Source organism: Acinetobacter sp. YH12255 (assembly GCF_013417355.1).
In the GTDB taxonomy this organism is placed as follows: Bacteria; Pseudomonadota; Gammaproteobacteria; order Pseudomonadales; family Moraxellaceae; genus Acinetobacter; species Acinetobacter pseudolwoffii.
Window position 1 is genome coordinate 1 of record NZ_VPEC01000025.1, and the last position, 42,685, is coordinate 42,685.

At 36.7% G+C, this 42,685-nt stretch carries 43 protein-coding genes and 2 pseudogenes; 21 read left to right on the top strand and 24 right to left on the bottom strand.

Annotation, left to right across the window (positions count from 1 at the left end; all coding sequences use genetic code 11):
• Window positions 1–319: 319 nt before the first annotated feature.
• The gene (locus FTV30_RS11020; protein WP_004907341.1) at window positions 320–1,438 is read right to left on the bottom strand and encodes an IS1182 family transposase; all 1,119 of its coding nucleotides are present in this window, start codon (window positions 1,436–1,438) and stop codon (window positions 320–322) included.
• Between the two features lie 463 nt (window positions 1,439–1,901).
• On the opposite strand from FTV30_RS11020, the gene FTV30_RS11025 reads away from it, so the two are divergent.
• The 9 genes from FTV30_RS11025 (at window position 1,902) to FTV30_RS11065 (ending at window position 7,396) form a co-directional block, all read left to right on the top strand.
• Window positions 1,902–2,297: a hypothetical protein gene (locus FTV30_RS11025; protein WP_005000189.1), complete on the top strand. Its 396-nt coding sequence runs from the start codon at window positions 1,902–1,904 to the stop codon at window positions 2,295–2,297.
• Between the two features lie 311 nt (window positions 2,298–2,608).
• Window positions 2,609–3,196, top strand: a complete 588-nt coding sequence (locus FTV30_RS11030) for a hypothetical protein (protein WP_180001593.1) — start codon at window positions 2,609–2,611, stop codon at window positions 3,194–3,196.
• A gap of 229 nt (window positions 3,197–3,425) precedes the next feature.
• Window positions 3,426–4,019, top strand: a complete 594-nt coding sequence (locus tag FTV30_RS11035) for a hypothetical protein (protein WP_180001594.1) — start codon at window positions 3,426–3,428, stop codon at window positions 4,017–4,019.
• A gap of 230 nt (window positions 4,020–4,249) precedes the next feature.
• Complete coding sequence (locus tag FTV30_RS11040; RefSeq protein ID WP_180001595.1) at window positions 4,250–4,723, top strand: hypothetical protein; 474 nt, start codon at window positions 4,250–4,252, stop codon at window positions 4,721–4,723.
• Between the two features lie 232 nt (window positions 4,724–4,955).
• Window positions 4,956–5,243: a hypothetical protein gene (locus tag FTV30_RS11045; protein WP_180001596.1), complete on the top strand. Its 288-nt coding sequence runs from the start codon at window positions 4,956–4,958 to the stop codon at window positions 5,241–5,243.
• Window positions 5,244–5,471: 228 nt separating this feature from the next.
• The gene (locus tag FTV30_RS11050) at window positions 5,472–6,299 is read left to right on the top strand and encodes a DUF3560 domain-containing protein (protein ID WP_180001597.1); all 828 of its coding nucleotides are present in this window, start codon (window positions 5,472–5,474) and stop codon (window positions 6,297–6,299) included.
• A 61-nt stretch (window positions 6,300–6,360) separates the two neighbouring features.
• Window positions 6,361–6,597: a hypothetical protein gene (locus FTV30_RS11055; protein WP_180001598.1), complete on the top strand. Its 237-nt coding sequence runs from the start codon at window positions 6,361–6,363 to the stop codon at window positions 6,595–6,597.
• A gap of 159 nt (window positions 6,598–6,756) precedes the next feature.
• Window positions 6,757–7,179: a hypothetical protein gene (locus FTV30_RS11060; protein WP_180001599.1), complete on the top strand. Its 423-nt coding sequence runs from the start codon at window positions 6,757–6,759 to the stop codon at window positions 7,177–7,179.
• The gene (locus FTV30_RS11065) at window positions 7,169–7,396 is read left to right on the top strand and encodes a hypothetical protein (RefSeq protein ID WP_180001600.1); all 228 of its coding nucleotides are present in this window, start codon (window positions 7,169–7,171) and stop codon (window positions 7,394–7,396) included. The genes FTV30_RS11060 and FTV30_RS11065 overlap by 11 nt, the downstream gene beginning before the upstream one ends.
• Window positions 7,397–7,599: 203 nt before the next feature.
• On the opposite strand, the gene FTV30_RS11070 is transcribed toward FTV30_RS11065, so the two are convergent.
• A complete protein-coding gene (locus FTV30_RS11070) occupies window positions 7,600–8,136 on the bottom strand; it encodes a conjugal transfer protein TraD (RefSeq protein WP_180001601.1) in 537 nt (178 codons plus the stop codon).
• 532 nt (window positions 8,137–8,668) lie between these two features.
• Between FTV30_RS11070 and FTV30_RS11075 the strand changes: the two genes are divergently transcribed.
• From FTV30_RS11075 to FTV30_RS11085, 3 genes are read left to right on the top strand one after another with little or no spacing between them, the layout of a single operon-like run.
• On the top strand, window positions 8,669–11,581 hold the full coding sequence (locus FTV30_RS11075; RefSeq protein ID WP_180001618.1) for an AAA family ATPase: 2,913 nt from the start codon (window positions 8,669–8,671) through the stop codon (window positions 11,579–11,581).
• Window positions 11,582–11,595: 14 nt separating this feature from the next.
• Window positions 11,596–12,840: a DUF1173 family protein gene (locus tag FTV30_RS11080; protein WP_076755202.1), complete on the top strand. Its 1,245-nt coding sequence runs from the start codon at window positions 11,596–11,598 to the stop codon at window positions 12,838–12,840.
• A gap of 10 nt (window positions 12,841–12,850) precedes the next feature.
• Window positions 12,851–13,303 carry a hypothetical protein gene (locus FTV30_RS11085; protein ID WP_180001602.1) on the top strand — a complete coding sequence of 151 codons (453 nt, stop codon included), beginning with the start codon at window positions 12,851–12,853 and terminating at the stop codon, window positions 13,301–13,303.
• 38 nt (window positions 13,304–13,341) lie between these two features.
• Here FTV30_RS11085 and FTV30_RS16510 read toward each other — a convergent pair.
• Window positions 13,342–13,440, bottom strand: a pseudogene (locus FTV30_RS16510) (transposase); the annotation flags it as partial.
• Window positions 13,441–13,668: 228 nt separating this feature from the next.
• Here FTV30_RS16510 and FTV30_RS11090 point away from each other — a divergent pair.
• From FTV30_RS11090 to FTV30_RS11100, 3 genes are read left to right on the top strand one after another with little or no spacing between them, the layout of a single operon-like run.
• Entirely contained in the window at window positions 13,669–13,887 is a 219-nt protein-coding gene (locus FTV30_RS11090; protein WP_078390261.1) for a DUF6471 domain-containing protein, read from the top strand.
• Between the two features lie 33 nt (window positions 13,888–13,920).
• Window positions 13,921–15,777 (top strand): site-specific DNA-methyltransferase, encoded by a 1,857-nt coding sequence (locus FTV30_RS11095; RefSeq protein WP_180001603.1) that lies wholly within the window; start codon window positions 13,921–13,923, stop codon window positions 15,775–15,777.
• On the top strand, window positions 15,770–18,622 hold the full coding sequence (locus FTV30_RS11100) for a DEAD/DEAH box helicase family protein (protein WP_180001604.1): 2,853 nt from the start codon (window positions 15,770–15,772) through the stop codon (window positions 18,620–18,622). The genes FTV30_RS11095 and FTV30_RS11100 overlap by 8 nt, the downstream gene beginning before the upstream one ends.
• Window positions 18,623–18,849: 227 nt before the next feature.
• Here FTV30_RS11100 and FTV30_RS11105 read toward each other — a convergent pair whose 3' ends face one another.
• On the bottom strand, window positions 18,850–19,497 hold the full coding sequence (locus tag FTV30_RS11105) for a recombinase family protein (protein WP_180001605.1): 648 nt from the start codon (window positions 19,495–19,497) through the stop codon (window positions 18,850–18,852).
• 151 nt (window positions 19,498–19,648) lie between these two features.
• Between FTV30_RS11105 and FTV30_RS11110 the strand changes: the two genes are divergently transcribed.
• Complete coding sequence (locus FTV30_RS11110; protein WP_180001606.1) at window positions 19,649–19,867, top strand: hypothetical protein; 219 nt, start codon at window positions 19,649–19,651, stop codon at window positions 19,865–19,867.
• A 190-nt stretch (window positions 19,868–20,057) separates the two neighbouring features.
• Complete coding sequence (locus FTV30_RS11115) at window positions 20,058–21,770, top strand: zeta toxin family protein (protein ID WP_180001607.1); 1,713 nt, start codon at window positions 20,058–20,060, stop codon at window positions 21,768–21,770.
• Here the strand turns inward: FTV30_RS11115 and FTV30_RS11120 are convergent.
• The 18 genes from FTV30_RS11120 to FTV30_RS11205 form a co-directional block, all read right to left on the bottom strand.
• Complete coding sequence (locus tag FTV30_RS11120; RefSeq protein ID WP_180001608.1) at window positions 21,767–22,249, bottom strand: thermonuclease family protein; 483 nt, start codon at window positions 22,247–22,249, stop codon at window positions 21,767–21,769. The genes FTV30_RS11115 and FTV30_RS11120 overlap by 4 nt on opposite strands.
• Before the next feature lie 201 nt (window positions 22,250–22,450).
• Window positions 22,451–22,912, bottom strand: coding sequence for a hypothetical protein (locus tag FTV30_RS11125; RefSeq protein WP_180001609.1), 462 nt, complete (start codon window positions 22,910–22,912; stop codon window positions 22,451–22,453).
• Between the two features lie 62 nt (window positions 22,913–22,974).
• A complete protein-coding gene (locus FTV30_RS11130; protein ID WP_180001610.1) occupies window positions 22,975–23,616 on the bottom strand; it encodes a type IV secretion system protein in 642 nt (213 codons plus the stop codon).
• On the bottom strand, window positions 23,613–26,324 hold the full coding sequence (locus FTV30_RS11135) for a type IV secretion system protein VirB4 (RefSeq protein WP_180001611.1): 2,712 nt from the start codon (window positions 26,322–26,324) through the stop codon (window positions 23,613–23,615). Before FTV30_RS11135 ends, FTV30_RS11130 begins: the two co-directional genes overlap by 4 nt.
• An 11-nt stretch (window positions 26,325–26,335) precedes the next feature.
• A complete protein-coding gene (locus tag FTV30_RS11140) occupies window positions 26,336–26,629 on the bottom strand; it encodes a TrbC/VirB2 family protein (RefSeq protein WP_017480461.1) in 294 nt (97 codons plus the stop codon).
• A 10-nt stretch (window positions 26,630–26,639) separates the two neighbouring features.
• On the bottom strand, window positions 26,640–27,350 hold the full coding sequence (locus FTV30_RS11145) for a lytic transglycosylase domain-containing protein (RefSeq protein WP_017480462.1): 711 nt from the start codon (window positions 27,348–27,350) through the stop codon (window positions 26,640–26,642).
• Window positions 27,351–27,394: 44 nt separating this feature from the next.
• Window positions 27,395–27,595, bottom strand: a complete 201-nt coding sequence (locus FTV30_RS11150; protein WP_004999346.1) for a hypothetical protein — start codon at window positions 27,593–27,595, stop codon at window positions 27,395–27,397.
• 17 nt (window positions 27,596–27,612) lie between these two features.
• Window positions 27,613–29,130: a type IV secretion system DNA-binding domain-containing protein gene (locus FTV30_RS11155; RefSeq protein ID WP_180001612.1), complete on the bottom strand. Its 1,518-nt coding sequence runs from the start codon at window positions 29,128–29,130 to the stop codon at window positions 27,613–27,615.
• Entirely contained in the window at window positions 29,127–30,374 is a 1,248-nt protein-coding gene (locus FTV30_RS11160; RefSeq protein ID WP_068974464.1) for a lytic transglycosylase domain-containing protein, read from the bottom strand. The genes FTV30_RS11155 and FTV30_RS11160 overlap by 4 nt, the downstream gene beginning before the upstream one ends.
• Before the next feature lie 81 nt (window positions 30,375–30,455).
• Window positions 30,456–30,908 carry a hypothetical protein gene (locus FTV30_RS11165; RefSeq protein ID WP_180001613.1) on the bottom strand — a complete coding sequence of 151 codons (453 nt, stop codon included), beginning with the start codon at window positions 30,906–30,908 and terminating at the stop codon, window positions 30,456–30,458.
• A 3-nt stretch (window positions 30,909–30,911) separates the two neighbouring features.
• Window positions 30,912–31,241: a hypothetical protein gene (locus FTV30_RS11170; RefSeq protein ID WP_180001614.1), complete on the bottom strand. Its 330-nt coding sequence runs from the start codon at window positions 31,239–31,241 to the stop codon at window positions 30,912–30,914.
• A complete protein-coding gene (gene virB11 / locus FTV30_RS11175; RefSeq protein WP_068974465.1) occupies window positions 31,210–32,247 on the bottom strand; it encodes a P-type DNA transfer ATPase VirB11 in 1,038 nt (345 codons plus the stop codon). Before virB11 ends, FTV30_RS11170 begins: the two co-directional genes overlap by 32 nt.
• A 15-nt stretch (window positions 32,248–32,262) precedes the next feature.
• Complete coding sequence (locus FTV30_RS11180; RefSeq protein ID WP_180001615.1) at window positions 32,263–33,642, bottom strand: TrbI/VirB10 family protein; 1,380 nt, start codon at window positions 33,640–33,642, stop codon at window positions 32,263–32,265.
• 1 nt (window position 33,643) lies between these two features.
• Window positions 33,644–34,381, bottom strand: coding sequence for a TrbG/VirB9 family P-type conjugative transfer protein (locus tag FTV30_RS11185; protein WP_005000435.1), 738 nt, complete (start codon window positions 34,379–34,381; stop codon window positions 33,644–33,646).
• A 14-nt stretch (window positions 34,382–34,395) separates the two neighbouring features.
• A complete protein-coding gene (locus tag FTV30_RS11190) occupies window positions 34,396–35,184 on the bottom strand; it encodes a VirB8/TrbF family protein (RefSeq protein WP_005000436.1) in 789 nt (262 codons plus the stop codon).
• Window positions 35,184–36,284, bottom strand: coding sequence for a type IV secretion system protein (locus FTV30_RS11195; protein WP_180001616.1), 1,101 nt, complete (start codon window positions 36,282–36,284; stop codon window positions 35,184–35,186). Before FTV30_RS11195 ends, FTV30_RS11190 begins: the two co-directional genes overlap by 1 nt.
• 7 nt (window positions 36,285–36,291) lie before the next feature.
• Window positions 36,292–36,711, bottom strand: coding sequence for a hypothetical protein (locus FTV30_RS11200; RefSeq protein WP_180001617.1), 420 nt, complete (start codon window positions 36,709–36,711; stop codon window positions 36,292–36,294).
• Window positions 36,698–37,069: a hypothetical protein gene (locus FTV30_RS11205; RefSeq protein WP_005000442.1), complete on the bottom strand. Its 372-nt coding sequence runs from the start codon at window positions 37,067–37,069 to the stop codon at window positions 36,698–36,700. The genes FTV30_RS11200 and FTV30_RS11205 overlap by 14 nt, the downstream gene beginning before the upstream one ends.
• Window positions 37,070–38,680: 1,611 nt before the next feature.
• On the opposite strand from FTV30_RS11205, the gene FTV30_RS11210 reads away from it, so the two are divergent.
• Genes FTV30_RS11210 through FTV30_RS11220 form a run of 3 tightly spaced genes read left to right on the top strand, consistent with a single transcriptional unit; the run spans window position 38,681 to window position 40,027 of the window.
• Window positions 38,681–38,920 carry a hypothetical protein gene (locus tag FTV30_RS11210; RefSeq protein WP_005000443.1) on the top strand — a complete coding sequence of 80 codons (240 nt, stop codon included), beginning with the start codon at window positions 38,681–38,683 and terminating at the stop codon, window positions 38,918–38,920.
• A 16-nt stretch (window positions 38,921–38,936) separates the two neighbouring features.
• The gene (gene parA / locus FTV30_RS11215) at window positions 38,937–39,626 is read left to right on the top strand and encodes a ParA family partition ATPase (RefSeq protein ID WP_005000446.1); all 690 of its coding nucleotides are present in this window, start codon (window positions 38,937–38,939) and stop codon (window positions 39,624–39,626) included.
• A complete protein-coding gene (locus FTV30_RS11220; protein ID WP_005000449.1) occupies window positions 39,623–40,027 on the top strand; it encodes a hypothetical protein in 405 nt (134 codons plus the stop codon). Before parA ends, FTV30_RS11220 begins: the two co-directional genes overlap by 4 nt.
• Window positions 40,028–40,667: 640 nt before the next feature.
• On the opposite strand, the gene FTV30_RS11225 is transcribed toward FTV30_RS11220, so the two are convergent.
• On the bottom strand, window positions 40,668–41,696 hold the full coding sequence (locus FTV30_RS11225; protein WP_005000195.1) for a hypothetical protein: 1,029 nt from the start codon (window positions 41,694–41,696) through the stop codon (window positions 40,668–40,670).
• 387 nt (window positions 41,697–42,083) lie between these two features.
• Here FTV30_RS11225 and FTV30_RS11230 point away from each other — a divergent pair, with 387 nt between their 5' ends.
• Window positions 42,084–42,287, top strand: coding sequence for a hypothetical protein (locus FTV30_RS11230; RefSeq protein ID WP_180001592.1), 204 nt, complete (start codon window positions 42,084–42,086; stop codon window positions 42,285–42,287).
• 66 nt (window positions 42,288–42,353) lie between these two features.
• Here the strand turns inward: FTV30_RS11230 and FTV30_RS11235 are convergent.
• Window positions 42,354–42,685 (bottom strand): annotated as a pseudogene (locus FTV30_RS11235) (ABC transporter ATP-binding protein); the annotation flags it as partial.

The following is a 42,685-nucleotide window of genomic DNA, read 5'->3' on the forward strand; positions in this document are numbered from 1 at the left end:
ATCGACGCTTTTTGAAATAAAACACGTCCACCGCGACGTATAGATAACTGGTCTAACTGAATCATTGAGAAATCAAAGCTAAGAAATAAGATGCGCCTATTCTAAAGGAAAGCCTTGTGAAAATGAAGAACTTGCAAAATTATTGTCCCAGCCGACACAGCTGTAGCTCCTCTTAAAAAAGAGGCTTTTTTTTAATCAAACCCGAGTTGCGCTATGATTTTAGGGATCAATCATCTTGTTTCTCCATATCTTAAACAAGCTGATGCGTTGACCTGTGTCAAATATTCAATCATTAAGCACTTAATCAATTGCCTTGTCGTCACCTCAAAAGTCGCATCAATTGATCGGCTGTTTGAGCAATCAAACCAAACATCAAATGACTCATCACCTTAGCGTGACCTCGATAATAAATCACCCGACCGCCAAACTCATCCTTTAAACGGGCATTACTGCGTTCAGCACTGCTACGGGTTTTATATCGCTGTGCTTCCGCTTTGCAAAATTCTATTTTTTCACCCTGACGCTTGTTGTGATCAATCAACGGAACACGACCTCTTGATCTCACAAACTCTCGAATATCCGTACTACAATAACCTGCATCCATCAGCTCATAACATGCCGTAACACGCTGTTCACTCATCAACGATAACGGCAGGGCAACACGACTATCATGAACGACCGCACCCGTCAGATAAGCACTGATCACTACACCACAACATGCTGTATCTAAATGAAGCTTGTAGCCTTTGGTACTCTCAGAATACCCTTTTGAGTTCGTTTTTGTGCCAACAGAACAGCCCGTAGGTAAATCTCGGAGCATTTCAGGAAGTGTCTGTGTGAGTTGAATCTGAATGGCAGTTAATATTTTAGTGGTCAAGGTCTTAGGCGAGTTGAATGCAGGGCGACCTCGTTTTTTGGCAGGCGGTTTTACAACAGGAGGGAGAACTATTTTCTCAACACCTTCGCGTGCTGGAATCATGGTTGCATCACGGCTAATATGACCGATTAACGTATCCGCAAGATTGGACTTCACCATCTGCTCATGAACGCGAGTGGTTAGTTTACGCGCTGCAAATTCAGCAAAAACACGGCTAAATGTCCCTTCGCTGGGTAGTTTTTTATACAGATTGAAGCCGCAAATTCGCCGCAATCTACGATCAACTTCTAGGCGTTCAATCAAGCCCCGTGTGGTGACGATACCAAGTTCAGCTTTTGCAATAAAGGCACATGCCAAAGCGCAGCGGTCAGCAGGAGGTCTTCCCACAGCACACCCTTGATATTGGTATACCAAGGATTCGATGTCACTCCACTCGAGCACACGAATAATGCGTTCGAGCTTTGAGCTGATGCCGTCTAAATCGGCTGCGACTAAAGGAATAAGTTCGTATTGTAAGGCTTGAAACCGTTGTTTGAGAAAAGGGCTTAATGTAGTATTCATGCTGTAGATGTTAGGGTGTTGGTTTAGAAGCTCATTTTAACATCTACAACTTTTTTCAAAAAATGTTAATTCAGGCTGTTTGTGGAGTTTTGCAAGTGCCTCTATCTACATAGATAAAGCACCACATGAGTTTTATTTCACCCATGAACATTCCAATATTGCTGAAGCACATCACGAAGCAATTAATCTATTTAAACAAATTTTAGACTTTTACTTTACCTATCTAAAGCAAACATAAGTAAGCCCCGCAAGGGGCTTTTTTAATGCCTGCGGGCTTGGTTCAGATCGGGAGTGACCAAAACCACAGGAAAGGGAAACAACCCACTACAGCGAAAAATAAGAGCAATCAGGGCGCATAACGCTATTACATTAATTTACCTATATTGTTTTGTACTCACAAATCAATATAGGTATAATATATTTGTCAGGTCGATTGGCGATCTAATAAAAAAGGCTTTGAGTTATGACCAGTAAAGAACAACTTTCGTTAGAGTTGCCTATAGTTGAAACAGCTCAATCATACAAAGATATGAAAGGGCTATATAGCGTTGATATTTCCCATATATACCGCTTTTATATTCTCCTTAATTGGTATGGGGTACTAGAAAAAAGCAAAGTGATTAAAGCGGGCAGTGATGCAATTTTTGAATGTGATAATGAAATGATTGCAGATGAAATTTTAAATTGCATTCCGAGCTGTAAAAAAAGAAAGGTTTATCGAGTACCAAATTTTAACCCTATTTATTTTTCAGGAATAGATAAGCCATCGGTAAACCGTTGGAAGTTTTCAGTAGAAAGAAAACTAGGCTATGAAAAATCAATTTACTTTAGATCAGTTGCAAGCCGTTGGGATTATTAACCCCCCTGCCCTAGTCGCAACCCTGCGGGATTGCTTTGTAAGTCCCGCTTAGGGGCAAAGGGGAGTAGTTGCGGTTCTGCGGTCAGCTCGACAAAATCACAGATTTTGTCGGCTTCGCTTGAACCTTGCAACGGTAATCAGGGAGGGAAGAATTTTTATATTTCTTCAGTTCGCAAAGTAGACACTTTGCTCTATTAAGACCGCCTAGAGTGTTACACTTGTTTACATATATTGTTTTGTACTCACAAATCAATTTATGTATAATGTATTTATCAGGTCGATTGGCGACCTCATACAAAAGGTGTACTGAAATGGGTAATAGATGCTTGATTGCTACAACTAAAAAAGATTTAGCTGTGTATCTACATTGGAATGGTGGAATTGAAAGCGTAGCACCATTTTTAAAATATTGTGAATTGCAGGGGCATAGACCGCCTGAAAGCGATAGTTACGGATGGGCTAGATTATGCCAAGTAATTGGTAACTTTTTCGGAGGTACAAACTCAATAGGGATAAGCAAATATTATGAGAGTACCGAAGATAACGGCACATATTTTATTAAAAACTGGCGTGTGATTGGTCGTGAATTTAATAATATGGAAAGAATGAATGCAATGCTAAAAGACATTGATAGCCGACAACCAGTAGAAAGCCAGTTAGGAGAGTTTTTAGATTCAAGTGAAGTTTTAACCAGTGATTTAAAAGTCAATGATCAAGTGTTTGTCTTTTCGGGTCAGGGTTATAAAAAACTTACTGTTGTTGGTTTTGGGGTCGATAAAGTTGTGAACGGTACGAATGTAAAAGGCTTACCGATCGTTTCATTATTTGAACGTGATGGAAAATATGACCACAATATAAATAATTATATAACAACCGAAACCGCCCATAGAGCGAATTAATAAAGAAGCCCCGCAAGGGGCTTTTTTAATGCCTGCGGGCTTGGTTCAGATCGGGAATGACCAAAACCACAGGAAAGGAAAACAACCCGCTACAGCGCAAATCTGAAGCATTCAAGACACACAATAAAAATTACACTTGTTTACATAAATTGTTTTGTACTCACAAATCAATTTATGTATAATGTATTTATCAGGTCGATTGGCGACCTCATACAAAAGGTACTCGAAAATGAAAAAATTTACTCAAAATGAAAAAGGTCAAATGTTCTATGAGGGCAGTTTGGTTTTAACTGCTAAAGACGGTTCGGTTTTTTTTGTATCAACTGAAATGCTTGTATGTAAGGCGTATCGAGCAAAAGCAAAAAAACCATTTATCAATACTCACTACAGAACAATTGAGCGTTTAAAACAAGCCGTTGGGGAAAGTATCCAATCATGTAATGCAAGATATGAGCAAAAATTACAGAACAAAGAAAAAACCGCAGAGCGTTTAAAAAAATTCCGTGAAGAACTACAGGTAGGCGATGTTTTATCTACATGCTGGGGCTATGAACAAACTAACGTAGAATTTTATCAAGTGGTATCTAAGAAAGGCGCATTTTGTGAAGTTCGGGAAATTGCTAAACGCTCACATGATACGGCTTTTATGCAAAGTGAAGTATCACCAAAGCAAAACGAATTTATAGGCGAACCAATTAAAAAGAAAATTTTAGACGGCTATATCATGATCACAAGCTATATCAGAGCGACACCGCACGAATACGAAACACTAGCAACAGGCACAAAGGTTTATAAGCGCAGTTATGTTTCATCATACGCATAATTAAAAGAAGCCCCGCAAGGGGCTTTTTTAATGCCTGCGGGCTTGGTTCAGATCGGGAGTGACCAAAACCACAGGAAAGAGAAACAACCCGCTACAGCGCAAATCTGAAGCATTCAAGATACACAATAATAATTACACTTGTTTACATATATTGTTTTGTACTCACAAATCAATTTATGTATAATGTATTTATCAGGTCGATTGGCGACCTCATACAAAGGAATTAAAAAATGACTGATTTAGTTTTGTTGACTGATGAAGAAATCGCAGACATGAGCTATGACAGCTTTAATAAAACCGACCTAGTTGCTATGCAGTCAATGCAAGAAAGCGAATTTCCACGCTATACAGTTGCAATGGCTCATACAATTTATGTATGGGAAAATATCTTATATCAAGAAGCAAGCCGATTATGTGAAAGCTATGACGGGGGAGTATGGGAAACTAAAAACGGCTTTTGGACTTTGCAATCTGATTCAATTTTTTATATGGAAAATGGATGGAACGAAGCGTTTAACCTGAATGCCCTAGAATTTTCAATTGTGGTAAATTTATTTGCATTGTCTAAAATTGCAATGATGACATACAGCTCAAAACCTGCAATCAATCGCAGAGCCGTTTTTTTTAGTGATTACATAAAAGACGTTATACATAAAAATAGGAATGTTTTAGATACTACAGCAATTTATAAATTGATTTATTAAAAGAGAAGAAGCCCCGCAAGGGGCTTTTTTAATGCCTGCGGGCTTGGTTCAGATCGGGAGTGACCAAAACCACAGGAAAGGAAAACAACCCGCTACAGCGCAAATCTGAAGCATTCAAGACACACAATAAAAATTACACTTGTTTACATATATTGTTTTGTACTCACAAATCAATTTATGTATAATGTATTTATCAGGTCGATTGGCGACCTCATACAAAAGGTACTTAAATATGAAAACTCAAGTTTCACCCAAGACAGTTTTAAATCTAGTAGAAAATGTTTTGAGAACAAAAAAAAATGCCATGATCGTTATGCAGGGTATTTATTTAAAGAAAGGTAAAGCCGAAATATTCATCACGATTGGACAAGTTAAATTAATCACTGTGTTTTTTAAAGGTCGCACAGAGTTACTTTTAACCGCTTTAAAACATGACAGCATGGACGAAGCAGAACACCAAGCCAAAGACTTTATAGAACAAATTAACGAAGTTCTGGACGAAGTAGAGAAACGAAATTAAAAGAAGCCCCGCAAGGGGCTTTTTTAATGCCTGCGGGCTTGGTTCAGATCGGGAATGACCAAAACCACAGGAAAGGAAAACAACCCGCTACAGCGCAAATCTGAAGCATTCAAGGCACACAATAAAAATTACACTTGTTTACATATATTGTTTTGTACTAACGAATCAATTTAGGTATAATGTTTTTATTAAGTCGATTGGCGACTTAAATTAAAAAGGTATTGAATTATGAACGACCAAAATAACAATGATGCAATCAAAGCAGAACGCTTAAAGCGTTATGAAGAACGCCAACAAAACCGCTTAGATCGTTATGAAGCTTTAGCTGATAAAGCAACAGTAAAAAGCACAGTATTGGCGACACGTTCAAATCAAATGGCTGAATGTATACCGTTTGGACAACCAATTTTAGTTGGTCATCATAGTGAAAAACGAGATAGAAACTTTCGTTCTAAAATTCACTCTATTATGGGTAAATCAGTTCAGGAAATGAAGAAAGCCGAATACTATCAAAATAAAGCTGATAGCGTAGGCAAGGGCGGTATTTCAAGTGACGACCCTAATGCAATAGAAAAACTTAAAAGCAAGCTTGAGAAGTTACAGCAGGCGCAAGAGTTAATGAAAAAGGCTAACAAGTTAATTAAAAAATTTCCCGAACACAATGCACGTTTAGAGGGATTAATTGAGCTAGGTTTTTCTAAAGAAAAAGCTATAGACGTATTAAATCCTAAATATGGCTCAATTGGTTTTGCAAGCTATTCACTTCAGAATAATAATGCAGAAATTAACCGATTGAAAAAGCGTATTGCAGAATTGCAAACACTTGAAAATAGAACTTCAAATGAAGTTGAGAACGATCTTTATAAATATACAGAATGCAAAATCGAAAATCGTTGCATGTTTATATTTGATGGTAAACCTACGGAGGAAATACGCCAAATTTTAAAGAGTAATGGTTTTAAATGGTCACCAAGTCGGGGCGCTTGGGTACGCCAGTTAAATGCAAATGGGATATACGCATCTAAACGAGTAATAAGCCTTATAGATCAATTATAATAAAGTAAGCCCTGCGGGGCTTTCTTTGCTAATCAATGAAGCAATTTAAGGAAAAGTTAAAATGATTGAAAAATTATCTTTTGTTGGGCTAAAGGTGATCGAGTGTTTTAAAGATGCTGGGTTAGATCAAGTTTACATTGATGATAAAATAGAGGAGTTTTCTACATTAAATAATTATGAATCATTACACAAAGCGCTAAGAATACTTGATGATAAAAACATGCACAGACTAGCCAAAAAACTAGGCGTACATATTGAAGATTTAGAATCAACATTACTGGTTTTAAATCAAATATAGAAACCAAAAAAGTGGTGATAAAGTCGCCCGCAATTTTTTTGCGGGTGATATTCCAATGAAGCAAAAAAATTGCGGTTCATTGCGAATCAAATTTAGGGTTATGTAAAAAGCATAATCTTAACAGGTAAGAGCTAACATAAATTTATTGAGGTCACTAATATGAATAATGCACACTTTAAACTAGAGTGTTTTAAGAATGGTCTATATAGTCCTGAACAAGTAATAGGCTTTTATAATACGATTTATAAAGGAAATACAAAGTTCAATAAACGTGATGCTCAACTATGGATGAATGGGAAATCATGGGGTATCTATGTCATAGATCAGACAGCTATTGAAATGATAAACATGCTAAATAAAATTAGAAGTGAACTTATTGCAGACGAAAAAAAGAGAATCGAAAAAAATAAACCACGATATACAAAAATGTTTAAAGCTGAAGTTGATTTATGGGAAGTTCATAAAGAACTAATAAATTTGCCACTTAACTTTTTTCATTCAATATTGATCGAAATGAATATGTTTGAAGTTGAATATTACGGAAATTTAAGCATATTGGAGGACGATAAAAATGAGTATTAAGTTTATTTTTGTATGGGTTAAAATTTTAGGATTAGCACTAATATCAATGTTGGCGGGCTATAAAATTGGAGGGTTTATATTAAGCTTATTTATTACAGATTTTGAAGCCTATGAACAGTACAAAAACTTTATTTCGCTATCTCAATTTTCATTATCATTACTGTTTGGATTGGGTATTGTATATATATATAAAGATGAACTCAAAGATAAGAAATAGAGCAAAGTGTCTACTTTGCGAACTGAAGAAATATAAAAATTCTTCCCTCCCTGATTACCGTTGCAAGGTTCAAGCGAAGCCGACAAAATCTGTGATTTTGTCGAGCTGACCGCAGAACCGCAACTACTCCCCTTTGCCCCTAAGCGGGACTTACAAAGCAATCCCGCAGGGTTGCGACAAAAGATAATATATTTCAATTTTAGTTATCCAGTAGTAACACTTCCTGAATTATCAACTAAAGTGCTTTTTGATTTTTTTGCTTGTTCACGATCATTAATAAATTTGTCACCTGAAGCTTTCAAACTATCAAAATAACTTGAGTTATTTTTTGCATTTTCAATAGCACTTAAAAGCATCCCAGTGATAATGCCTTTATCTTCAGATGGGAAGTCTACCATTTCAAAAAGAGCGCCAATTGTAATAAGCTTGTGTTCACGTTTTTTTCGATCTTTGGCTTGTGCAACTTGGGCTTCTTTTTTCAAACCTGCAAGAAGTTTTTTTTCATCCTCTTTGATTTTTTCTAACTCTAAACGAGCTTTATATTTTTTGAACTCATTTTTCATAATGCGCTCAAAAGAACTAATTTGCTGTTTTGTTGGTGTACCTGATTCAATATTAGAAACTAAATTTAAGATAAGTTCTTCAGTTTGATTTTTAGTATCTAATTTTTTTAGTCGATCAATTTCTTCACTAACAAACTTCTTTTGATCTTCGGTAAATTTGAAATCCTGAATATTCATTTTTCGCAATCCAAAAATTTAATAAGGTGATCAAATAATATCACAATGAAAAACTAAAAAATCCAAAAAAATACAAAGCAACAAAAAGTATATGAGTTCGCAAAGAAAGAAACACTGTCAATATTTTTCAGACTGAACGGAAGCCATAGGCTCACGGCTCATCTGAAAACATATTGATCAGCAAAAATCAAAAAAAACACACTAATCCTAAAGGGGGTGTAAACGAAGTGTCTACCCCCGATGACCCACTGGCGAAGTGTAGGGATTCATAAGGGAATTATTCCCTTATGTGGGGCTTGGGGTGAAACCCCATATCTATATAAGAAAAATTACAAAAAAAGCCAAAAATCAGCCAAAAAAACCGCTTTTAAAATCAATGCCTTGCATTGCTTTAAAATCGGACAAATGCAAGCATTTGTTTTGTCACTTGTAGCGAATATATAGAGAGGTTATCATGACTACAGCAGTAGGAATGCACGCTTCCGCGTTTCTCTCCGAGAAACAGAAAAAGCAAAAGCAAAAAAGGCATAAAATGGCGATCTATCACTTATCAGTTAAGACAGGCAGGCAATACGGTTCTACAGGAACTCGTGGCGCAAATCATTACGCCTACATTAACCGTGATGGAAAGTATAAAAGAGATGATTTAGAAAATATTAAATCTGGAAATTTACCGTCATGGGCTACTGATGCAAAACACTTTTGGAAGTCAGCAGATAAGAATGAGCGTATTAATGGGCGTGTTTATACTGAATTAGAAATTTCATTACCTAGAGAACTTACTAAAGAACAAAGAGAAGAATTAGTAGAGAAATTTGTTGAAAAAACTTTAGGTGAAAACTTCACTTATTCTTATGCAATTCATAGTCCTTTAGCTAGTGATGGTCAGCAAAACCCGCATGTTCACCTTATGTTTTCTGAAAGAAAATTAGACGGTATAGAGCGTGACGAAGTAAAGCATTTTAAGCGTTATAATCCAGTAAATCCTGAAAAGGGCGGTGCGGGTAAAGATCGTTATTTTTCTTCTAAAATGTTTGTGGTTGATACCCGCCTAGAATGGGCAAACCATGTAAATGACTTTTGCGAAAACTTGGGTATTGATGCACGTATTGACCATAGAAGTTTTAAAGAACAAGGTATTGAACTATCTAGCCAAAACTTTAGAGCTGATTACGTTAGCAGTCATAAGTACCATATAAATGAGAATATTAAGCAAGTACGTCATCAAAATGGTGAAATAATAATTGAGCGTCCAAGCGAAGCAATCAAAGCTTTAACTTCTAATCAATCTGTTTTTTCAGTACGTGAGTTAGAGCGTTTTTTAATGGCTCATACAGATGGTGAAGAACAATATTTAAAAGCTTATGAATCGGTAATAACTTGCCCTGATATGGCTACTTTATATGGTAAAGATAAAGTCGTATTTTCTTCTAAAGAGCTTGTAGGTATTGAGGAATCAATCTCAACATTTATCTATAATGCTAATGAAGAAAGCCGTATTCAAAAACCATTTAATCTAGTTGAGAAATTACCTTTAAATGCGGTACGTGTTGCTGAAACAAGAACATTTAATAGTGAGCAAGAAAAAGCATTCTATACCTTAACTTCTACCGATCGGATTACCTTGCTGAATGGTTCTGCGGGTACAGGTAAATCATACGTTCTAAGTGCTGTTTCTGAAGCCTATAAAGAATCTGATTATCAAGTATATGGAATCGCATTACAGGCAATTACAGCTAAGGCTATAGCGAATGATTGTGATATTCCAAGTAGTACAATTGCTTCTTTTTTGTCTAAGTATGATAGCGGTAATTTAGAAATAAATAATAAAACTGTATTGATCTTGGATGAAGCAGGCATGGTCGGTTCAAGAGATATGCAACGCTTGCTTATGCTTGTAGAAAAACACGATGCACAAATAAAATTAGTTGGTGATAGTTACCAGTTAAGTGCGGTAAGTGCGGGTCATGTATTTGCAAATATTCAAGAAAACTTAGATAAGAAAAATATTGCTTCATTAGAGGATATTCAACGTCAGAAACATGCCAAAGAATCTGACAAGATGATTCAAGCATCTAAATATCTTTCTAAGCATGAAGTAGGTAAAGCAATAGATATTTATAAATCTATTAATATGGTTAATGAATACGAATCTCATGATCTAGCTTTAGCTAAAACTGTTAAGTCATGGAGTGAAGATTCTAGCGAAAGTAAATTAATGCTTGCTCATTCTAATAGTGATGTGAACGAACTAAATCGAATGGCTAGAGCATTGCTTATCAAACAAGGTAAGCTTAACCCTGAAAGTGTTTCTGTGAAAAACTATCAAGGTGATTTAGATATTTCCATCGGTGAGAAAATTGTATTCAAACAAAATAATTCACAGATGAAAGTTAGTAATGGTGAACTGGCTAAAGTAATAGGTTTTGAAAAGGATAAATTCAATAACCCTAAAGCTATGATGGTTCAAATGGAAAGTGATAGCAGAATTGTTAGAGTAGATTTAAAAGAATACGACCAGTTTAAACATGGCTATGCAAATACTATTCACTCATCACAAGGTATGACTGTAGATAGTGCTTATATTGTAGCTAGTGAAAATATGAATGCTAATTTAACTTATGTTGCCTTAACTCGACATAAGCAAAATATTCAAATCAATTATAGTGCTTTAACTTTTGCAACTAATGAAAAAGAAACTGTTAAGACCCCTGACGGTAAAGTTTCTTATGACCATAATTACAAACCAGTAGAAAGAGAAGTAACGGCTTTTGAAAACTTCAAAAAGGTACTTGGACGTTCAGAAACTAAAGAGTTCTCTACAGACTTCACACTTGTAGAATCTAAAGATAATTTAATGAAGTCTTATTTAAATGATCATAGATTACATTTAGAGAATAAGCGTGAATTGTTTGGAATAAATAGCAAGTTGTATTCATTGACCAGTGAAAATAAAACATTCACTAAAGAAGAAATCGTTTCTGAAGTTAGAGCAAGTTTGAAATCTAAAGCCTTACTTGGTGACGAGATCGTTAGATTTAATGGCAATATGAATATAGCAAAAGGTGAGCTTGTAAAACTTACTAATGATCTTGAGATTAAAACAGGATTATTTAAAAAGGTAACTTTTGAAAAAGGTACTGAATTAAAAGTCATTGATGCTTATAAAGTTAAAGATAAGCCAGTAATGAAAGCACGAATTAAAAATGAAGAATACGAGATTCCTTTCAATAAATTGAATCTTGAATATTCAGATAAATACTTTAATGAGTTTAAAGACCAGTCAAAAGCTAGATTTGATTCACGGCATAAAACTGAAGTCTATACAGAGTTTAGAGAACAGCTTTTAAAGCAAAAAGCGAATGCACCAAAAGACAATTTGAATGCACCTAATCAGCGTATTAAAAACCCAAATACGCCTAATCGAAACACACCTAAATATTAAATGAGGGCGGTTTTATGAATAATTTTATACATAATGGAAAAATTGTTAGTCCTGACGATGAAGTATTAACACAGGCAATTTTGCAAGAGTGTTATCAAAAAGGGATTAGACCTATTTGCGCTTGTCTGCCACAAAAAAACATTGAAATGTATATCGCTAAAATTGGCGAAAACTTTGTTTTAAAGCGTATGCCTAACAGCGCAGATCAGCACGACTTTAGTTGCCTAAGCTATGAGCCACCTACTGAAATTTCAGGACTAGGCGAGGTTATGGGGGAAGCTATCAAGACAGATGAAACAGGGGCAAGTGTTTTAAAGTTTGAGTTCAGTTTGTCAAAAAGCAATGTATCCAAACAAGCGCCTACGCCAAGTGATACACCTAAAGACACTGTAAAAGCTGAAACAACAAAATTGACCTTAAAAGGGACGTTAGATTACTTGCTTGAAGAAGCTTTGTTAAACCGCCACCAACCGAACATGAAGCATAATTGGTTTCAATTTCGCAAGGCATTAAAAGTAGCTTTGAATGATAAAAAGAATAAAAAAGATGATTTAAGTGGATTGGTTTATATCCCTGAATATTATGACCAAACCAAACACAATGAGATTGAAGCCCGAAGAAAAGCAGAGTTGGCAGACCTGAAAGTTAAAGGCAATAAACGCCCATTAAAAATATTTATTGGTGTGATTAAGTCTATTGAAGATGCACGTTTTGATGGGGGCAGAATCATTCTAAAACATGCCCCAACCTTGCATTTATTTATGGATGCAAAAATGTATAGCCGAGTTAATAAACGCTTTGAAGCCGAGCTTGAGCAGGCGCATTATCAAGACGATGTAAACCTATTAGCAATTGGGACTTTTGGATTTGCGGATAGTGGTATCGCAAAGATTGAAGAAATCGCTCTAGTGCCTTTAAATCAAACTTGGCTACCATTTGAGAGCTTGGGTGAAAAAGAACTCTTAGACACGCTTACAATGCAGAATAGGTCATTCATTAAGTGCTTGCGATATAATCTAAGCCCTAAAAGTCCAATTGCAAACGTATTGCTTACTGATACCAACCCACCAACAGCATTTTATTTGATTAATGATCAGACTGAAGATTCTTATATTGCTGAAGCAAAGGAATTGATTGCATCAAGTGAGTTCACTTCAATTCTGGTCAATGTAGATCGGGACGTTGTGGACATACCACCACCTGAAAATAAGCCATTGCTAGGCTATAACAATCACACTGACACCGCAGTTAATAACTAAGGATTCATACATGGATTACCAAGAACAGGAACAATTTAAAATTTTTGCAGGCTTTGTCACTTTTTTGATAGCTGTTTTTTGCTTTCTAGTGTGGAAAGGTTCAACCGCAGTGGGCTTAGACTTTGCAACTGGCATGAGGTCTATTCTTGGCTTAATTGCTTTGGTAGTGGCGCTATACTTCGCTATCAAGTGGGATATATCTAAAGCTATACTTTTCCCTGCGGTAGCCGTTCTATTGGTTGTGTGTTTGTTCCCTGCATTAAATTACTACGCACTTGAAGCTTCGGAAAAGTCATTTAATCAAACGACTAATTTCTTAGGTCAGCCAGTACAAGAATTTTCAGCAACTACAATAACCGTTATATGGGGTATGTGGTATATGAAAGCTGTTTACATGCTTATAGCGGGCTTGATTGGTTTTGGTTTACAACGTGCCTTATATCCTGAAGAAAACTATTTTTAAGCGATATTATGTAGCAACCGCACAATAATTATAACGATTTCAGCTTTGTGCCGATTAATACGATCTTCCTTACGATTTTTAGGTCGAATATAACCATTTACATATGCACCATCCATGTAAACCTCACCTGAGAGCGATTCATCGTTACGTTGCTCTATTAAAGTACGAGCCGAGCCTTAGCCGATAATAGAAAATGTTGCTTAGATTCTTTTTTCATAAAATCACCCTATATAATTTTATATCATTATATATAGTGTTTATTTTCTTGGGGTATAAATATCTTGTAAAGTTTAAAATCATTAAATATAATGATTTTAAACTTCTTTGCGACATGCTATGTCGCTTATATCTTATGAGGTTAAAATATGAGTGACGAAGAATGGAAAGAGTATGCAAAAGGCTTACTTAAAGCAGAAATTGCCCGAAAAAATTTAAGCCTGATTGACGTGGCAAAAAAGTTAGAAGCAATGGGTATATCTGAAACACCCCAAAACATCAGCAATAAAATTAATCGTGGGACTTTTGGGGCGATATTTATGCTTCAAATACTCAAAGCGGTTGGTTGTAAAGAAATAAGATTTTAACTCCCATTCAACGGTAAAAAACAGGATTGATTCATGTCTGATAATTCACTTAAAAAAGGCAGATACACTCGTCATAGCAACAAAATTGGGCTTTATTCAACTAGCCAAGACCGAATTGGTTTTTTAAATAATAATAATGATGTGGTTTTAAGTTTTCCGTTTAAAGACACTGTGCTTGAAGCGGGCATGAATAAAGAAGATACAGGGCGTGAAGAACGCTTTTTACATCAAGAAGTTGATGGTGCTGACATTGACACCTTATTTGAACCTAAAGTATTGAGTAATATACAAATTATAGGTAAAACTCAATCCAATCTTGACATAGATTTTTTTGATGAAAGTGGAAACTTACAACAAAATTTATTGATTAAAGGCAATAACTTACTTGCTTTACATTCTTTAAGTGGACGATTAGCAGGCAAGGTTAAGCTCATCTACATCGACCCACCATATAATACTGGCAATGATAGCTTTAAATATAACGATAGCTTCAATCATTCTTCATGGCTTATATTTATGGAAAATCGTCTTGAAGTGGCAAGAGATTTATTAAAAGATGATGGTGTTATTTTTGTGCAATGCGATGATAATGAACAAGCTTATTTAAAAGTTTTAATGGATGAAATTTTTGGTAGGGAAAACTTCATTAATATGCTGTCTGTGAATATGAAAAATGTAGCAGGTGCATCAGGTGGTGGTGAAGATAAGCGATTAAAGAAAAACTGTGAATACATTTTAATATACGCAAAAAATTATGAATTATTGCCTGCATTCAAGAGTGTATATGAATATAAAGAAATATATGAAGTTGTAGAGCAATACAAGGAAAGTGGGAAAAGTTGGCACTATACGTCTGTATTAGTAGATGGTGCTGAAAAGGTTTATGTTTGCTCAACAATTGATGGTGATGGTAATGAAATTAAGGTTTATAGAAGACCTAATGCTGTCATTAAGTCAGTACGCCAAGTGATGGCTTCTGAGAATATTACAGAGAAAGAAGTATATTATCGTTATGGTAAACAAATTTTTGAAGCAAAAGATGCTCAATCATCTATTAGAGCAAGAGTAATAGATGCACGTAATGAAAATCGAATAAGTGATGATGTTATTTCGATTGAGTATGTACCTAAGTCTGGTAAAAATAAGGGACTTTTATATGAGCAATTTTATAAAGGGGAAAAGTGTAGATTATTTGCTTGGTTGAGAGATATTACGGAGGAAATTGATAATGTCTTATATAAGAAAGATAAACAAGGTACATATTGGGATTTAACTTCAAGTATCAATAACTTGATGAAAGAAGGTGGTGTGGACTTCCCGACAGGTAAAAAACCTGAATCATTAATTCAACGTATCATCGAAATTTCAACTGATGAAAACGATATTGTTCTAGATTATTGTTTAGGTAGTGGTACTACGGCATCAGTGGCTCATAAAATGGGACGCAGATGGATTGGTATAGAGCAAATGGACTACATTGAAGACATTACCAAAGAACGCTTAAAGAAAGTAATTGAGGGTGAACAAGGTGGTATTTCTAAGGCAGTTGGTTGGCAAGGTGGTGGTTCATTTATTTATTTTGAGCTTAAAAAATACAACCAAGACTTTTTAGATAAAATCATGACTGCCAATAGTAAAGGCGAGCTAGATGACGTTTACAATGAAATGGCTAAAAATGCGTTCTTGAAGTTTTGGTTCGATAAAAATGAATTTGAAAAAGATGAAAACTTCCGTTCATTGGATTTAGATCAACGTAAAGAATTACTCATCGGTATTTTGGATGAGAACCAACTTTATCTTAATCATGCTGATATGCGTGATAGTCGTTACCATGTCACAGATGAAGAAATGGCTTTAACCGACCTATTCTATGGGGTGAGCAATGACTAAACCCACTAAAACACAGAATAGTAAAACTAAAGTTAAAGATACTTTGTCACAGTTTTTATTTAATCAAATTGAATCGAATCCTGAATATCAGGAATGGGTCAGAGATTATCAACTGCCGACTTATATTACCGATAACCTTTCAAAGACATTGCGAGATTATCAGGAAGTTGCCATCAAGCACTTTATTTGGCTATTTGAGCAAGACCACAATCAAGCAAAGCACTTACTGTTCAATATGGCGACAGGTACAGGTAAGACGCTCACAATGGCTGCTGCTATTCTGTATCTATATCAAAAAGGCTACCGCAATTTTGTATTCTTGGTACACCAATTGCAAATTAAAAATCAGGCGGTAAAAAACTTCACCGATTATAAATTTGCCAAATATCTATTTAATCCGAAAGGGGTTAAATTAAACGGTAAAACCATTAATATTCGTGCAATTGATCGGTTTCAGGATGCCCAAAAAGATGCGATTAACTTCATGTTTTTCAGCACCGCACTTTTATACAACCGCCTAACAGAAGACAAGGAAAATAGCTTAACTGCTCAGGATTTTGCGGATAATGCTGTTGTTGTGATTGCGGATGAAGCACACCGTTTAAACGTGGATACACGCAAAAAACTCAAGAAAACTGAAGAAGAAGATATTCGTAATTGGGAAACGGCAGTTCAATCGGCAATCTATGCTCGTCCTGATAATTTACTGTTAGAGTTTACCGCTACCGTAGATTTAGAAAATCCACTCATCCATAAAAAATACCGTGATAAGTTGATTCATCGTTACGATTTTCTGCAATTTAACAAAGATGGGTACAGCAAAGAAGTCGGCTTTCTTTATAACGAAGAAACACAGATTGAAGATCAAAAGCGGTTATTGGTCATCAATGCAGTCGTGATGAGTGAGTACCGCAGATTACTCGCTGAACGAGAAATGAATGTTCAGGTTAATCCCATTATTTTGATTAAATCAACCAAAATTGCCAAAAGTGAAGAAGATCGAGATTTTTTCCATAAGGTGATCAACTCACTAAAAGTAAGTGATTTAGATCATTTAAAAAAATTAGGTGTAGGCACACAGCAATCGCTCGTAGAAATAGATCGAAACCGCTTTATTAATCAAATGTTTAGTTGGCTTGGTTCACGAAAATCAGGGTTGTTATCCCCCCAAGACCCTGATGGCTTAAATGCGTTTATTGCTGAAATTAAAATGCGTTTCCGTGAAGATAACAGCATGACGTATAACAGTCAAAAAAAAGAAAAAGCGGATTTACTCCCACTACTCGATAGTCCAAGAAACGTGATTCGAGCAATTTTTTCTGTCAACGCACTGAATGAGGGTTGGGATGTACTCAGCCTATTTGACATTATTCATTTTGATATTTCAGAATCTAAAAAAGTATCGCTACAAGATATTCAGCTTATTGGTCGTGGTGCAAGGTTGTGTCCATATAAATTACCGCGATCCTATAAGATTTCTCAAAATGGTGGGCTGTTTGATGAAGAACATAGTTATGAGTTCGACCCATTCAAGCGTAAATTTGATAATGCACCGTATGAGCATGGGCGTATTTTAGAAACTTTCTTCTACCACTTTGTTAAAACAGGGACTTTTTTAGATAACCTACAATATGCCTTACTTGATGAAGGTATTGTCAATAAGAGCATGGAAAAACGGACGATTAAGCTCAAGTCTGAATTTCTCAACAGTGAAACCTATAAAAAAGGTTTTGTATTGGTCAATCAACAGTTATACCGCAGTAAAACAACGGATACGGAGATTGATGCCACTTTTAAAAGGGAAATCAAAGCCAGTACCTACCGACTTTATACAAGAAGTTTAACGGATAAAGAGCAAAATAATATTCAGGCAGGGATTCAGTATAAAACCATTCATTTAACCGATGAATACTTTTCCCCGTTAATTATCCGCAAGGCATTAATGTCAGCAGAAAACAATTTCTTTCGATTTAACAATCTGAAAAATCACATTGTTGGGATAAAAAGTATTGATGAATTGATCGAAAAGTATCTACCTTTATATGAAATTAAATATTCGTATTCAGAAGGTAAGGACATTAACCAACTTGAAGCGCATGAAAAACTGCAATTATTGGTCGGTGTGATTTTACCCGAAGTGCGTAAAGCCATAGATCGGCACATGCCACAGATTACAGGAAGTCATATTTTTAGACCTAAATCACTATCCTCTATCTTTCAGCAAGAAAAGAACATCTACTTGGTTTCGTTCCCTATCCAAGATTCAGATGGTGAAACGAGTGATCATGCACCTGATGAACGTGCAAAACCACAGTCAAGCCATGACAACCCCGATCTACAGTTTGATGTTGAAACTGCCGATTGGTACGCCTACAGTGAAAACTATGGCACAAGTGAAGAAAAACGCTTTGTTAAGTTTGTTGCAACTCAAATTGACGAGCTTAAATCACGCTACAAGGGTGCAGAGATTTACCTGATACGGAATGAACTCGATTATTGGTTGTTTAGCCCTAAAGATGGTCGTAGATTCAGCCCTGACTACATGCTGATCATTAATGATGCTGAAAATAGTGAAATGTACTATCAATGCTTAATTGAGCCTAAAGGTGGTCATTTGCTTGAAAAGGATACTTGGAAAGAGGAAGTATTGATTAGTTTGGATGATGAAAGCCAAATTGTTTTTGATGCAGATCAAGATGATTCACAAAACTATGTTGAGTTCTTAAATGAAGTTAAAGAGCATGGTTATAAGGAAGTTAAATGTTTAGGCTTCAAATTCTACAATACCGAACCACGATCTGAATCAGATTTTGCTATTGATTTTCACAATAGGATGCCGAGTTAATCTAGGTTTCTCACTGTAACCTGCTGATTATTATCTTTTTGTGAAGTTGCTACATAATATTGTTTTTAAGATCATTGAATAAAAAAGCCAGCTCTATACTGGCTTTTTTATTGCTTAAAATTATATTCCGATGCTTGGTCAAAACTGCAAGTATGCAGTCTTGATCAGGCATCTACTTTATTCAAAAGATTTAGTAAGTTACTAAAGCTATTTTTTTGTCAAAAAGGTCAATCAGATTGTGGATCAATTTGCTTTGAATACTTATTCCTATATCGAGTTAAAGTCATATAGGACACACCATAATCTTTAGCTATTTGAGTAAAAGAGTATGAATCATCCTTGTTTTTAAGGGTCTGAATTAACTCATTTAATTTTTCACCTTCAATAGCAGGCGATCTTCCCTTGTATTTACCTTTCTTTTTTTTGGCTAACTTTATGCCTTCAGCTTGATTCTCTTTAAGTATCCCTCTTTCCAGTTCAGCTACAGCGCCTAAAACATGAAGTTGGAACTTGTCAAATTTGTCATCGGAATTGGGGGTGAAGTTCAGATTGTTTTTAATAATAGCTACTGATACGCCTTTGCTGTTTAGTTTCTGAATGATGGTCACAAGATCAATTAAACTTCGTGCCAGTCTAAAAACATCATGTGCGTACACAATATCGCCAGTACGGACATAATCGAGCATTTCCTGAAGTGCAGGGCGCTTGGCAGTTTTTCCGCTAAAGTGATCAATGAAAACTTTATCTAATTTAAATGGTAAATCGTGAAGCTGTCTTTCAGGGTTTTGGTCTTTGGTTGATACACGAACATAACCCACCCTTTGAAAAGGCGTGTTGTTAATTTGATCTTCAATATCTAAATTTTCTTTTTCCATAACCAGTATAACAAAATTAGACGACCTCAATGTTATATCACATTAGATTAACAAAACAACCCTATTGTTATAGGGTTTTTAGGGTGTATTATTGTATAACAATAGGGTATACCCTATTGTTATATATCTTCAGATATAAGGAAAAATAACGATGATTAATTTTAATGATCTAAGCGAATCCGAATTATTAAGGATTGCACAGACAGGCATATCAAATCGTATTGGATTGCGTACTTCAGGGCAGTTACCTGAAGATGATAGGCAAGCCCTTTCAATGGAGCTTCAAGGCTTGTATGAGCAAGATAGAGAACAGCTTATACAATCAATCAAGAAACATAGTGAAGCCTATAAAAGCGAGCAGAGCAATTAGAAATGAAAATGTTTTTGCTGAAGCTAATTATAAGTCTAGTCGTGATTTATGGTTGCTTGGGTGTAGTGCTTGTTTCAGAAAACCTATCCGATGACATTATGGGCGTTCTTTGGTTTTGTGGACTGATATTACTACCTACGGTTTATAAATGTGTTGGAACATTCTTTAAGACACAATGAAAGGGTGCTAAATGGACAATCAATACAAACTAAGTGATGAAGAACATAACCTTGTATTTGAGAAAATTAAAGCTGATTTTCTAAACAACTCACTGTCTATAGTAAGCCCTAAAGTCGTCATTACTGGCGGTCAGCCTGCATCGGGTAAAGGCAAGTTGGCAAGAGATTCTATAGATCAGTTCAAAGATAAAGGCGGGAGTGTAATTATTGACCCCGATCAATTAAGAGCCTATCACCCCAAGTATAATGAACTGCAAAAACTGGATGATAAAACATCTTCAGGATTCACCCACCATGATGCTAAAAAGTGGAGTTTAGAATTAATTGAAGAAGCTATAAGCCATAAGAAAAATATTGTTCTTGACCAAACAAGTGCAGATTTTCAAACCTTAAAAAATACAGTTCAAAATTTCAGAGATAACGGCTACAAAGACGTTGAATTAAAAATAATGGCTGTGCCTGAAATTACATCCCGACAAGGTATATACCATCGTTATGAAATGGAAAAGGCGCTGTATGAAACTGGGCGTTTCGTCAATATTGATATTCATAGTGAAATTTATCACAAGCTAGAAAACACAATAGAACAGTTAAAAAATGAACCGATAGTAGACAAGCTAACCGTTTATGACCGTCACTATAACGCTATTGAACAAAAGGACTTTAAAGCTGAAAGGGAAAGACCCTTTTCAGATCAGGAGCGCCAACAGCATGAATATAAATGGTTCAAAGTAATAGAAGCAATGCAAACACGCTTTGCCCCATATACAGAGGTTGAGATTGTAAAGGGGCTTCAGGAAAGTGACAGACTTAAATTGAATAATCAAAAACTGGTTAGTGAAGTGACCCCAGTTGATGAAAGTACAGGTGAGAAAATGGACGTAAAAATAGTCGGTAACTTAACTAGCAACTTACTTGTTGCCAAAGATGATTTTGAAAAACAAGAGGGTTATTTATCTAAAAATATCAAAGTTGATGGCGAGGACAATTTAGTTATGTTCCGTCAAAATCGAGATCACCTTGAGTTAATCAATGTTACTAAAAATGAAATGATGCTCGATAAGCCGATCGGTAATCATGATTCAAAACAGCCTGAATCTACGGCATTACAGGTTTATATGGAGGTTAAAGAAAAGTTAAATAACCTTGAAAATAAAATTTTAATGAAAGTAGATGAACAGCTATCAAATAAACCTAAAGCGCCTGAAGTGAAAGGAGATAGTAAGGCTGAAGTATCTCAATTTCAAAGCAAAAACCCAGCGCTAAATAAACATCAAATAATTAAAGAAGTCCGAATACAGCTCAAGAAAGAGGGTAAATTGGGTGCTGATTTTGCTAAGTCAGCTAATGGGCTATCAATTGCTCATGGTGACTATATCAAGCTCAATCAAGCATACAGTCAAAAAGATGGTTTATTTACAACCACTAATTTACCTAAAGACGCTGAAATTAAAATCACAGGTCACGCAACTAAAAAAGGTGAAACTTATGCAACAGGCGTTTATAACAATTCAAATGTAGAGTTAAAAATCAGAAGTGTTGAAGCCCGCTATGGTGATCAATATGTGAAACGCTATGAAACCAATCCTGAAGTAAAACAGGCTGTAGATCAGAGGGTGACAGCACAGCAAACAACATTTAAATCTTTATCTGCTTCGAGGGTGCAGGAGTTAAGCCAGTCAAGCCCAAAGCAGGATAAGCCCACTTCAGGCATGAAATTTTAATATTTCTTTCGCCAGTCATAGGGATTAATCGGGTTAGGACTTTTCCATAACCCGATTTTTTTTGATCGAGCTTTATTCTCTAAATCTATGTATGTTCTATCAGGAAGATTGTAGCGATATGCCCAAGCGTAGCCACTGGCGACCATTGCTTTATTCACATTTAATTTATTCAAGTACAGCTCACCAAGAAACCTACCATTGTTATCAGTCCCATGCTCTTTAACGAGTACCGTTTTGTTTAAGACCATAGACATTAAATATTGTTTCGATTGTTGACCATAAGGCTGTGTAGGCGAATTTTTAGAATTATTGGCAACTTCAGGGGCATCTATGAATGACAGTCTAACCCGCCATTTAGTGTTGTTTGGTTTTGTGATACTCACAGTATCACCGTCTAAAACGTAAGTGACTTTACCGTAATAATCAGCGTGACAGTATGCAGAAAACAAAAAAAGGGTAATACAAAAAAGCTTATTCATTTTGGTTCACCATAAAACCGTTTTAGCACGTATGGACTTGCAATTTCATTGCTTGGTCCATACTTGGCCAAAACTCTTACTGTGAAAAATCATATTCCGATGCTTGGTCAAAACTGCAAGTATGCAGTCTTGACCAGGCATCTACTTTATTGAATGATTTAAGTGGGTTATGAGTGCGGGGGGAAATGTCAAAAAGGTCAATCAGTAGTTTGGATTCTTTTGGCGTAAAATCTTCAATTCTTCTTTGCTAATCGCTTCGTTATTAACGATCTTGCTTTCAATTGAGTTGATTTTATCGTTTGAATTTACAGCCTTAATATAGTCAAGATCGGCTTGACTAAGCTCAGGCATAATTTCACTGGCTTGATAAATCACTACAGGTTCTTTGACTGGTTTAGATTGGATCTCTTTTACTACTTGTTTAGCTTCAGGCGCTTTTGAAGTTGTTTGTGTAGTTGTGACTGTATTAATTAAAGGGCTTTCAGGTGCTTTAGAAACAGATACAGTTTTTCCGTCTTTTTTAACCTCTATTTCGCCTTTTTTAGTGGTCAGTGATGTATGACTAGCCTCTATAGCAACTGGCGTTTCTGTGCCATTCTGTGCTGTTTCAGCGTATGTATTGAAAGCGATTAAGGCTAATACAGGGATTATGATTTTTTTCATAGATAATCCTAAAATTTAGACAAAAAAAAGCTAACAACCTGAATTGTTAGCTTGTGATGAAATTAGTTACCAAACCACGATTTAAAGCTTTGCGTACTGGTCACACCGCTTGAAGCATTGTTAGATGCAAGGTTAGTTTGAACAGCCGACAATTTAGCACCAATCGAGTTGATATAACCTTGTTCAATAGCAATGGCATTTGCTAAGTCTTGGGCTTCTTTAATATTGCGGGTCGAGTTAATTTTGTTCTTCAGTGTGGTTAAGTTTGCTACATGCTCATTTAAAGCATTATAAGAAGCATCACTGAAAGCAAAGCCAGTCTTAACCGTGTTGTAATTTCGCTTGTATTGATCATTGCCTAGCAATTGATTCATACCATCTGAACCAATGGTAGTAAGCACTTTATCATAAGCCTTTTGAGCATTACCAAATGAGCCAGTCTTTTGATTGGCTACTACGTCTTGCCAAGAGCCTGAAACAACGTCTTGCACATTCTTAACGCCTGAAGTTCCGATACCAGTATTACCAGTCGTACTTTCATATTGTTTCTTCATGATCTCATATTGCTGTTGCATTTGAACCAATTGCTTGACCATATTTGCAACGGCTGTCGGGTCGAATACAACGTCCCAAGCGTTTGCTGTGTTGGCAGTTAAGGCTAAAGCAAAAGCTACAGCCGACATTTTTATTTTATTCATTTTCATGATTTCACCCTTTCGTTAAATTCGTGTACCCACTGGGAGTAGGTCAAGTTTTCATCCTTACTCAATATTTCCTCAAGAATATTGTGTCTTAACTCATTGCCTGAAAGTATTGGGATAATTTCAGACATATTGCTTAAATCTAATTTGCTAATAACTGAATCATGCGAGTTTTTAATCATAAATTGGCGTAAATAAGGCGGTGTATTCACAACCCAATCAAATTCTGCTTGAGTACAGCCTAAGCCATTATTTTTCTCATTACCCATATATGTAGCGACATTCGCCTTATCGTTTGGCAATAGAATTGACGTTTTAAACTGCCCGATCAAATCGTCATCTCTTGTAATGACTTCAGGCGTTGGCGTAACAAAGATCATCATACCGTTACGTCTACGGTACGTGGTTAGCATGATTTTAAGCCATGCTAAGTTAATCGGATTACTGATATATCTTTGACCTTCTTCGACAACAACAATAAAGGGCTTGCCCTCAGACATGGATATATCAATTTGATGGAAGATATACATAGACATAGCGCCTAACACCACATCATTATCAATGACATTTTTCATTTCATAGCCGAAAATTCGAGCGCCATCAATTGAGAAATTGTCACTTTCATTGTCAAAAATATTGGCATAAACCCCATCATTAACCCATTTTGACATGCGTTCAGCCATGTTGTTATCTTCAGCCATACCAAACAAGCCAATAAAGTTTCTAAGCCGTCTAAGGTGCTTTTCATAGCTATAAACAGCATCTACAACGTCTTTGATCTTGTTTTCTTCAGCAGTGCTTAAAGGCTTTGGATTACCATTATCATTGTAGTCTTGAGCCATAAAAGAAAATAGATTTCTTAGAAACAAACGGTTTTGTTCCGTGTCATCTAACTGCAATGGATTCCAACCAGTTTTAACCATTTCACTTAAAACAGTATGTCGCCCGCCCATGCTTTTAATCCAAACTGAAGCTGAATATTCAAAATCAAAATGAAAAATATAAGGCTTAAACTTATCTGAAGCAGTCAAAAGCGTATTAATTACAGTAGTCTTACCGCCACCAGTACCAGTCGTGATACGAGTATGACCTACATCATGTTCATGGAAATTGAAGTAGTAAGGCGTATTACTTGTCGTTTTAAGCTGAATGACATTCTCACCCCAATGGTTGCCATCTTTTTTGCCAGTAGAACTATTGTGCATACTGGCAAAGCCCGCAAAGTTAGTCGTGTTAATAGTTGCGGGTCTTTGGAGTAAGTGATAGTTGCCAATCAACATAGAGTAAAAAGTAGGTTCAGAAATTAAATCTTCTTTTTTAGGTATCATGTGATTGCGCTGAAATGCCCCGCTAGTTTTCTGCATTGCTTCTTTAAATTCAGATGGGGTCTTAGAGGTAACTAAAACATTTAATGAATAAATGCCGTTTAAGATACGCCCTGAAGCTAAGTCATCAATGGCAACATTAATCGCTTCAATTTGAGATTCTGACTTGTCTTGAGCATTTTTTAATTGGTTCTGACGAGTTGTACTCATGCTGATAGATTTACGTCTGTCCATCATCATGAAAGTTTGAGAGATAATTAAAGGATGATCAACTTTTAGAAATTCATCTAACATGGTGTGATCGCTACCCTCTGGATAGCTAGGAGTAGGTAAACTATAGATTGCCCCTGCCGTTAATTCACCGCTTGGGTGATAGAATTTAATAGTTCCATCGGGTGCAAAAACTCTACGTGTATAGCCTAAGTAGTTTCTAATTTCAGTTGGATGAAGTGGGATTTCTGCTTTTTCTAAGTTCAATAAATAACCGAGAAAATTCACTGTTTCAGAATATAAAACGCTATCTTTTGAATAAGTGCTTAACTGTCTTGGGTTCGCATCTTGCAGATACTCTTTAAACATACTTACTGCATTATTTAATTCTGCAATCATTTGTTCTTCATTATCACTTCTGAAAAACAAATTTTTAAGACGAGTTAAAGGCGGGTCACTTGGGTTAGATTTTCGGACAAGCAACGACACATAAATATCATTTTGAAACATGCGTTCATTAGATAGTTTTTCATAATATTTTTGGTTAAAACTATCTGAAAATTCATTACCGTTTGCAGGCGGTATTTCGGTTTTAACTTCGTGACGATCATAATAAACGCTAACAACAAAACGAGAGCCAAGTTGTTTAAACATATCTGCACGATATTTTTTTAAAGTCTTTAATTGAGCATAGCTTTTAGTTTCATACGGAAAGCCAGTAATTTTTAAAACCGTAAAAATATCACCATTAACTAGCTTAATATCATGTTCATTGATTGCGCTTAGATAAGGTAAATTATTGATTTCCATTTGTTCAGCACCCGCTAATTTCTTTTGACTATATTCAATATTTTTATCGTCAGCTTTTGCGTGAGAATCAAAACTATAGCCACCAAAAACTTTAGTTCGCTGAAGTCTACGTTTGATCGAAAACCATAAATATTGAATCCCTCTATCTTCTTGGTAGGTCACTACAACCAACAATAAATAGATTATTCCCGATATTATTAATCCTAATTTTAGGTTGCCAATTAGTGCTAAAAAGCACGTAGCAAAACCACAAATTAGGAAAAAGTAAGTGAAAATATCTACAGGTATATTTGCCACCCTTGCAGTTCGGGCAAGACCCGCAAACAGCAAGTCTTTTTCTTCGTTTTTTTCAGTGGTTTTGCTCATGGCTCACCTATTTAGTTAAAGAAGAAATTACCAAGATCAGGGGCAACGAAAACAAGGATACCTGCAACGATTAAGCCGATACCCCAACGCTTAACTTTTTCACTACCACCGCCAAGCATTGTGATTGCCAAACAAATAACACCAGTCACGAAAGCGACTGCTGCGATAATGACTAATTCATCATTAAATTGGTTAAGCTTTTGAGCAAATTTTTGACCAAACGCCGCATTTGCCAATTGAGCATAAAAAACAGCAAATAAGACAATTGCGTATTGCTTAGGATTGAGTTTATTTAAAAGATTCATGATCTATTCCTTAAAATACTTGGACGTATTGCCCTTTGTTAAGAGTTTGAACAAACGATGCTTGTTGCACGTTTGGTTGATTGCTTGGTTGATTATTTACACGCAGGCGCACAGGTTCAGATTGTGCTGAATAGCTATTATTTTCTGTACTTTGGTTTTGACTTGCGGAGTATTGCGGGTATTGATTTTGTTGCCATGAAGCGAGAACTAGAATGTCACTTTTTCGACTGGCTTCAGTAGGGTTATTATTTGCAGTGTAAGTTTTAAATGAACCACCCCCATTTAGTGTTTGGTATTTACTGGATACAAGGCGTACATAGTTTTGTGTTTCACGGTAAGGGGGAATACCTCCAAACTTTTCAACTGCCCCATGCCCTGCATTGTATCCAGCAATCATTTTTGTAAGATCACCATTAAATCTTTTATTCAGGAAAGCGAGATAACGAGTACCCGCAATAATAGACTGTTCAGGTTCATATAATCGGCTAGGGTCTACACCCATTAAACGAGCTGTAGAGGGAATGACTTGCATCAAACCCCTAGCATCTTTATGTGATCGAGCATTTGGCTTAAAGGCGCTTTCTCTTGCCATAATTGCCGTTACTAAATTAGGGTCTAAACCATTGGCTACAGAATGTTTGTGAATAAGATCATCATAAGGTGACGCATATACAAACAGTGGCGTACTGCAAGCTAAACCGATTATAAGTTTTTTAAACATTGTCATTATTCCTTATAGAGTTATAACAGTATAACTCTACTAGCTTAATCAATAAATGGTCTATTTGAAAATTTATGTTTCTCTTTAAAGAACTGGTCTAAAGCGATAAGATAAATTAAGTTTTTAGTAAGTCTGCGGTTCTTAAATTCTTCAGGAACTTTTAATTCACCACGTTTATATCTCAAAAAGTGTTCGTCCATTTCTGCGAAAAATTCATCACTTACATAAAGTTGTTCACGTTTCATAAATTGCCCCTAAATATCTACACAGCTAAAAAAGAATCCGAAACTTTAGCATAGGTACGGTACTTCATCGTTACTAAAGTGGGGGGGTAATGCCCTGAAAACTTCATATAAAAGTACAGGGGTTTAAGACTGCTTATTTCTTCAGCTTTAACTACATTTTCTTTTTCTTTTACAAGTTCAGGTCTTGAATCTTTATTTGCAGATTTCATTTTCCTTAATACTTCAATTGCACCGAAAGCTTTTTCATATTCTTGGGGTGTATAAGTGTCTTGAGAGTTGACAGCACAGACACCAAAAGAAGAAAAACAACCACGTAGCGTAATAGAGAATTTTTCTCCATAGATCGTGATTAATTGAGCCAGACTTTGAATGCCTGCTAAAGCAATAAGTCTATGTTTACGTCCTTTAGTTAATACGGCTTCGAGATACGATAAACGGTTCAAAGAGCCGAGTTCATCTAGGCAGAATATAAAATCAGAATAGTTATCAAAGTCAGATAATAAAGAACTACAAATAACGTCAGTCGCACAGCTAACTAATGGTTGCAATGCAGTTAATTGATCTTCACGCCAAGTAATAAAAATATTGCCAGTACCATGCTTTAAATAATCCCTAAACGAAAAATCACCAAGTTTAGAATGAGTGTGAGGGCTTAAATATGTAGTAACAATACTGCGTAAAGTACCGACTAATTCAGAGTTGCCAAGTAAGCTGTAAGCTTGAGTACCTACTAAAAACTCTTTGAGTTTATCGTCACTTGAAATTAATAAAATTTCTAAAAATTGTTGTGTCTGCTGTTCTCTAGTAAGTTCATTCATTTCTAAAACTTTGGTCATGGCAGACTTAACAATAGTACGAGCCATCGTATTAAAATTTTCGTGATTTGCGTCTGAAGATTTAGGAATGATTGTCATTGAATATGTTTCAATGTCATAAGAATTTTGTACTTCATTAAGAACCGACCAATGGACTGATCGAGCATCGAAAGGGTTGAAAATAACATCACCTTTCTTAGCAAATAAACTTGCGTAAGTTCCGTTAGGGTCAACCACAATTAAGCGGGTTTTACTGCGAGAATCAGCAACACAAGAATCTAAAAAATCACTGATTGAAACTGACTTACCTTGACCAGTACCACCAGTTAAAAGGAAGTGTTTATATTTTAAATCTTTGGGAACAGGCATACCGCAAAAACGGATTTGGTAATCTTTTTCTTTGGTCATTCTTCTTAATTTGAATGGACTTACTAATTGTAAGCCACGAAGAACACGAACGTATCTTTCGCCCCCAAAAGGTGTTTTATTGTTTTGAAAATAAAACCAAGCCAAAGCACTACTAATAACCAAAGCCAACAGCAATATTAAAACGTATAAAGGCGTTTTAAACGTCAATGGAATTGCATAAAGAATAGCTTGGACTTTATGATCTTTTGGGATAATAAAAAACTTCGGTAAAAAAATAGCCCATGTTGTAATCACAGTGATTACAACAGCTAAAACAGCGTGACCGAAGATTTTTTGCGATTGATCATTCATTTGACTGTCCCCAAGAATTTTTGAACGGCTTGATGGGAAGCGACCTTATAAGAATCCATGCTTGACTGCATCATGAGCATGTTAGCTTTAAGCTTCGCTTGATTGGCTACCAACATACTGTTTTCAATAGCAAGGGCATTCGCCAAGTCTTTTGATTGCTTTAACGTATTGGTACTTACTTGAGCCAACGACTTTAGGTTTTGCATATTACAATTTACTTGTGTCCAAGCTACTTCAGCGTCTACATAAGCTGTGTTTACACGGCTTGCAGTTATGTTTTGAATCTGTGCCAATTCCTTGCTTGCATACACACCAGTATTGGTCGCAATTTGACGTTGCAATTCGTTGTAGGCGTTTTGCTCTTTAGGTGTATTGAAAATATTAGTCGGTTGAGCATCAAAGCCATTAGGCAATTCAAAGCCTGCAATTTGCATCACATTGGTAAGAAGTCCTAGCCCTGCAAGCCCTTTAGTCACACTGTCATATTGCCCTTTCAAGACTTGAATCTGCTTCATTAATTCTTGAACTTGTAGAACTGCATCGGCATTTTTTGTCGGGTCAAAAACTGTTTTACCTACGCCACCAGTTACAGGGGGAACAGGCGGTAGGTTGATAGGTGAATCAATATCAACTTGTTCTGCTTCAGGTAGCTTTACAGGCTTACATGCGCTTTGTGTTTCTAGCTTGGCTTGTATCTTCTTCTGATTACTGTTTTCTATGCCAGTCGTTGCAGGCTTGCCACCTGAAGTAGTCCCGCCTTTAATTACGTTGCCACTAAAATATGAACCAGTACCGCCATAGTTTCTATAAAACTGGGCGATCTTAGGCACATAGTCTTGCGTTTCTTTAGGCATAACTTTTTTATTACCTTTCAGATACGAACGTAAATTACCCATACCCCAGTTATAGGCATAGAGTGCATGGGGCATGTTGCCGAATTGCTGATTTAATTGCTTCAGGTAACGAGTACCCGCATTAACATTCTGTGTAGGGTCATTGGGATTGGTAACGCCCAAAGAACGAGCCGTTGCGGGCATAAGTTGCATTAAACCTTGAGCGCCAACGCCTGATTTAGCAGTATTGTTATGCGAAGATTCTTTTTGAATTACTGCATGAATTAAAAGCGGGTCATATCCGTATTTAGCTGAAGCTGAAGTCACAATATCGTTGTAAGGTAAATTTGAAGCAATAGTTGCCCCGCTTAAACCTACCAGTACCAGTAGCGATAGTTTTTTTAATTTCATTTTCATTATTCCTCTACCGCAACGAGGACAGTTTAACCAGGAACTACGTTACCTGTTTAAACTTGGCCCGTTGCTATTTCATCACTTAGCCACAGCCAAACGGTTAGCTAGATCAACTAAGGTTTTATAGTGTGAGCCTTGTTCACCCATTGATAACTCATAGCACCCGCCATTTGTTTGAACTCGCATGAAGTCGTGAGCTTGGCTTGTATTGTCAGAAATGGTCGGAGATACAAACAATGCTTTTGCGTTAGGGATGCTTACTGGCAACTCACCAAATAGCCCCACTTCTTGCGGTACACAAGCAGGGTCAATGCTGTAATAAACTTTAAGATCGGCACATGCTTCGTTTTGGCAACTGACATCACTTGAAAATTTATAAGTGACATAGTTCCCTTGATTGGGAGCTTCAGGCACATAAGTTAATTTATTGCTTTGAGCAAATGACTGAAGAACTTGGGTAAATGTCTGCGGTAACTGTGCTTCAGCAGACAAACTAATTAAGGCGCAAAGAGCAATAGTTGTTTTTTTCATGGCTTAGTCCTTTTTAAATTTGTATGCTTGGCTTGGGTTATCAACATCGGTCAGAGTAATAACACCGCCCTTTTCTTCCATTAAGAAAGCGTCTTGATTGTTATATTGAACAACCATTTTTTTATCTTTCTCTACAGCCGATAATGCAACATCACCCCATGAGTTTTTTAAGGTAACTTGAGTACCTTTATTGGCAACGATAAGCCCGCTACTCATGCCTTGTTCTTTTTCAAAGGCTGTTTGATCAATACGGTTGTATTGTCCATCCAAGCCCTTAGAAGTGCAGGCAACACTGGCTAGACTAAGCAACGCTAGAAAGATGTGTTTTTTCATTTTTGAAATCCTCATAAGCTTTAAAATAAATAGCTGAACAGCCATAACCGCCTGTTTCTGTTCGTCCAAGTTGAACAATGATGTCTACACTTTGTTTAACGAAAGATTTAACTTGGTCACTGGTCAAGGTTGTGCCTGCCATAAGAACCATAAGCGTTAAACGCTCAATAGCATTTAGTGGGTCATTGGCATGTAATGTTGCAATTGAACCGCCATGACCTGAAGAAATTAGGTTTAAATAAGTGAATGCTTCAGCACCTCGAATCTCACCCAGTAAAATGCGTTTTGGATATAAGCGCAGGCAAGCTTCCATTAATGACTGTGCATCAACTTTAGCTTTACCCTGTCCACCTCTTGAATAATAAAGTTGCAACGTATTTTCATGTGGCGGGCGTAACTCTTTAGCATCTTCAATAGTGATTAGTCGTTCGCCCAGTGGTATGCAGTCATGAATAATGGAGTTAAAAAAAGTTGTTTTTCCTGAACCTGTACCCGCAGAAATAATGATATTTTTTTCATAACCCACCGCTTTACGAATGAACTCATGAAAGTTTCGGGCTTCGTATAAATCGAATAGCTCTTGATCTTTTGCAGTGATTTTTGCAAATGGTTCAACAGAATTTAAAACTTCCTCATAAGCTGAAAATGGCAGACTTAAAATACTTGGTTTACGAATAGATAAGCCGATCGACCCGCCAGTTACGGCAGGGTCACGGACAAATTGAATACGGAAAAATAAACCCTCATGTTGCGGTGATGCAATTTGAGCAGAAAGCAAAGGCTGTGCTTCTGAAATTGTTTGATTGGTTTCAGTTGCAATGCCTTCGGCTAATCGCTTCAAAAGCGCATAGGTAAGGTTAGGATTCTCTTTTTTAATCATGTCCCTTGTACCTTTCATAGCAATGAAATATTCCAAAGGCTTATTAACTGAAATTTCAGTAATTTGATCATTATCAAGATCATCACCAAAAGCTTTTTTCAAATCTTCAAGTACAAGGATTGACATAATTAAGCGCCTTTCTTATTGGTTTAAAATAGTTGAAAAGTCCAAGTCTTTAGCAACTAGAACTTTAATGCGTGTGCCGTGAGCGACTGTAATAGTCGGAGGAATTGACAAGTTACGTTGTAGAACACGGTCAGCTTGGTTGCCGAATGAGTTTGCAACTTCAGTACGATAAGTCTGTGAAGCATTGTTTTGGTCGCTACTGCTAACACCTGCATTACTTACACCCGCACCAATAATGCTAAGTAAAGTAGCTGTTCCGAATATGCGCCCATAATGGTTGTTCACTTTACCGCCTAAGCCTGCGATACCAAGACTGTTAGTGCTTGGGCTATCAAGCATAATTTCTACGCCATTAGGTGTGATTGCACGATTCCAAACCGCCCCGATTTCTGCTTGTCCGTCATTAACAATTGATGAGTATTGACCGAATAAACGAGTACCCGCAGGCAGTAAACGATTACGTCCTTGTTCGCTATAAACATCATTAGTTACACGAGCAATAATGTTGCTTGGTAAATCGCTTTTAACAGCAGTTTCTAAAACTGCATCTACGATCTTGCCTTGTTGTATAAGCATTCTACGATCAGCGTTATAACTCGCATGAGCAATAGGCGCTTTTTGATTAGAAGTGCTTGAATCAAAACGACCACCCATAGAACCCGCAGTGCTATTTGCAATGCGTGGATTTACATTGCTTGCACCCGCTTGGTTGCCGTTGGCATTAGATTGTTGTGAAGCTTGCATACCCATAAATAACGGTGCAAGTTCAGGCGGTATGCCTGCCATTGCACTAGCATCACCATTAGGGCTAACACCGCCACCGTTACCGCCATTCTCATTAACCATGATTCCAGACTTGTAGCGGGCGTTTAAAAGGGCTTGTTCTTTAGCTATAGCATCTTGTCTAGCCTGCTCTTGTTGCATTGCTAGTTGTTGTTGCTGTTCAGCTAATTGACGTTCCATTTCGAGCTGTTCAGGGCTTTTTTCAGTAGGGTTTACAGGGTCAGGGGTAGTCGCAGTTGGGATTGGTTGCGGATTTCCGAATCCGAATCTATCCATGCCATTAAAATTACTGCCGTCCATCCCTGCTACTGGTTTAGCAACAGCACTTTCTATACCGCTTTCTACACGGCTTTCTTTGTTCTTTTGCAATTTCAGATAAACGCCAAAAATTACCAAGCCAATAATGAGGGCTAGTAAGCCACCGAACTTAACCAACTTGCCTATGTCTATATTTTTAACAGACGTTTTAGGCTTATTGTCAAAAGCATCTTGACGTTCAAAATCATCTTTACCATGTTCTTTTTTTTCATCATGGAAAACATGATTTTCAGTGCTGAAGTTATCTTGGGTTTTAAAGTCATCGTTACCCAAATTTTTATTTTCATTTGTCATTTTATTTTCCTCCAATCACTTCAGGTTTACGGAGAATACAAACGTATTCTTTGCCAAGTCGCAGAGTGAAAGCATCGTTTACTTTCTCAATCACGATTACATCCCCCTCTTGTCTTGAGTTGGTAAGTTCTTCGTATCCCTCACCATTAACCGCATAAACTGCGGGACGAGGTGAATTTTTCGCAATACGAATAAATGTGAATTGGTCATCATCACTTACGCCAAGAACTTTAATAGATTTGCTTTTAGTGGCATCCATTCCCCATTTTTGGCTTGTCATAGGCAGTTCACCTAAAGCGGGACGAGGTGCATTTTGTTGTGCCAATAAACGATTAGTTCTATTGGCATCTGCATAGTTAAAGCGCAGTACATAAACTGGCTGTGAACTATTGAATAGATTGAAGTAATAATTTCGCTTATCCGTGATTACGGTTAAGTTTGTACGGTTCATGCCTGCTTGTGGTTTTTCCGCAGGCTTGATGAATAGACGATTACCTTGTGGGATTATTTGCCATCCAATCGTGTCACCTGAAGCAACAGTTTGGATAGTTTCATTTCCAAACTCGACAGTAGTTGAAATACCAAAAGTCGTTGATAGTTCAACAACGTGACTTTCAGAATACGGAACAACTTTAATGCGGTTGTCCGTTTTCAAACCAACAGGAATTTGACGAGCAAAAGTTGGCGCTGAAGCAATGCACGTTGCTGTAAGTAAAATGCTTATAAGGGTCTTTTTCATATCCGATTACCTTATTAATTATTAGAAGTCTGTGCCACAGGCTCAGAAGCAGTGCTTGCTTCAGGTTTAGGCAATGGTTGAGTAACTGGGTTTTGAGTAACTAACGCATCATTTGATGAGTTTTGCGTTAAGTTCCAGTTCTTAAACTTCACGCCAAATGGGTTAATCCAACGATCTTTTACGTTGAGATCGTCAAAGTTGTCAGTGATATAGTCAGCCGTCACTGTGTAGCTGTACTGGCGAATTTCAGCACCTTTAATAACGGTTGTTTTAAAGTTGGCTTGAACTTTATTGTTGCCAAGAAAGTTGACAGCAATAACTTTAGGAGTGATTGAGCCAGTTTCACCTAGTTGGTTGTAAGGTGAGTTTTGATTCATTCCGCTAACTTCATTTTCAAAGTCGGTACGATCTTGGCTATCTAAGAAAATAGAAGCTTTGCTGTACTGTGCCGAAAGTTGGTCTTTACCAACTTTGCCGTAATAGCCATAGCGATTGCTGATAGTGTCCCAAAAGTAAGAGGTCACTAATTTTTCAATAAGTTTAGGGTCAGTAGTTGAATCAAACTTTTCTACACTGGTCATAATTCCAGTTTCAGAATCAATTACAGCAATCATAGGAACTGGTTGTTTTAAAGGTGTTAATCCTTTAATTGCGATACCTTGAGCAACATTACCTATACCTAGAACGGTCGCTAAACCAAGAACCCAAATAGTGATTTTACCGTTACGATTTTCAGACTTTTTAGTATTGTCTTGAATCTCTTTAATTTGAGCGTCTAACTGCGCTTTTTCTTGTGGTGTCATTAGCGTTTACCTCCACGACCAAAACTTTTAACCATATTGGTGCCTGAACTGGTGATACTTGAAGTCGCACTGGTTGAAGCTTCAAAGCCACTGCCGACCAAAGAAATTGCAATCTTTGGAACAAGCCAAAACAGCCCAATAACAACGATCAAAACAATTACCATGATGAAAGCCCCAGTAAACGTACTGCCGTTTTCATTAAGGTTTTGAATGCCTGCGACAACTGAAGTAAGCACTAAGTCACAGCTCACAATCAGCAAAAGAAGAACAACAAGAGGGGTTAAAATTGCTTGTAGCCAGTTTGTGGCATATCTGCGAGTTGCAGGGAACATTGCACATGCAAGAAAAATCGGTGCAACTGCGATTAGAATGCCAATAATGACTTTACAGATAATCCAAATTAAGAAGAATAAACCGCAGACAACGCAGGCTAAACCAAAAATCAAGCTATAGATCAGGACGAAGAAGAAGCCCGAAACGACATTGGTAATACCTGTATCAATGTTATTAAAAGCTAATGCGATAGATTCAAAGATAATAGATACAAAAGACTGCAATGTTGTTTTTGAATCTGTACCTGTCATTTCAGTAATCAGGTTCGGTACATCATCGAGGAATACTTCAGCAACGTATGGAAAGAAAGCATCCCATGAAAATACGATTGACCAAATCAACAGCATAATAACGAAAGTGGCTATCACACCCTGAATTTCTACAGCCATGCCTAACATCATTTTAATAGCTTGGAACGAGATCCAAATAATGATAAAGCCTGCAAAAACTGGAATGATTGGAGCTGTGACTTTCTGATAGTAACCTTGCAAATTGTCTTTAATGTTTTTATCAACACCAGTAATCAGACTATCAACAACTTTGTCTAATTCAGACATACCGTTTTTAGTCACTTCAGATACGTTTTTAGATATTTCATTACCTTTAGAACTAGAATTACCAGTCGGAATAGTCACAGAACCGTCAGAATTAGTTGTAACACCGCCATTGCCTAAGTCTTGTGGATTGGTAAAGTTATCGACCGCATAAGCCGAGCTAAAGCTAAGAAAACTAAACAGAAGCAAGAAAGCATAGATAATCTTTTTCATAATGACCTCAACGAATTACTGGAATTTCGGGCGGGTTTTTTGAAGTCTTTAAGAAAAAGTTTTGTGTATCTGATTTTCTTAATTTTCCGTCTGAATAGACAAAACAATCAGTAGTCAAAGAACCCTCATAGCAATATGTATCGTCTTTAACGAATGTTAAAACCCCGCTTGATTCACCAGTAAATTTAGGCAACTTTGCAGGGTTATATTGGTTCATGTTTTGGATTTGATAATTGACTTTTTTTACTGGGAAATTGCCCTGTTTATCAGCTTCAGAAATCACATAGTACGAATAAAAAAATTCAGATTTTGGAGTGTGTTCGGGAACCCATACGCCTGAAATGTCAGGCTTAGAAGTGAAACAGCCAGTTAGACCTAAAGCGACAACCGCAGAAGCTAGACCGAGTTTAATTTTATTGATTTCCATTTTGCTGTTCTCTCTCATAAGTTAGAACACCGCTTTCACTACCAAGCTTTAGCTTTCCATCTACAAGCTGAAAACAAGCATCGTTAGGCGCACAAAGCAAACCGTTATCAGGTTTAAACTTCATGTCTGTAAAAACGCCTTTAGCTAAAATAGTGACGGTGTAAACGTCTTTAGTTGTGCTTTTATCAATAATGATTCGATCATTGATAATTACGTCATTTGCTGATTGCGATTGTTGCCCTATTGGGTTCATCCAAACGCCTACATAGTCATCCCCTTTCACTTCAGGCGCTTTAGGCTCGTCAGAACAAGCCGTCAAAACTAAAGCCGTAGCGATCGGAAGTAATAGTTTTTTCATACGACATTACCCCCAGTTTTTACCGTTTTAATTACTTGAGCGAATGGGTCAGAGATTTGATTTTCAGCGCTTGGGATTGGTTGATATACGCAAGCGCATGGTGATTTTTTTAATCCCTTTTGTGATGATGTATTTGTGGCACAGGCTGTAAGTGCTGTTAGGCTCAAAATGCCCATTGTGACGAAGATTTTTTTCATAGTTCTAGCCTTATCGGTTATAGAGTTATAACAGTATAACTCTATAAGTTTAAAAATAGAACAAGTTTACTAAAATCTAACTATTTCAACTGTTTCAAATGGTAAACAAAAAAATAACATTCTTATTATTAAGTATTAATATTCAATTACTTAATTGTAATTATTTACTATTGAGTATAAAGGCTCGAAAGTTTACGCACGTATTGGGAATGCTTCAGCATACCCAATGCTAAGTAAAGCTTTGAGCAATCAACCGACTGTAGGTAAGGGCTACCGTTCCCGCAGGCACAGAGGGCGATAGTTAATTTATTTTGATCTTATGAATAATAATTAAGCGTGGGGTGATACCCCTTATTTAGAGTTATAACTCTATGATATTTCAATGGATAACAAAAAAAAGGTTTTGATTGTTATAAGGAAATTGTGAAATAGCGCACAAAGAAAAAGCCCCGATAGTCTTGCAACTATCGGGGCTTTGTTCTATATTCTTCGGTACACAGTTATTTGATGCGGTAAACATCATCTAACGAAGATCATAAGGTTTGGCGACCGTTATGATTTCACCTGAAAGGCTTGTACCTGAACTCTATTATTGCATTTATATTAGATTTTGCAAGTCATACAATGAAAAAACTTCGTTAATTTAGTGTCTATTCGTGTATCAAATAAGCGCATTGTTTATTTGCCGAGCTTCGTCTACTCCTGTGTTTTATAAAGCTTTGTGTTTGTAAGTGCATTGCCTTAAATGGGTCAACAATGGCATAGAGTTTTAAAGACGGTTGGTGTAGCAGGAGGATACAAGTGACGGCAGTATCACCAACGCAAGAGTTAAGCACCTAGCCAGTGTAAAACGCCCGCTTGCTGATGAACGCACAATAGGCGGGGACGCAGGGAATACGCTAGGAACTGGCATAAATAAGACGTTGGGGAAACCCTCCTTGAGATTGCCGACCTAGTGAGTGAGCTAATGCGTGTGCAGGGGAGCTGTAAGGCTCTAAATACTCACTTGCTGTTATGCCCTTACATTGGCATACAGTGTCGATTGAAAGCGATGTCGGCTCCGACAGCAATGCTACAACGGCAATATTCAAGATAGCCATTTTAAGCAATTTTTTTTGCTTAGGCTATCTAGGGTGAATATTGCCGAAATCTGCTCAATCTCACCAACCGCAAGGCGGTTGAAGCGAAGCGAAAACGACTAAGGTTGTGAGGTTGAAGCAGATAAGCGCCTTATTGTAATAGCGCCTATTCCCAGTACATATATAAGTATTGCTTATATACAGTTTTACTTATAAAGACTTTAAATAACAAACTATTAGAACAATAGAGAACAATTACAAAAGTATCTAAAATACCCCTTGATTGTTTTGTGAGTACAAATTAATATATGCATAAATAGTTAGGGAATATACCTATGATTAAATCTACTAAAGGTAAGACAAGATCAACAATGATTGGTAATCAAAACAGTGTTAAAGAAGTTGTCAAAGAAGATAGATTTCAAACACGTATGAACCATGAAGATAAGTTGAAACTTATTAAATTCTGCAAAGATAACAATTTAAGCCAAACAGATTTTTTAATTAATTCAATGGTCGATAAAGGCATTCTTCCTGAAAGCAGACGATCAGTAAAAACAACAGACAATACTTAATTTAAAGGAAAAGAACATGAGCAATAACACTGAAAAATTATCTAAAGTAATCGCATTGGTTAATCAGAAAGGCGGTGTATCTAAAACAACGACTTCAATTAATTTAGCTATGGGCTTATCTCTACGTGGGTATGACGTACTGTTAGTTGACGGTGACCCGCAAGCTAGTTCACTTGACTGGGCTACTGTACGTGAAGAAGCAGATATTGATTTAGGCTTTACTGTTATTGGTGTACCAAAAACCAACTTAGCCAAAGAGATTGCTAAAATTAAATCAAAATATGACTTTGTAATCACTGACAGCGCAGGCAGACAGTCAGAATTAACACGCCTTGCTATTGTAGCTTGTGACGTTGCGATCGTTCCAAATACGACAAGTCCATTGGATGCTTGGGCTACTAAAGAAACCTTAAAATCAATCAATGAAATTAAGGGCTATCGTGATTTTTCAGCTTACTTTTTATTGAGTGGCGTAAACCCACAAACTAAGGTCTTTAATGAGGTTAAAGAGTGGTTAGCTGAAAGTTACCCTTTACCAATTTTGGACACTAAGATTGCGTTACGAACTGCTTTTTCACGTTCATTGGGCGAGGGCTTGTCTATCTATGAATATAAAGATGATCATGGGAAACAGGATAAGAAAGCAATTGCCGAAGTCGATGCTTTAATTGATGAAATTTTACAACGTGAGGGAATGACTGAATGAAAGCACCTAAAGGCAATGCTACTGTGACCAGTAGCAATGCCCATATTGCAAATGAAAAGGCTCACATTGTTAATTCTTTGAACTTTGACAAAATTCAAAAAATTAAGATCAATCCCGATCTATACAAAAAGATCGAGAAAGTAGCGGATAAAAGAAAAGTCGTACTAGCAGATATTGCTAGATCGGCTTTGGACTTCTATTTAAACAATCCAAGTGCGCCATACAGTGAAGAATTAAGTAAGGGTAATTCTAAGCAATTAATCTACACCATTAATCACTTGTATGATGTGAAGATAAACAGCTTTAAGGCTGTTCATGGTATCAACCGAAGTGACCAAATTAGACAGGCATTATCGGCTTGGCTTATCAATGAAAACTTATTAAAGCTTGATGAAAATTAAGGGCTTGATATGAACCTAAATGATCTAAAAAATAAGGTGATCATAAATAATGAAATTGATCAAAAAAACTTTGATTACCTAATTACACAGGTAGATCAGGTTGCAATTGAGTACGCTATAAATGAATTGGAGAGCCAAAATAAGCGACCCTATCTATCTAATATTTTTAAGTTGCTAGAAATACCGCCCCGCCAATAAGTGGGGCTTATTTGTCTTTGGAGGGACTGACATGCAGAAAATTATAATCAGGGTACTTATCATCACTGGCTTTTTAATGCCTGCAATTATTATGTTCTTTTTCCCTAGCTTAACTGGGACTAAGTTTTTTTGGTTAAGTATGCTTGTATTCTGTTTTCTAATTTTGCGAATACGTGGAATTTTGCTACTTTTGGGCATTACTTATGCCAGTCTATCTTCTATGTTTTCCCGCCATTAAAACCGCCCTACCCTATTAATTAAAACCGTTTTAGCACGTATGGACTTGCAATTTCATTGCTTGGTCCATACTTGGCCAAAACTCTTACTGTGAAAAATCATATTCCGATGCTTGGTCAAAACTGCAAGTATGCAGTCTTGACCAGGCATCTACTTTATTGAATGATTTAAGTGGGTTATGAGTGCGGGGGGAATGTCAAAAAGGTCAGTCCATATTTTTTATAGTACCGCCAACTAAAGTTATAGGTATCCATTTAAAATCGTATCGTTCATAACTACCTTTTGCCCCATACCAATACAAGTGATAGTGCGCCCGCCTTAAATGTGGTCTGCGGTGTACTTTTGATGATTGTTTAGAATATTCAGTTAATTGATCATTTACGGCTTTAATCTGCTTAGACATTTCCTTGCCTGCAATAAAAGGCTTGTACTTTTGGGCTTCAAATAATCTAGGCACACGCTTTACGGTCTGAACGCCTACCCTTTCCTTATGGTTGTCAGGAAGCAATGGGACATAATCAGGCTTAGATAAACTGAACCAAAGCAAAATATTGATAAGTTGCTTTTGTAGGGATTGGTATTGATCTATTTCATTTTCATCTAATATTGAACGGTCATCATGAAATTCATCTATGAAATCTGATAAACAATCTTCTATAGCTTTTTCTTCATTGACTAATAAGACGATCGTTCGAGTTAAACCAGTATCAAGAAAAATCGTAGATACTAAAACTTTTTGATAGCAAAGTTCAGTTAAGGTAAATATCACTCCATAAATTTTAGATTGCTGAAAGTGCAAATCAAAATTATCAGTTTGAACGTAAATGCACAGCTCAGGAACATTGATCAAAAAGTTTGGCAAATTGCCCTCAAATTTACTTTTTGTTAGTTCAGTTGCTACCTCATTTTCAAATCTATAAATATTCTTTGTCAGCATCCAAGAACCGAGCGTGACCAGTTCACCAGTAGGACAAGGCAAATTATTGATTAGATGATCGGGAATTGCATCACCAACATTTAAACCTTTTTGCCAGTCTGGAGCATAGCAGTCTAAGCCTGCATATATCCAATCATCCCAAGTGACCAAAGAACTGATTTTTTTATCATCGTTTTTATACTTGATAGCCTTTGATTCAATCTTATTAAAGATACCCTTAAAACTTGCTTTCAAGTGTTGGCAACGTGCAGTAACGACCTTTAAAGGTATTGCAAATTCATTAGATAAGTTCGCCATGAAGCCCTGCCCTGCTTTTAATTAAGTAATTCTATAACACTATATCTAGTGCGGATCTCATACCTACTAGCCACTATATATAGTGTTTCTACTATCGCCCTCTATGCCTGCGAGAACGGTAGCCCTTGCCTACAGTCGGTTGATTGCTCAAAGCTTTACTTAGCATTGGGTATGCTGAAGCATTCCCAATACGTGCGTAAACTTTCGAGCTAATATTATACCTAAGTTGTATTGTACTCACAAATCATATTATGCGTATTAATGTTAATTAGTATAGCAGTAATAATAATTTCAAAAGTTTACATATATTGTTTTGTACTCACAAATCATTATATGTATAATGTATTTATTAAGTCGATTGGCGACTTAAATAATAGGTGATTAATTATGAACAATATTTTCACAAAGTTGGATACTAAAAAAATAGTTATTGAACTACTAAATGCTTTTGAAAAAGCAAACTTCGATTACTACTCAAGAGCCTATCTTGAAAGTCCAAAAGGTACATTTTGCGTGTCCTTTGGAAACTGTCAAATGCAAGATGCAAACATTATTACTATCGAGGAAAATATTAAAAATGGGTGGTTTTAATAAAAAAAAAGAGATGAATAACGCTTGTTACTCATCTCTCAGATAATGGGGGGTATTGAAATAGCGTTAGAAGGACTGCTCCAGACTTTCCAGTTCCATCATCAGTTCCAGCATCTGTTCCTTGGCTGTTTCCAGTTTGGCTTTCAGCTCGGTTTGCTCATTCATCAGTTTGAGCAAATCATTTTTACGTGAGGCTTCATATAAAGCACTGTCACCCAGTAAAGTTTCAATTTCAGCCAGACGCGGCGTAACCTTTGCAATCTGTGCTTCGCATTTTTCGATATTTTTACGAATCGGGCGGCTCAGTTCCCGCTGGCGTGCCGCTTCCTTACGCTGTGCTTCTTTGTCCAGTTTGGAAATGGTTGCTTTGACTTCGACCTGAGATTTCACCGGCTCGG

Excerpts from the sequence above, each read along its gene's own strand:
- FTV30_RS11080 (WP_076755202.1), top strand. The coding sequence starts at position 11,596 with ATGAATAATTTTATACATAATGGAAAAATTGTTAGTCCTGACGATGAA.
- FTV30_RS11190 (WP_005000436.1), bottom strand. The coding sequence starts at position 35,184 with ATGACACCACAAGAAAAAGCGCAGTTAGACGCTCAAATTAAAGAGATT.
- FTV30_RS11025 (WP_005000189.1), top strand. The coding sequence starts at position 1,902 with ATGACCAGTAAAGAACAACTTTCGTTAGAGTTGCCTATAGTTGAAACA.
- FTV30_RS11180 (WP_180001615.1), bottom strand. The coding sequence starts at position 33,642 with ATGACAAATGAAAATAAAAATTTGGGTAACGATGACTTTAAAACCCAA.
- FTV30_RS11140 (WP_017480461.1), bottom strand. The coding sequence starts at position 26,629 with ATGAATCTTTTAAATAAACTCAATCCTAAGCAATACGCAATTGTCTTA.
- FTV30_RS11165 (WP_180001613.1), bottom strand. The coding sequence starts at position 30,908 with ATGAAAAAAACAACTATTGCTCTTTGCGCCTTAATTAGTTTGTCTGCT.
- FTV30_RS11070 (WP_180001601.1), bottom strand. The coding sequence starts at position 8,136 with ATGAATATTCAGGATTTCAAATTTACCGAAGATCAAAAGAAGTTTGTT.
- FTV30_RS11135 (WP_180001611.1), bottom strand. The coding sequence starts at position 26,324 with ATGAGCAAAACCACTGAAAAAAACGAAGAAAAAGACTTGCTGTTTGCG.
- FTV30_RS11120 (WP_180001608.1), bottom strand. The coding sequence starts at position 22,249 with ATGAATAAGCTTTTTTGTATTACCCTTTTTTTGTTTTCTGCATACTGT.
- FTV30_RS11095 (WP_180001603.1), top strand. The coding sequence starts at position 13,921 with ATGTCTGATAATTCACTTAAAAAAGGCAGATACACTCGTCATAGCAAC.
- FTV30_RS11050 (WP_180001597.1), top strand. The coding sequence starts at position 5,472 with ATGAACGACCAAAATAACAATGATGCAATCAAAGCAGAACGCTTAAAG.
- FTV30_RS11085 (WP_180001602.1), top strand. The coding sequence starts at position 12,851 with ATGGATTACCAAGAACAGGAACAATTTAAAATTTTTGCAGGCTTTGTC.
- FTV30_RS11110 (WP_180001606.1), top strand. The coding sequence starts at position 19,649 with ATGATTAATTTTAATGATCTAAGCGAATCCGAATTATTAAGGATTGCA.
- FTV30_RS11020 (WP_004907341.1), bottom strand. The coding sequence starts at position 1,438 with ATGAATACTACATTAAGCCCTTTTCTCAAACAACGGTTTCAAGCCTTA.
- FTV30_RS11035 (WP_180001594.1), top strand. The coding sequence starts at position 3,426 with ATGAAAAAATTTACTCAAAATGAAAAAGGTCAAATGTTCTATGAGGGC.
- FTV30_RS11150 (WP_004999346.1), bottom strand. The coding sequence starts at position 27,595 with ATGAAACGTGAACAACTTTATGTAAGTGATGAATTTTTCGCAGAAATG.
- FTV30_RS11210 (WP_005000443.1), top strand. The coding sequence starts at position 38,681 with ATGATTAAATCTACTAAAGGTAAGACAAGATCAACAATGATTGGTAAT.
- FTV30_RS11220 (WP_005000449.1), top strand. The coding sequence starts at position 39,623 with ATGAAAGCACCTAAAGGCAATGCTACTGTGACCAGTAGCAATGCCCAT.
- FTV30_RS11200 (WP_180001617.1), bottom strand. The coding sequence starts at position 36,711 with ATGGAAATCAATAAAATTAAACTCGGTCTAGCTTCTGCGGTTGTCGCT.
- FTV30_RS11055 (WP_180001598.1), top strand. The coding sequence starts at position 6,361 with ATGATTGAAAAATTATCTTTTGTTGGGCTAAAGGTGATCGAGTGTTTT.
- FTV30_RS11090 (WP_078390261.1), top strand. The coding sequence starts at position 13,669 with ATGAGTGACGAAGAATGGAAAGAGTATGCAAAAGGCTTACTTAAAGCA.
- parA (WP_005000446.1), top strand. The coding sequence starts at position 38,937 with ATGAGCAATAACACTGAAAAATTATCTAAAGTAATCGCATTGGTTAAT.
- FTV30_RS11045 (WP_180001596.1), top strand. The coding sequence starts at position 4,956 with ATGAAAACTCAAGTTTCACCCAAGACAGTTTTAAATCTAGTAGAAAAT.
- FTV30_RS11195 (WP_180001616.1), bottom strand. The coding sequence starts at position 36,284 with ATGAAAAAGATTATCTATGCTTTCTTGCTTCTGTTTAGTTTTCTTAGC.
- FTV30_RS11040 (WP_180001595.1), top strand. The coding sequence starts at position 4,250 with ATGACTGATTTAGTTTTGTTGACTGATGAAGAAATCGCAGACATGAGC.
- FTV30_RS11065 (WP_180001600.1), top strand. The coding sequence starts at position 7,169 with ATGAGTATTAAGTTTATTTTTGTATGGGTTAAAATTTTAGGATTAGCA.
- FTV30_RS11125 (WP_180001609.1), bottom strand. The coding sequence starts at position 22,912 with ATGAAAAAAATCATAATCCCTGTATTAGCCTTAATCGCTTTCAATACA.
- FTV30_RS11145 (WP_017480462.1), bottom strand. The coding sequence starts at position 27,350 with ATGTTTAAAAAACTTATAATCGGTTTAGCTTGCAGTACGCCACTGTTT.
- FTV30_RS11105 (WP_180001605.1), bottom strand. The coding sequence starts at position 19,497 with ATGGAAAAAGAAAATTTAGATATTGAAGATCAAATTAACAACACGCCT.
- FTV30_RS11060 (WP_180001599.1), top strand. The coding sequence starts at position 6,757 with ATGAATAATGCACACTTTAAACTAGAGTGTTTTAAGAATGGTCTATAT.
- FTV30_RS11205 (WP_005000442.1), bottom strand. The coding sequence starts at position 37,069 with ATGAAAAAACTATTACTTCCGATCGCTACGGCTTTAGTTTTGACGGCT.
- FTV30_RS11130 (WP_180001610.1), bottom strand. The coding sequence starts at position 23,616 with ATGAAAATGAATAAAATAAAAATGTCGGCTGTAGCTTTTGCTTTAGCC.
- FTV30_RS11170 (WP_180001614.1), bottom strand. The coding sequence starts at position 31,241 with ATGAAAAAACACATCTTTCTAGCGTTGCTTAGTCTAGCCAGTGTTGCC.
- FTV30_RS11115 (WP_180001607.1), top strand. The coding sequence starts at position 20,058 with ATGGACAATCAATACAAACTAAGTGATGAAGAACATAACCTTGTATTT.
- FTV30_RS11225 (WP_005000195.1), bottom strand. The coding sequence starts at position 41,696 with ATGGCGAACTTATCTAATGAATTTGCAATACCTTTAAAGGTCGTTACT.
- FTV30_RS11160 (WP_068974464.1), bottom strand. The coding sequence starts at position 30,374 with ATGAAATTAAAAAAACTATCGCTACTGGTACTGGTAGGTTTAAGCGGG.
- FTV30_RS11155 (WP_180001612.1), bottom strand. The coding sequence starts at position 29,130 with ATGAATGATCAATCGCAAAAAATCTTCGGTCACGCTGTTTTAGCTGTT.
- virB11 (WP_068974465.1), bottom strand. The coding sequence starts at position 32,247 with ATGTCAATCCTTGTACTTGAAGATTTGAAAAAAGCTTTTGGTGATGAT.
- FTV30_RS11075 (WP_180001618.1), top strand. The coding sequence starts at position 8,669 with ATGGCGATCTATCACTTATCAGTTAAGACAGGCAGGCAATACGGTTCT.
- FTV30_RS11030 (WP_180001593.1), top strand. The coding sequence starts at position 2,609 with ATGGGTAATAGATGCTTGATTGCTACAACTAAAAAAGATTTAGCTGTG.
- FTV30_RS11185 (WP_005000435.1), bottom strand. The coding sequence starts at position 34,381 with ATGAAAAAGACCCTTATAAGCATTTTACTTACAGCAACGTGCATTGCT.
- FTV30_RS11230 (WP_180001592.1), top strand. The coding sequence starts at position 42,084 with ATGAACAATATTTTCACAAAGTTGGATACTAAAAAAATAGTTATTGAA.
- FTV30_RS11100 (WP_180001604.1), top strand. The coding sequence starts at position 15,770 with ATGACTAAACCCACTAAAACACAGAATAGTAAAACTAAAGTTAAAGAT.